Below are 54,194 nucleotides of genomic sequence, written 5' to 3' on the forward strand. Positions count from 1 at the left end.
TCGCCCGCCTCATCGTGCCGGCCGCCAGCGCCGTCGAGCATGTCCTGGCCTGGTCCAGATTCCGGCAAGCCCACCAAACCCGCGCTCTTATCAGCCACTACCGCCGACGAGGCGACTTGTTACCACGCGATCTACGGATGTAGTACCTGTTCGATGACGAGTGTTCGACGGCGTATTGATCAGTCGAACTCGCCGTTCTTCACACCGTTGATGAAGGCGTTCCACTCGCCCGAAGTGAAGACCAGAGCCGGGCCGGTGGGGTTCTTGCTGTCGCGGACGCCTCGGCGCCCTCCGGAGAGTTCGGCGACCTCAATGCAGTTGCCCCCGTTGCTGCCCGAGTAGGAAGACGTGATCCACGTGGCCATCCGTAGCTCCAGGGTCAACTCGTCCATCGCTGCATCGTCTCCTTGATCAAATTAATGGATTCGCGCTGGGAGAGCGCTTCGGAGCGAATCCCCTCATATCTGAATGCTAGGGTTCTGACGGTTTCAGTCCAGTCGGTCACCTGGGCGTTGGAAGCGGCTTCAACATATGCCGTGTCAGGGGTTCCGTGTGCTTGGGCGATGGCGAAGCCTCCGAGCAGACCGGTCGTGGAGTAGGCGCTGAGGGGGAGAACCTGGATGGTGATCCGGGGTGCTTGGCTGACCTCGAGAAGGTGCGCGATTTGCGCCGTCATCACGACGGAATCGCCGATCGGGCGATGCAGAACTCCTTCGTCGAGCACCACCCAGAGCATGGGAGGTTTGGGCCGCCGGAGGATGGACTGGCGTTCCATACGGGCGGTCACATGCTCCTCGACCTCCTCCGGCGTTACGCCGGGCTCGCCGCTCAGCATGGCCCTGGCATAGTCCTCGGTCTGGAGCAAACCGGGCACGACCAGTGGTTCCCAGGTGCGGATCGCCTCCGCCGTGGCCTCCACGTCGAGCCACGGTCGAAACCACGGCGGGGCCGATGCGTGGCTGACCATCGGCCAGAGCCGCATCAGCGCCCCCTCCGCCTCCAGCGCTTCGTCGCAGTGGCGGGCGAACTCCTCCGTCGGTGACCGCCTGGCTGTCTCGATCATGCTGATCGTGCCGACGGAGTAGGACACCGCCTTCGACAGGCGGATCTGGGACCAACCCCGGGCCTTGCGGTGTCGCCGCAGCTCGAAGCCGAAGAGCGCGGTCGGTGAGTCGGCGGGGCACAGCTCGCTTTCCTTCGGCACCTGACCTCCCGGGGGAACCGCCACTGTTTCAACAGGTCTTTCATCGAAACCGTTGATGGCATATCGAAGTCAACCGGCTACTCATTGTAATTGGGGCTTGGGATGGTTGGAAGGCGGATCAAGGCCGACTTCTTCGAGTGGGTGAAGTGATGAAAGCAACGAGCGCCGAGCCGAGGATCATCGGTTCGATCCAACTGGCGGGTATTCGCGAGTCTGTCTCGTACGCTCGCTCGGAAGTGCGCAGATGGCTCGGAGGGGATCACCCCGCGGTCGACGATGCCGTGCTGGCGGTGTCCGAGCTGGTGACGAACGCGCTCCGGCACTCCGACGCCAGGCCGTGCGACCTCATCGGACTCACTGTCACCGCGACGGAGGGGGTGGTCTGCGTGGAGGTTCGTGATCCCGGCTCCGCGTTCTGCGGGCCCCGCCTCCGGTGGGAACCGGAGGCGGAGGACGGCCGTGGGCTGCTGATCGTCCGGGAGATCTCCCAGGATTGGGGCATCCGGGAGCACGGTCGCGGGCGGGGCCGTACCGTCTGGTGCGCCATCCGAGCCGTCCCCCTTCCTCTTGCCGGTCCGCTCTCAGGCCGCGTTAGTGAACGTTGCGTTTCCTAAGATGGACCTCTATCGTTTCTAGAGAACGACTCGTTCTCTAAGGAGCGGTCATGAAGCTCGTCCTCCCCGGGCTGCTGCTGGCGATGCTGTTAGGCGCGCTCGACCAGACGATCATGGCGCCGGCGCTGCCCGCCGTGGCGACCGCCCTCGGCGGGCTGGACCAGATGCCCGCCGTGATCACCGCCTACCTGGTCGCCGCCACCGTGGTGATGCCCGTCTACGGCAAGCTCGGCGACAGGTACGGGCGCAAGCCGATGATGCAGGCGGCGATCGTCATCTTCGTCACCGGCGCCGTGCTGTGCGCGACGGCCGGGTCGATGCCGCAGTTCGTCGCGTTCCGCGCGGTGCAGGGCGTCGGCGGCGGCGGCCTGATGATCGGCGCACAGGCGATCATCGGCGAGCTCGTCAGCCCCCGCGAGCGCGGCCGCTACCTGGGCCTGATCGGCGCCGCCTACATCGTCGCGGCCGTCGGCGGGCCGCTGCTCGGCGGGTTCGTCGTCGACCGGTTCGACTGGCGGTGGATCTTCGCCGTCTACCCGCCGCTCGGGCTGATCGCGCTGGTCCTGCTGACGGCCACGCTGCGGCTGCCCAGGCCGGTGAGCCGCGCGCCGATCGACGTCGCCGGGGCGCTCACCCTGGCCGTCGCCGTGATCGGCGTCGTGCTGCTCGGCCAGACCCGCGAGCCGCTTTTCCTGGCCGTGGCGCTCGCGGGCGCCGTGGGATGGCTGGTGAGCGCCAGGTACGCGGCCGACCCGATCCTGCCGCTGCGGCTCTTCCGCGACCGGGCCTTCGCCGTGCCCGTGATGATCAGCCTGCTCATCGGATTCGCGCTGTTCGGCACCATCACGTACATGCCGGCCTACCTGCAGATCGCGCTGCGTTCCACCGCCACCCAGGCCGGGTTGCTGGTGACGGCGCTGATGGCCGGGGTGCTGATCACCACCGTCGTCTCCGGCAGGCTCATCACCAGGACCGGCCGCTACAAGCCCTATCCGGTGGCGGGCACCGCGGTGGCCGCGCTCGGCCTGGCCCTGCTGGCCTTCGTGCACGGCGCGGTGGCGATCACGGCCGTGATGCTGCTGATCGGGCTCGGGATCGGGCTCGTCATGCAGGTCATGGTGCTGGCCGCGCAGAACGCCGTCGAGTACGCCGACCTCGGCGCCGCCACGTCGGCGGTGACGTTCATGCGGCAGATCGGCGCCTCGGCCGGGGTCGCGCTCGCCGGGGCGCTGATCACCTGGCGGTTCGCCGGCGACATCCCCACGGCCGTGGTGTCCGAGCTGCCCGACAGCGTGCGCGCCGCCTTCGCCGAGGCCGTGCCGCCCGTCCTCGGGGCCATGGCGCCGCTGCTCGCCGTGGCCTTCGTCCTCGCGCTGGCCCTGCCGGCGCGTCCCCTGCGCACCACCGCCTACGTCGAGGAGAACTCATGAGACTCGTCGCGCCCCTGCGAGACTTCGGCCGTGACGACCTGGCCCAGGCCGGCGGCAAGGCAGCCAACCTGGGAGAGCTGGTCCGCAACGGCTTCCCCGTGCCCGACGGCTTCGTGATCACGACCGGCGCGTACGAGCTGGTCGCGGACGGGCACGACACGCGCGAGCACTTCGAGCGGGTGCCGATGCCCGGCGAGCTGCGCGAGGCCGTCCTCGCCGCCTACGCGGCGCTCGGCGGCGGCCCGGTCGCCGTCCGCTCCAGCGCCACCGCCGAGGACCTGCCCGGCGCCGCGTTCGCCGGCCAGCAGGACACCTACCTCAACGTGGTGGGAGAGGAGGCGCTGGTCGACGCCGTACGCCGGTGCTGGGGCTCGCTGTGGGCCGAGCGGGCCGTGGCCTACCGGCGCAGGCTCGGCATCGACCCCGGCGAGGTGCGCATCGCGGTGGTCGTGCAGAGCATGGTCGAGGCGGAGACGGCCGGCGTGCTGTTCACCGCCGACCCGGTCACGGGCGATCGCGCGCGGATCGTGGTCGACGCCAGCGGCGGGCTGGGCGAGGCCGTCGTCTCCGGGCTCGTCACCCCCGACCACTACGTGCTCGACGCCGCCGGCGAGGTCACCGCGTACACGCCGGGCCGGCGTGAGGTGGTCATCCGCGGCGCGGCGGGCGGCGGCGTCACCCGCGAGAGCGGCACGGACACGCCCGGCGAGCGCCTGCCCGCCGAGGCCCTGCGCGAGCTGGCCCGCCTCGCCGGCCGGGTCGCCGCCCATTTCGGCAGGCCCCAGGACATCGAGTGGGCCTACGCCGGTGGCCGGGTCAGCCTGCTGCAGGCCCGTCCCATGACCGCGCTCCCGCCGCCTCCGCTGGGGCGGCTCAACCCCGTGCGTCGCAGGCTCGGCATGGTCCTGCTGGAGTACCTTCCCGTGCGGCCCTACCCGATCGACATGTCGACCTGGGTTCCGTACGGCCCCGCCGGGCTGATGGCGAAGGTGACCGGTGGCTTCGGCGTCAAGGGCGCCTTCGAGGACTTCCTGGTGGAGGAGGACGGCGTCGTCTACCGGCTGGTGCCGCCGCAGCCGCGTCCCTCGATCCGCGTGCTGGCCGCGCCGCTGCGGATCCTGCGGCTGGCCAGGCGCCACGACCCCGCCCGGTGGACCGATGACCCGCGCTTCCGGGCGTTCGTCGCCGCGATCGAGGAGCTGGAGTCCCGGGACCTGGCCGCGCTGCCGTGGCCGGAGCTGGTCCGGGTGCCCAGGCAGGCGCTCGACCTGGCGCAGCCGGTCGCCGACCTGCGCATCGACTACCTGCCGGGCAGCGGCCTCGCGCTGCTGAGGCTGCTCGGGTCGCTCAAGCTGCTCGGGCGCGGCAAGGAGTTCGGCGCCCTGATCGCGGGCGCCCGCACCCGCACCTCCGACGCCAACCAGGCGCTGGAGCTGCTGGCCGAGGAGGCTCGCCTGACGGGCGCCCTCGACGCCGACCCGCCGCCCGCCGCGTTCGCCGCCGGGCTGCGGGCCTTCCTCGCCGAGTACGGCCACCGCGAGACCGCGAGCCCGCTGCTCGTCACCCCGCCCACCTGGGCCGACGCGCCGGAGACGGTGCTCGGCCTGATCAGGGTGCTCGCGGCCAAGCCGCCTTCGCCCGCCGCCCCCGACGACGCGCTCGGGCGGCTGCTCGCCCACCCCCGGCTGCGTTCGGCGGCCCGGCGGGCCAGGATGACCCGCCGAGTCCAGGCGGCCCGCGCCGGCGTCGCCTTCCGCGAGGACAGCCACTTCTTCTTCACCGAGCCGCTGCCCGTGCTGCGCCGGTCGCTGGTGGAGATCGGCCGCAGGCTGCGCGACGTGGGGCTGCTCCAGGAGCCCGAGGACGTCTTCCACCTGCGGTTGGAGGAGCTCGAAGGGATCGGCGACGCCGAGATGATGGCCGAGCCGGACCGCGAGAGGCTGCGCGCGGCGGTGTTGCGGAGAGCGGCCAAGCGCGACGAGCTCGCGGGCGTGCGGCTCATCGACCCAGCCGCGATCCACTCCGTCCGCCCTATGGGTGACGCGCTGGTCGCCGGGACACCCGCGAGCGCCGGCACGGCCACCGGGCCGGTGAAGGTCATCCGCGACCCAGCCGGCTTCGGCGGCCTCGCCGAGGGCGACGTGCTCGTCTGCCCCTACACCAACCCGTCGTGGACGCCGCTGTTCCAGCGCGCCGCCGCCGTGGTGGTGGACACGGGCGGCAGCGCCTCGCACGCGGCGATCGTCGCCAGGGAGTACGGCATCCCGGCCGTCATGGGCACCGGCGAGGGGACCTCGGTGCTGTCCGACGGGCAGCTGGTGACCGTCGACGGCGGCACCGGCCTGGTCTCCGCGGCTTCGTAGGATTCCTGACATGGTCACCGACCACCGCAAGCTGCCCCGCCGCCGCGGCGAGGAGCTCAGCGCCGCCATCTTCCGGGCGACGCTCGACGAGCTCGCCGACGTCGGCTACTCCGGGCTGACCATGGAACGGGTCGCCGAGCGGGCCAAGGCCAGCAAGGCGTCGCTCTACCGGCGCTGGCCCACCCGCATCGAGCTGGTGATGGACGCCGTCTATCACCTGGTGCCCGACCCGGTCTCGGTGCCCGACACCGGCACGCTGCGCGGTGACGCGCTGGCCGGGCTGAGGCGCACGGCCGAGCTGCTGACCGGTCCCGCGGGCGAGGCCCTGCGCGGGCTGCTCGGCGAGGCGTTGGGCGACGAGTCGCGGGGCGCCAGGTTCCGGGAGAACTCCCAGCGGGCGGGCAGGCGGATGATGGAGGAGATCGCCCGCCGGGCGGTCGAGCGGGACGAGATCGATCCCGACGTGGTCACCCCGCTCCGCCTCGACGCCGGGCAGGCCCTGCTCAGGCAGCACTTCCTCTTCTCCGGCTCGCCCATCCCCGACGAGCTGGTCGTGGAGATCGTCGACGAGGTGGTCGTGCCGTTGTTCGGGCCGCGTTGAGGCGGCTCGCCGCCACGTGGCTCGACCCGGCGCCGTGCCGGTGGGCCTGGCGGGTAGGTCCTACCGGGTAAGGCCCATCGTGCCGGCCAGCACCCGCAGCAGGTGGTCGAAGACCGACTTCCGGTCCTCGATCGTGTTGTCGAACTGGCCGAACACCTCGAAGTTGATCCATCCGTACACCGAGGTCCACGCGATGGCGCCGCGCAGCACCACCTCGCCGGGCACGCCGGGCATGAGCGCGCTGATGTCGGCCGCTTCGGCCACCACGGCGGGCGAGGGAGGGGGACCGAGGTCCGGCGGGGTGATCGCGCCGGCCCGGTGGGCTTCCGTGAGGATGCGGCCGAGCACCGCGACGTCGCGGACCCGGGCGGCGACCGTGTCCTGAGGGGCGTGGTAGCCCGGCACCGGCGAGCCGTACAGGAGCGCGTACTCGTGCGGGTGGCTCACCGCCCAGTCGCGCATCGTGTGGCAGACGCGCAGCCAGCGGCCCAGGAAGTCGCCGGTGGGGGAGGCGGCGTCGGTCCGCTCGACCGCCTCCCCGAGGGCGTTGTAGCCGTCGATGATCAACGCGGTCAGCAGGTCGTCGCGGCTCGGGAAGTAGCGGTAGATGGCGGAGGAGACCATGCCCATCTCCCGTGCGACGGCTCGCAGGGACAGGCCTCCGGCGCCTTCGGTGGCCAGCTGGCGGCGGGCGATGTCGGTGATCTCCCTGGTCAGCTCGGCTCTGACTCGTTCTCGGGCGGTACGGCTGGCTGTCATGCCCCGCACGTTACCAGAGCGGCGGAAGAAAACGAGAGCACTGCTCTTGACGACTGATGCTCTCTTGAGAGAGCATTGCTCTCGTAAGAGAACGGCGGTCACCCGGAGGTTGAGATGCTCACCGTCGCCAAGGCGGGCAACCTGGCCCTGATGTTCTTCCTGGAGCTTGGTGTCCTCGCCTCCGTCGGCTACTGGGGCTTCACGCTGAGCGCGAACTGGGGCGTCAAACTGCTCGCCGGCCTCGGTGGGCCCGCTCTGTTCGTCGCCGCCTGGGCGTTGTTCGGCGCGGGTGGCGGCGCCAATGCCACCTTCCCGCTGACCGGCCTCGCCCGAGCCGCCCTCGAGATCGTCTGGTTCGGTGGTGGGGCCCTGGCCCTCTACGCCGCGGGCCAGACCACCCCGGCCGCCGCCTTCGCCGCCGTCTTCGTCGTCAACGCGGTCCTCCGCCTCGTCTGGAAGCAGGCCTGATCATGGGTAAGCACGTCGTCGTAGGTTCCGGCCAGGTCGGCAACCACCTGGCCGGCAAGCTCCTCGCCCGGGGACACGAGGTCACCGTCGTGACCCGCTCGGGCAGCGGCCCCGCCGGGGCGACCAGGGTGGCGGCGGACGTCGCCGACCAGGCCCGGCTGATCGAGGTCACCAAGGGCGCCGACGCCCTCTACAACTGCGTCAACCCCCGCTATCACCGCTGGCTCACCGACTGGCCGCCGATGGCCGCCTCGTTCCTGGGCGCCGCCGAGGCCACCGGCGCGGTGCTGGTCACCCTGGGCAACCTCTACCCCTACGGCCCGGTCGCCGGCCCGATGACCGAGGACCTGCCGCTCGCGTCCACCAACCCCAAGTTCCAGGTCAGGGCCAGGATATGGGCCGACGCGCTGGCCGCGCACGAGGCGGGCCGGATCAGGGCGACCGAGGTGCGCGGCTCCGACTACTTCGGCCCCGGCGCCACCGACCAGTCCTACCTCGGAGACAGGTTCCTCGTCCCGCTGCGCGCGGGCAGGACGATCCAGCTGATCTGGCCACCCGACGTGCCGCACAGCTGGACCTACCTGCCCGACGTGGCCGACGCGCTGATCGTGGCGGGCGCCGACGAGCGGGCCTGGGGCCGGCCGTGGCACGTGCCCACCGCCGAGCCGCGGACCTTCCGGGAGTTCGCCGAGCGGGCGGGGGCCATGCTGGGCAGGCCCGCCCCCAGGATCATGCGCCTGCCGTGGCCGCTGGTCAGAGCTCTGGGCCTCTTCTCGCCCATGATCGGCGAGCTCAGGCACGTCCGCTACCAGTTCACCGCGCCGTACGTGCTCGACTCCACGGCGTTCCAGCGCACGTTCGGCGTCGTGCCGACCCCGCTGGACGAGGCGCTGAAGGCTACGCTCGAGGCGTGAAGATTGCCGTGATCGGCCTGGGCGACATCGCGGAGAAGGCCTACCTCCCCGTGCTCGCCACCCAGCCCGGCCTTGACCTGCACCTGTGCACCCGCGACAGGCACACCCTCGACCGGCTCGGCGACGCCTACCGTGTCGCCGCCCGGTTCTCGTCCGTGGACGAGGTGATCAAGGCCGGGGTCGACGCGGCCTTCGTGCACGCCGCCACCGGCGCCCACCGCGAGCTGGTGGAGCCCCTGCTGGAGGCCGGGGTGCACGTGTACGTCGACAAGCCGATCGCCGACAACCTGGCCGACTGCGAGCATCTCGCGCGGCTGGCGCGGGCCATGGGCAGGTCGCTGATGACCGGCTTCAACCGGCGTCACGCCCCCGGCTACACCGGGCTCGCCGAGCTGCCCCGTCACCTCGTGCTGATGACCAAGCACCGGGCCGACCACCCCGACGTGCCCCGCCGGGCGGTGTTCGACGACTTCATCCACGTGGTCGACACCCTGCGCTTCCTGGCCCCCGGCGAGGTCACCGGCACCAGGTTCCGCACCCGCGTGCGCGACGGCCTGATCGAGCACATCGTGCTGGAGCTGTCCGGCGACGGGTTCACCGCGATCGGCCTGATGAACCGGGTGAGCGGCGCCGCCGAGGAGACCTGCGAGGTCATGGGCGACGGGGTCAAGCGCCGGGTGGTCAACCTCGGTGACGTGGTCGACCACGCGGGCGGTGAGACGCTCACCAGGCGGCCCGACTGGACACCGGTCGGCAGGCAGCGCGGCATCGAGCAGATCTGCCTGGCCTTCCTCGGCGCCGTGCGCGACGGCCGCCTGATCACCGCCGACGACGCCCTGGTCACCCACGCCGTCTGCGAGGACATCGTCAGGCAGGCCGATGCCGCCGCATCCACCGGTCGGAGCGGGCCAGCATCCGGTTGAACGATCCGCCGCCGAGCCGCGCCAGCACGGTGAAACCGCCCTGGTCGCTCAGCGGGCTGGAGGAGGAGACGACGCCCGCCACCCTGTCGCCGTACAACGCGGGGCCGCCGCTGGAGCCCGCCGGGGCGTGGCAGTTGCGCGTGACCAGCAGCCCGGGGTCCTGTGAGATGGCCTCGACCGCGTCGCCGAGGCAGTGATAGAGATCCGTGCCCGGGTAGCGCCTGCCCGCCGGGTAGCCGAGCAGTTCCAGGCCGCCGAGCGAGGTGCCCCGGCGGGTGCGCAGCGGGCGCAGCCCGCGCCCCGTCACGTCCTCCAGCGGGCGTGCGCCCCTGGCCACCCCGACCAGGCCGATGTCGTAGGGAAGCACCTCCGGGGAGTACGGCCCGCTCCGCCAGCGATCCGGCACCCACGTCCGCACCGCACGCCAGGCGCCGAGCCGCGGCCGGCCCCGTTCGTACCCCGGCAGGAACGTCACCCGCTTCAGCATCCGGCCCCGGTCGTACAGGCAGTGCGCGGCGGTCAGCACCAGGCTGCGGCTCTTCGACCTGATCACCGAACCCCCGCACAGGACGGGACCGCCGGTGACCGGATCGCGGGCCAGCAGCACCCCGGCCAACTGCCGGTGCGGGGTGGAGGGAGCGGCGATCGGCGCGTAGCCCAGCCGATCGCCGTCGGGCGTCAGCACCCGTTGCTGAGGCACGGACCGTAGTGACAGCTCCGCGGCGCCGGCGGGGTCGAGCAGGGCGAGGGACAGCACCAACCTGAGCACCTTCCACACTCTAGGTAACCATGATCAGAGCCCTGACCTGCGACACCTTTGGTTTACCTAACCTGTGTACTGGGCGGCGAGCGCCCGCGGCCGTGGGTGCGCCGACTCGTACACCGGCAGGTGCAGGTCGTCCTCCATCCGCGGCCACGGCGTGGGCACGCCCTTGCCCCGCCTCACCGGGAGGCGGGGCACGGGCGTCACGGGTAGAGGCCCCGCATCTGGTGGGCCTCGGCGACCCGGCCCACGCCGATGACGTGCGCCGCCTGCCGGAGCGTGAGACCGCGACCGGCCGCCAGCGACTTCACCTCGCCGTAGGCGCTCTCCATCAGGTCACGCAGCCTCATCTCGACCTCGGCCGCGCTCCAGGAGTAGGCCTGCATGTTCTGCACCCACTCCAGGTAGGACACGATCACCCCGCCGGCGTTGGCGAGGATGTCGGGCACCACCGTCGTGCCGCGCCCGGCCAGGATCTCGTCGGCCTCGGGGGTGGTGGGCCCGTTGGCGCCCTCCACGATGAGCCGGGCCCTGATCCGGGGCGCGTTGGCAGCCGTGATCACGCCTTCCAGCGCGGCGGGCACCAGCAGGTCGACGTCCAGCTCGAACAGCTCGTCGCGGTCGAGGGCGTCGGCGTGCCGGTAGCCCTGCACGCTGCCCGTCTCGGCGACCCAGGCGCGCAGGTCGGCGATGTCCAGGCCGCTGCTCGCGTGGACCGCGCCCGACACGTCGGAGACGGCGACCACGGTGCAGCCCGCGTCGGACAGGTACTGGGCGGCCAGCGCGCCCACCTTGCCGAACCCCTGCACGGCGACGGTCACGCCCTCGGGTGAGCGGCCGAGCGCGGACAGGGCCACGATCTGCACGCCGCGCGAGGTCGCCCCGGCCCGGCCGAGCGAGCCGCCCAGCGCCATCGGCTTGCCGGTGACCACGCCGGGCACCGAGTAGCCGGCGTTGACGCTGAACGTGTCCATGATCCAGGCCATGGTCTGCTCGTCGGTGCCGACGTCGGGAGCCGGGATGTCCTTCTCCGGGCCGATCAGCGGCAGGATCTCGTTGACGTAGCGGCGGGTCAGGCGCTCCAGCTCGCGGGTGGTCAGCGTCTCGGGGGCGACGGCCACGCCGCCCTTGGCGCCGCCGTACGGGATGCCGACGAGCGCGCATTTCCAGGTCATCCACATCGCGAGCGCGGTGACCTCGTCGAGGTCGGTGCTCGGGTGGAAGCGGATGCCGCCCTTGGCGGGGCCGCGCGAGACGTTGTGCTGGACGCGGAAGCCCTGCACGACATCGAGCCGGCCGTCCTCGCGGCGGACCGGGACCGAGACGGTCAGCGAGCGCCGGGGAGTGGCGAGCATCAGGCGGAGGCCGTCGTCGAGCCCGAGATGCTCGCTGGCCTGGCCGAGCTGGTGGAGAGCGGAGTCGAGGGCCTGGCGGCCGGGAGTGATCGGAGCCGGCGTCATTGACGGCACCACGATGGTCATGGGAAAGCATCCTCCTGTTTCGGACGCCCAAGTGCGGGTAAAGCGCCGTTGCTCCAACCCTTTTTGGGCGTACTTATCGTGATCATTCTAGAACGGGGGAGTTTTTAGTGCCCAGCCAGTATGGCGACCGCATCGAGACTGATCCGTTGCCACTCAATCCAAGCCGATGGTCGATGTGCTGGGTACGTGCCACTCTGGCACGCTGGTGATCCGGAGTGTGCCGAACTGTCGAATCGAGGGGTGCGCATGCCCGCGCTCGTGATCGGCCCGATGCTGCGCCATGTCGACTCGTCCAGCGCCTCGATCTGGGTGGAGACCAGCGAGCCCTGCACGGTCGCCGTGGTGGCGGGGGACAGGACGTGGCGCTCGCCCACCTTCACCGTGCACGGACACCATTACACACTGGTTGACCTGAGCGATTTGTCTGGAAATATCGACTCTTACTCGGTGGAGCTGGACGGCGAGCAGGTGTGGCCCCTCGACGGGCGGCCACCGAGCCGCATCCGGCTGCTGCCCGCCGAGGGCCCGCGCCGGATGGCGTTCGGGTCGTGCCGCACCAGCGTGCCCCACGACACCGCGCACGTCCTGACCCACGGCGAAGACGTGCTGCGCGCCTTCGGCGGCCGGTTGATGTCGGCCGGCGAGGAGGAGTGGCCCGACCTCCTGCTGCTGCTCGGCGACCAGGTCTACGCCGACAACCCGTCGCCCGAGATGCTCGACTTCATCCACGAGCGCCGGAGCACCCCGCCCGAGAACGAGATCGCCGACTACGAGGAATACTGCGAGCTCTACCGCCAGGCCTGGACCGAACCGGAGATCAGATGGCTGCTCTCCACGGTGCCGACCGCGATGATCTTCGACGACCACGACCTGCGCGACGACTGGAACACCTCGCAACCCTGGCGCGAGCAGATGGCCCAGGTCTCCTGGTGGCGGCGCAGGGTGATCGCCGGGCTCGGCGCCTACTGGGTCTACCAGCACCTCGGCAACCTGTCTCCAGCGGAGCGGGCGGACGATCCGCTGCTGCGCGGCCTGATGGCAGGCGACGGAGGCGACGCGCTCGACGCCTTCGCCGAGAAGGCCGACGCCGAGCCGGGCAGCAACCGCTGGAGCTACTCCCGCGACCTGGGCCACACCCGCCTGATCATGATCGACACCCGGTGCGCCAGGCAGCTCACCCCGGGAGACCGGCGGATGCTCGACCCGGGGGAGTGGGACTGGCTCCTGGAGGAGATGGCCAAGCCCGCCGACCGGATCGTCATCGGCTCCTCGATCCCGTTCCTGCTGCCCGAGGGCGTGCACTCGGTGCAGAACTGGAACGAGGCCCTGTGCGACGGCGCATGGGGCAAACGCGTCCAGCGGTGGTCGGAGAAGTTCAGGCAGGCCGTAGACCTCGAACACTGGGCCGCCTTCCGCCGCTCCTTCGACGACCTGGCCAGGCTGCTCGCCCGCGTCGGCAAGCCGGTGCTGATCCTGTCCGGCGACGTCCACTACTCCTACGTGGCCAAGGCCCGCACCGCCCCCGTCTGGCAGATCGTCTGCTCGCCGATCCGCAACCCGCTCAGCCCGGTCCTCCGCTGGGCCAACGTGCTCACCCAGTTCGGCCTCGCCACGGTCGTCGGCGGGCTGCTCGCCCGGCTGGCCGGCATCCCCCGGCCGCCGTTCCGCTGGCGGGTCACCGAGGGGCCGTGGTTTCAGAACGCGGTGGCCACGCTCACCTTCCCCGACGAGGCGACCTGGTACGAGTCGTCCGGCAACACCCTCAGGCAGATCGACTCCGTACGGCTCCGCTAGCCACGAAGACAGGCGGAACCATCCTCCCGCCCGCGGCCGGCACCGGGGTGACCGCACAGGAGAGGACCGGCACGTGCGCCCCTCCACCCGCCGGCCGGGCAGGTCGGCGGGCAGGGGGTGTACCCGCTACTGCCGGAACGAGGCGATCGTGGCGGCGAGCTGGTCGACCGCCCAGAGGAGGTCCTCCTCGGAGATCATGATCGGCGGCGCGAGCCGGATCGTGGAGCCGTGCGTGTCCTTGGCCAGCACGCCCCGGCCCATCAGCGCCTTCGACACCGCGCGGCCGGTGGCCAGCGAGGGGTCGATGTCGACGCCCGCCCACAGGCCGCGCCCGCGCACGGTGATCACACCGTTGCCGACCAGCTCGTTCAGCCGGGCGTGCAGCACCTCACCGAGCCGGGCGGCCCGGTCCTGGAACTCGCCGGTGTTGAGGATCTCGATCACGGCGTTGCCGACGGCGCAGGCCAGCGGGTTGCCGCCGAACGTGGACCCGTGCTGCCCCGGCTTGATCACGCCGAGCACGTCGGCGTCGGCGGCGATCGCCGAGACGGGCACGACACCGCCGCCGAGCGCCTTGCCCAGGACGTAGATGTCCGGCACGACGCCCTCGTGGTCGCAGGCGAACGTCTTGCCGGTGCGGCCGAGCCCCGACTGGATCTCGTCGGCGATCATCAGGATGTTGGCGGTGGTGCACAGCTCGCGCAGCTGCGTGAGGTAGCCGTCCGGCGGCACCAGCACCCCGGCCTCACCCTGGATGGGCTCGACCAGCACCGCCACCGTGTTGGCGTCGACCGCCTCCCGCACGGCCTCGACCGAGCCGTACTTCACGACCTTGAAACCGGGGGTGTAGGGGCCGAAGCCGTCGTGCGCGTCGGGGTCGGTGGAGAAGCTGATGATCGTGGTCGTCCGGCCGTGGAAGTTGTCCTCCATCACGATGATGTTGGCCTTGTCGCGCTCGACGCCCTTGACCTCGTAGCCCCACTTGCGGGCCACCTTGATCGCGGTCTCCACGGCTTCGGCGCCGGTGTTCATCGGCAGGATCATGTCCTTGCCGGTGAGGTCGCCCAGTCCGGCGCAGAACGCGGCGAACTGGTCGTGGTAGAACGCCCGGCTGGTCAGCGTGAGGTGCTGCAGCTGCCTCTGGGCCGCTTCGAGGATCTTCGGGTTGCCGTGGCCGAAGTTGAGCGACGAGTAGCCGGACAGGAAGTCGAGGTAACGCTTGCCCTCGACGTCGGTGACCCAGGCGCCGTCCGCCTCACGGATCACCACGGGCAGCGGGTGGTAGTTGTGCGCGCTACGGCGCTCGCTTACCTCGATCAGCTCCGCGCTGGTGGTCATTTCAGAATTCCCCCCTGATCTCCAGTGTGCAGCACTTGGGGCCGCCACCTGCCTTACGCAGCTCGGACAGCTCGACCGGGATCACCTCGTAGCCGCGCCGGCTCAGCTCGCGCCGGAGGCCGGCGGCCTCGGAGTTGATCACCACGTTGGCGCCGTCGCTGACCGCGTTGAGCCCGAGCACCTCGGCGTCGGCCGCGTCGGCGAGCACCGCGTCCGGGAACAGCCGGCGCAGCACCTCCTGGCTGCCCTGGGAGAAGGCTTCGGGGAAGTACGCGACGTTACGGCCGTCTAGTGAGAATAGTGCCGTATCCAGGTGGTAGAACCGCGGGTCGACCAGCGTCAACGACACCACGGGGCGGCCGAGGAACTCCTGTGCCTCCTGATGCGCGGACAGGGCGGTGCGGAAGCCGGTGCCGGCCAGCACGACGTCGTCCAGCGCGAGGAAGTCGCCCTCGCCCTCGTTGACGTGCTCCGGCTCCCGGACGGGATAGCCCTGTTCGGCGAACCAGCGTAGATAGGCCGGGCCCTCCGGACCGCGCTGCGGGTAGGCGAACCTGGCGCCGTAGACGCGCCCGCCCATGACCAGCGCGCCGTTCGCGGCGAACACCATGTCCGGCAGCCCCTCCAGCGGATCGATGAGGCTGACCTTGTGCCCGAGGTCCTCGTACGCCGATCTGAGGCCTTCCCACTGCCGGATCGCGAGATCGCGGTCGGCGCCCGCCTCGGGCTGCATCCACGGATTGATCGCGTACTCGACCGCGAAGTGCTCGGGGCGGCACATCAGGAAGTGTTTGGGCATGCAGATCTCCGTCATGGTCAAAGGCAGAGGGGACGCAGCCAGCCTAGGAAGGGATGTTTGCGCAGGCCAAGCGGGCGACATTGCGTCTTGGCGGGGTTTCGTTGCGAGTCTCAGCCGCCCACCGGCGATCCGTTGCGCGGGTCGGCCGCGACGGCCCCGGTCGGCAGATCCACGAGCCTGGAGAGCACGATCGAGCTCTTGGTGCGCACCACGAAGGACTCCGCCGCGATGCGCTCGATCACCCGCTCCACGTGGCGCACGTCGGTGGCGCGGATGTGCAGCAACGCGTCGGCCTCGCCGGTGATCGTGGCCGCGGCGACCACCTCGGGATAGCGCGTCATCGCCAGCGCGATGTCGGACGGCTTGGTCTTGCCCTGGCAGAACAGCTCGACGTAGGCCTCGGTGTTCCAGCCGAGCGCCCGCGGCGCCACCCTGGCGCTGAACCCGGTGATGGCCCCGGTGTCACGCAACCGATCGACCCTGCGCTTGACGGCGGACGCGCTCAACCCGACGTGGTGCCCGATCTCCGCGTAGGTCGCGCGGGCGTCCTCGACGAGCGCCGCGATGATGTCACGATCCAGCCGATCCAGTTCCACGGGGCCTGTATATCGCCTAACAGCACCTACGCGCGATGCGGCAGACTGTGGGCGCCTGCCAAGTCGCCGGAGGGTTTTCGTCACATGAGCACAGCGAGGTTCCCCGAGGGTTTCGTCTGGGGAGTGTCCACGTCCGCCTACCAGATCGAGGGGGCGAGTGACGAGGACGGCAAGGGGCCGTCCATTTGGGACAGCTTCCCGGGCGGGCGCAACGGCGACCCCGCCTGCGACCACTACCGGCGCTATCCCGAGGACGTCCGGCTGATGAAGGAGCTGGGCCTCGCCGCCTACCGGTTCTCGGTGAGCTGGCCCCGCGTGCTTCCCGAGGGGGCCGGCCGCCTCAACGGCGCCGGCCTCGACTTCTACGACAAGCTGGTGGACGAGCTGCTGGGCGCGGGCATCACCCCCTACACCACCCTCTACCACTGGGACCTGCCGCAGGCCCTCGAAGACCGTGGCGGCTGGACCTCACGCGACACCGCCCACCGGTTCGCCGACTACGCGCGGGCCGTCCACGAGCGGCTCGGCGACCGCGTCGACACCTGGTTCACGCTCAACGAGCCGTGGGTCGCCGCCTTCACCGGTCACGGCTCCGGCGTCCACGCTCCGGGCCGGCGATCGGCGGCCGACGCCTTCACCGGCGCCCATCACATGCTGCTGGCTCACGGGCTCGGAGCCGAGGCGCTGCGCTCCGCGGGCGCCTCGCGGGTCGGCGTCGTGCTCAACCTGTCGCCCGTCCTGACCCCCGCCCAGCTCGGCGACTTCACCCTGGAGCCGTCCGAGGAGGACACCGAGGCGGTGGCCAGGATCGACGCGCTGCTCAACCGGCAGTTCGTGGAGCCGATCCTGCGCGGCCGCTACCCGGCCGACCTGCTCCCCGTGATCGAGCGGGCCGCGGGGCTCGGCCACATCCACGACGGCGACCTCGACCTCATCGGCCGGCCCATCGACCTGCTGGGCGTCAACTACTACACGCCCATCGCGGTGCAGGCCCAGCCCAGCGCCGCCGCCGACCCCGCCTTCCCCGGCAGCGAGGGCATCCTGTTCTGCAGTGTCCCCACGGCGGTGACCGCCATGGGCTGGCCCATCATGCCCGGCGGCCTGACGCTGCTCCTGCGCCGCCTGGCCCGCGAATACCCCGGCACCGAGCTGATGATCACCGAGAACGGCGCCGACTTCGTCGACGTCGTCACCGGTGACGGCATCCACGACGTCGACCGGACGAGCTACCTCGAAGAGCATCTGCGCGCCTTACGCACCTCACTCGACGAGGGCGCACGAGTCCGCGGCTACCTCGTCTGGTCGCTGCTCGACTGCGTCGAATGGGCCGACGGCTACCGGCGCAAGTTCGGCCTGGTGCACGTCGACTTCGCGACCCAGCGGCGGCGGCTCAAGGACAGCGCGCTGTGGTATCGCGACGTCATCAAACGCAACGGGCTCAGCGTGAGCCGCCCGAAACGGCCGACGCTGGAGACCGTCGCCGCCCGCGCCCAGGTCTCCCGGGCCACCGTCTCGCGGGTGGTCAACGGCGAGGCGTCGGTCAGCCCCGAGGTCCGCGCCGTCGTGCTGCGGGCCGTCCAGGAGCTCGGCTACGTGCCCAACGCCGCCGCCAGGAGCCTCGTCACGCGGCGTACGAACTCGGTGGCGCTGGTCCTGTCCGCCCCCGGCCCGGCGGCGAGGCGCTGGTCTCCGCCGTCGTCCAGTACGTCACGAGCCTGCTGGAGGGGGCCGGCAAGCAGATCACGCTCATGCTGGCCGACACCGCCGAGAGCCACCGCCGCGTCGTCCAGCACGTCGAGACCCGCCAGGTGGACGGGGTCGTACTGGTGCGGCCGGACGGCGCCGGCCCGCTCGCCGAGCGGCTGGCCCGCACCGAGGTGCCCGTCGTCCTGCTGGGCAGGCCCGCCATCGCCTCACTCGTCCCGTACGTGGACGTCGACAACGTGGGCGGCGCGAGAGCCGCCACCGCCCACCTGCTCGACCGGGGCCGCCGTAACCTCGGGATCATCTGCGGCCCGATGGACCTCGTCGACGTCCAGGACCGGCTCACCGGGCACCGGAACGCCCTGCGCCAGGCCGGGCTGCACCCGCTGCTCGCCCCGGCCGGCCTCGACCGCGAGTCGGGCGCGGCGGCGGCCCGCCGGCTGATGGCCGAGCATCCCCGGCTGGACGCCGTGCTCGCCACCTCCGACCACCTGGCCATCGGGGCCCTCCAGGCGGCCGGGCAGGCGGGGCTGCGGGTGCCCGAAGACCTGGCGATCGTCGGCTTCGGCGACGGCGACGCCGCCTCCGCCACCACCCCGGCGCTCACCACGGTCCGGGTGCCGGTCACCGAGCAGGCCCTGGCCCTGGCCAGGCTCCTGCTGTCGAGACTCGACGGCCGCCACACCACCTCGGTCGTCCTGCCGGCCCGCCTCGTCGTGCGCGAGACCACCTGACCGTTCGAGGGCCGAGCTCAGCCGGCCCTGAGCTGCCCGACCCGTTGCCGTGACAGTCCGCCGAGCAGCCGCCCCGTGTCCTCGTCGGTGACCTTCTCCTTCTTGAGCCGGGTCGCGACCCGATCGCCGATCTTCCGGAGGCTCTCCTCGATCTGGTCGAGCTGCTCGCGCAGCGCCCGGAACCGTTCCAGGTCCTGCCGCACCTCCTGCGGCAGGCCCGTGTAGTCGTACACCAACTCCACCTTGTTTGGTTCGCAGCCGAGCATGAGCGACATGATCGCGGTCGGCTCCTCGCTCTACCCCTAGCGGGATCGTCGCCACCGAGCTTGCGTAATCCCCGCAGGGCGGTTCGCCGTGGCGGCGATTAGCATCGAAAGCCAGGACCGCGTTGGAGGCCCGATGCGCTTCACTCGCCGGCACCACCACCCCGAACCCACCGAGCCGGGACAGGTCACCCGCAGAGCGCCGGCCGTCGGCTACGACGGCGACCTCTACCGGCTGCCCGACTGGGCGCAGCGCCGCCGCGAGGAACGCGAGCTGGGCCGCGCGCACGCCACCGACGGCCAGATCGACACGCTCACCCTCGAAACGGGCAGCGTGCCGCGCTTCCACGAGCTGGAGGACGAACGCCTGGCCGAGCTCGGCGCGATCGAGGACAGCACCGAACGCGAGATCCAGCGGGCCCGCGCCGAGTTCGAGGCGCAGAAGATCAAGCTGGCCGAGTCGCAGCGCGTATTCGGCGAGGCCCGCAACGCCCTCGACGACACCCGGCGCCGCGTGGCCGAGCTCGAACAGCCCAGCAGGCGCCCCGGCGACGGCCGTCCCAGCTCCATCGCGCTGTCCGGCAGCCGCTGGGCCGCCGTCCGCCGCTGGCTGCCCGGCGCGCTGCTCCTGCTGCTCCTGCTGGTCGTCGAGGTGCCGATCCTCTACCAGGTCATCCTGAACTGGGGCGACAGCGTCGCGATGACCGCCCTGCTCGCCACCGGCGCGGCCCTGATCATGCTGGTCGCCCCGCACATGTACGGCCGGGCGTTCCGGGCCTGGCAGGAGTCCGGCGCCTCGGTCAAGGGCCGCTGGCTGCTCGCCGCGGTGGCCCTCGTCTGGCTGGGCCTGATCGTCGCCGTGGCCGTGCTCCGCCGCGACGCCCTGGTCAAGCCACTGGTGGTGGACGGCCAGGAGATCGGCCCGACCTCCGACGGGGTGGGCCGGCTGCCCACGATGATCCTGCTGCTCGCGCTGCTGGTGGCCACCGCGCTGATCGCCGCCGACCTCGGCCGCAGGATGCACAACCCCAACGACCGCCGCCTGCGCGAGCTCCGCGCCAAGCGCGACGCCGAGGCCGCCTCCCTCGCCGAGGCCCGGTCCGTCTACCAGCAGGACGCCGGCTACGCCGAGAGCATCGCCCAGTACCTGCAGTCAGCCGACCGCCGCCGGGCAAGCCGCCTCCGGCAGCTCGACAGCGGCTTCGACAGCCTCGCCACCGCCTATCTCGGCGGCGTGGTCGAAGGGTTGCGCGACCCGGAGGCCGCCAGCTGGGCCGAGCGCATCGTCCGCGCCCAGCGGTCCGTCTGAGCGGACGGCCGTTACGGGCTTCTTCACGAGCTTCTTTACCGCACGGTCTTTACTGCACAGTCTTTACTGCACAGCCTTTACTTGCACAGTCAAGGAGCTCTCTTGCTGCATGGTCGAAGAGGCTTTTACGGCACAGCCAAGGAGGGCCCAGTCACCGTGCGTGGCTGGGCGCCTCCAGGGATACGGCCGCTGACCGGCACGTGGCCGGGCGCCGCTACGACGCCCGGCCGGCCGGCTGAGCGGTCAACCGGTCACGACGTCGAGGTCATGACGTTGAGAAGGTGAACCAGTTGACGTTGACGAAGTCGGCCGGCTGGCCGCTGCTGAACGTCAGGTAGACCGTGTGCGTCCCGGTCACCCCTGAGATGTTCGCCGGGATGGTCCGCCAGCTCTGCCAGCCGCCCGTGTTGCCCACGGCGAAGTCGCCGATCGGCGCGGCGGTGGGGCTGTCGAGCCGGACCTGGACGAGGCCGCTCACGCCGGCCGCCGCCCCGGACGCCACGCGGGCCTTGAACTGCCCGGCCGCCACGGTGCCGAAGTCGACCCCGTCGTAGCGGAGCCAGTCGCCGTTGGAGATGCCGCCGACGTTCTGGCCGCCGCCGGAGTCGGTGGTGGTCTCCACCATGGTCCCGGACTGCGCCTGGTAGCGCTCGGCCTGGATGGTCGAGCGGGCGTCCACTCCGCCGGGCGCGGTCGGCGTGACCGTCGGGGTCGGGGAGGTGCCGGTGCCGCTCTGCCACACCGCCACGTAGTCGACCACCATCGGCCGGCCCGGCACGGTGGCCGCGGTGGGTGTGCCGAATCCGGCGACCCCGTTCGGGAACGCTCCGCCCATGGCCACGTTCAGCAGCAGGAAGTAGCCGGCGTGGCCGGTCATGTTCGCCCAGGTGGTCGCGTCGAACTGCGACTGGCTGAGACTGTGGAACTGCTGCCCGTCCACGTACCACCGCAGCTGGTTGGGGCTGACGCTGCGGTCCCACTCGAAGCGGTAGGTGTGGAAGCCCGACTGGCAGGTCGAGCCGGGGCAGGCCCGGCTGGCGCCGAGGCCGTTGGTCTCGTTGCACGGCCCGCCGGGGTTGACGCCGCAGTGGAGCACGGCCCAGACGGAGTTGAGGCCGTTGACGTTCTCCATGATGTCGAACTCGCCGATGGCCGGCCAGTTCCAGTAGTTGCCCCGGTACGGCGAGCCGAGCGCCCAGAACGCCGGCCAGTAGCCGAGGGCGGCGTCGCCGGTCACGTTCGGCATCTGGATGCGGCCCTCGATGCGCAGGACGCGCCCGTCGGCGGGCTTGAAGTCGCCCCGCCGGGTCTCGATGCGGGCCGACGTCCACTCGCCGGAGCCGCTGCGCTGCGGCGTTATCCGGAGGTTTCCCGAGCCGTCGAGGGCGAGGTTGGAGGAGCTGGCGGTGTAGTTCTGGATCTCACCGGTGCCCCAGTTGGCGGGGCCGCCCGGGTAGGCGTGGCCGGTGTCGACGATCCAGTTCGTCGATGAGGGCGCCGATCCCGCCGCGCCGTTGAAGTCGTCGGACCAGACCAGTGACCAGCCCGAGGGGGTGGTGGGCACGGCCGCGGAGGCACTTACGGCGACGTGCACGAACAGTCCGGTGAGGGTGGCCAGCGCCGCGGCCACGGCCGCCAGTCGTCTGCGCCGGGTTGGGGTGCCAGATGTCATCGCTGCTCCTGGGGGGACGGAGGCGGACTGAGAGAGCGCTCTCTCAGCCAGACCTAAACACAGAGCTAACCGGGTGTCAACAAACTGCACTGACAGCTTGACAAGAGAGTGAAGCGAGGGCTATCAATGCCAGAGAGCGCTCTCGTGATCGTGATCCGAGCCGCGAGGGCCGGGCGTGCTACAGCAGGTCCACCGAGGTGGCGCCCGCCGCCTCGAACGCCTCTCTCCAGAAGCTCTCCAGCAGCGGGAAGCGGTCGGGGCTCGACGTCTTCTCCCGCAGGAACCCGTGCACGACCACCCCGTAACCCGTCAGATCCGGCAGCAGCCGGGCCTCCCGCAACTGCCTCACCTTCTGCTTCCGGCCGGCCTCGCCCAGATCCAGCCGGTTCACGTTCAGCTCGCCCCGGTTGTTGATGAGATCGCTGAACACGATGATCTCGTGCGGCCTGTCCGGCTGCCGCCTGGCTGCCATCTGCTTGACCACGTAGCGCAGCGCCCCCAGTACGTCGGACCCCTCGCCCTCCGCCGGGCAGTCGAACAGCTTGACCGCCCGGGGCAGCACCTCCGTGATGCGGTGCGACCTGACGCGGCCCTCGACGACCGGGTTGTCGTTGGGGTTCTCGGCCCGGGTCGCCGCGATGGCCACCGCGTCCTGCCGGCACGAGCTGCTCTCCGAGCTCCCCGTCACGGCCGCGAACCCGATCCAGTCGCACCCCTGGGCGAAGTCCGGCAGCTTGGACGTCACATCGTTGCGGGACGTCGCCGGGTCGGCGTAGCTGGTGGAGTCGACCACCACCCCGCACACGGCCCCCGCCTCAGTCCCACACCCCACAACCCCGCCCACCACCAACAACACCACCCCAACCCCGGCCCCCACCCGCCCAGCAGCGATCCGCCATATCGTCCCGACCCGCCGGCCACCCGTCCGACAGCTTGTCCCGGGCCCTCGGAACCACCCGCCGTCCCAGAATCGCGACCCGTCCGCAGTTCGCTCGGCGCCGCCGCTCCCGGACGGGCGGCGTAATCCGCGAGCCCCCGCCTCTATGCCATCTCCTTCCGTCACGGCACCCCTCCATCCCGCTGGTCCACTCGCCCGCTGCCGTGGGTCTCCGGACGCCGGGAGCTCTCCTCGCCCTCACCAGTCGGCCCGGAGCGACCCCATACGTCGTTCACGCGGTGCTCAGGGGAGGCCGGGCCGGTGCCCTGGGGCAGCTCGGGGCGGTCGTCGCCGGTCAACGCACGGGGCATGACCTCGGCGGTCCACACCTCGATCCGGGCCTCCAGCTCGTGCAGGATGCGGCCGATCTCCTCCCGGCCGGCGACCGCCGCCGTGCTCTCGCCGGTGGAGTCCATGGCGATGACCTCGCCCTTCCACAGCGACGGGATCTCCTCGCGGCGCGGATGGGCCCGCATCACGCCCGACCGGTAGGCGGCGATGAGCTGCTCGGCCCTGGCGTGCAGGGCCTCCACGGCGTGGTTGCGCTCGATCAGCGCGCTCTCCCACTCCTGGGTGATCTGCTCGATGCACGCCCTGGCCTCGTGGACGGTGTCTCCGGCCTGCTGGAGTTCGGCCATGCGCCGGGCCTCGCCCCTTCGCCGCCGGGCCTCCTCGATGGAGATGAACGCGTCCGGACCGGGGCCCGGAGGCGGGACGCGCGCCTCGTCACCGGGCCCGCCGGGCTCTCCATCCGGCGAATCGGGTTCGTCGCCCGGGCTGGTGGCGCCGGACTCAGGGGAGGGGCCCGGGCTCGTCGAGGTGGCGGGCCGGGGGAGGTGGCCGTTCGCGGGCGGGTCGGGGCGCAGGTCGGCCCGGCCGAGTTCGCGCAGGATGGTCTCCCGGGCTCTCACGGCCCGCTGCAGCAGGGAGGCGCGGACGGTCGCCAGCCGCCGGTCGACCTCGGTGATCTGCTCCCTGGCCCGCGCCCGGATCTCCGTCACGTACGTGGGCTGGAACTCCGGATCGGTGAACTCACCCATCGGGTGCCGACGAGCATCCCGCATGCCCTGGCGGCGCGCCCCCTCCCGCTCGGCGAGCGGATCGCCCCGCTTGAACAGCCGTGACAAGAACGCCATCCGCGTCTCCCGGCTCCGCCGGACCGCCACCCGGCTCGAGTGTCCTGGATCCCCAGACTAATCGGTCACTTCCGGGACAAGCGGCCCTGACGTGGATGCCGGCATCAGACCGGACCGCATCAGACCGTTCGCGCTGCGACTGGCACACGGCGGGGCCGGTCCACCGGTTGACGCCTAGCCGATCTCACTGTGCGTCGTAGCGGTGGCCGGCCCCGTGCGGGTCAGCGGCCGTCTCCCTGGAGGCCGCCGGCCATGGTCGGCGGGTGGGCCCTCCCGTGCGTGCCGTACAAGAAGATGGTTCAAAGCCCGTGCGTGCCGTACGAGAAGAGAAGATGTGGTCGAAGCCCCGGAGGGGCGGTCAGGCCTTCTCGGCCTCGCCGGTGGCCTGTTCGAGGACGTCTTCGGGGGAGGCCTCGAGGTCCTGCTCGGCGTCGGCGCCCGCCTGGGCGGAGGCCTTGTCGAGGCGCACCCAGCTGGTCACACTTTCCACCGCGAACAGGACGAACAGGTAGGCGGTGAGCACCGCGAGCACCACCGTGAGCCAGCCGAGCGCCGCGCCCACACCGATGATCAGCAGCCGCAGCTCCCAGCCGAGGCCCGCGTAGAACACCCAGACGGGCGGCCAGATGCTCTGCCGCGTGCGGTAGACGGTGTCGTAGGTGTGGTAGCCCACCACGTAGACCAGCACGAACAGCAGCCACTTCGGCGCGTCGGCGGTGAGCCCCACCACGACGATGGTGAGGAACTCGGTGCCGCGCAGCAGCGGCGGGGTGAGCCAGTCGAGCTTGCCCAGGTGGTCGCGCGGCGCGGTCGGCAGCACGAGCAGCACCACGACCAGCACCGGCACGAGGAGCATCGGCCCCGGCCGGAGCAGCCCCAGGGCGGTGATCGCGATGATCGCGACGAGGGCGGCGAGCGTGGCGGGGACCGGCGGCAGCCCTTTGCCGACCTTCCCGGCGACCGCGTTGACGAGTGGCCCGTCGTCGCGGTAGGCGAGCAGGCGGGCGGTCTGGATGCGGCGGCGTTCCTCGTCGGGGTCCGGCGTGGGAGTGGCGGCGGCCTGCGGCTGAGTGATCATGCGAGCGACCTCATGAGGCGTCCGGTGAGGGTGTAGATGGCGGCGACGGTGCCCCAGATCACCAGCGTGAGGAAGGTGATGCGGGCGTCGAAGAGGGCGGCGGTGATCGCGATGGCCGCGAACCGCTCGCCGATGGGGAACACGATCATCTTGCGGGCCCAGTGGACGGCGCGGAACCGGCCGGCCTTGCTCCACATCTTGAGCAGGCCCCGGATGCCCTGGGCGCGCTCCACCTTGCGGCTCTGCAGTGCCCTGCGCAGGTCCTTGTCGGAGGGCGCGGTCAGCGGCAGCGTGGGCAGCTGGGCGGGCGGCTTGCGGCGGTTGGCGATGCCGAAGGAGAAGTCGAGCAGGTGGCGCACCGATTGCAGGCCGATCGCGGCCAGGGCGAGGATCCAGATGTCGTCGCCGTTGCCCGAGACCACCCAGCCGACCGCGAGGCCGGCGAAGACGACGTACTCCTTGAAGCGGTCGAACGTCGCGTCGAGCCAGGCGCCGAGCACGCCGAACTTGCGGGCGTAGCGGGCGACCTGACCGTCCACGCAGTCGAACACGAACGCGAAGTAGATCAGCACGCCGCCCGCGACCATCCACGGCCGGTCACCGGTGGCGAAGCAGGCCGCCGCCAGCACGCCCAGCGTGATCGAGATGAGCGTCACCTGGTTGGGCGTCAGCCCGCGCCGGGCCGCCCAGCGGGCGATGAACCGGGAGTAGGTGGAGACGAAGTAGGTGGTGAAGAAGCCGTCGGCGCCTTTGACCGCGTTGTCGAGCCGGGCGCGGTCCTCGTCCATGCCGGCCATCTCGGCGCCGGCCTCGTTGGCCTCCTCCTGGGTGGTGACCCTGCGGTAGAAGAGGTCGCGGCGGCCGCGGATGCCCACGGACACGCCGTTGCGCACCAGGCCGAAGACGATCAGCTGCACCAGGTCGTCGTCGCGGCCGAACACGTCGGCCATGCCGGCCAGCTCGCGGCAGGTCGCGGCCAGCGTGGGCGCGTTGCGGAGGTTCAGGTGGAGGGGGCCGAGCAGCGCCGCGTTGGGCCTGGTCACCGCGTGGGCCGCGGTGCCGACGGAGACGATGCGCGACTTGCCGGCTCGGGAGCGCACCGGCAGCCCTTCCAGCCGGTGGTCGCCGATCTCGGGCTCGGCCTCGTCGATCGGGACGATGTCCGGCTGCGTCTCCTCGATCGTGTCGGGGCGCGGCTCCTTGGCGATGAGCGCCAGTGCGCCGCGTTTGGTCTTGGTGATCTGGTAGATCAGCTCGTCGTGGATCACGGAGTTGGCGGGGAGGATGAGGAGGCTTTCCGTCGCGGACTCGGCGACCTCGGCCAGGGCACGCAGGGCGGCGGCCACGTCGCCCGTGTCGATCGTCGCGGGCCGCGGATCCAGGGAGAGGATCTGGCTGCGCAGCCGCTCGGTGACGGTCGGGCTGCCAGGCAGCGCGGCGAGCCTCAGTCCGGTCGGAGCGGTGTCGGGGCCGGGCGAAGAGCCCAGCAGGACCACGCGGGTCATGACTCCCTTTCGAGGCGGTGGCGGGGGGATGAACAACGGGTATTGCGGGGGACAGGCGACAAAGTCTAATGAGAGTTGCGCAGAGTCGCGTCACCGACGCGTGTCCGTAACGAAAAGAGCGTGCGCCCCTAAGATGGACAGGTGAGTCTCTACCGTGACGAAGGCGTGGTCCTGCGGACACAGAAACTCGGCGAGGCCGACCGCATCGTCACCATCCTGGCCAGGCGCACCGGCAAGGTGCGCGCCGTCGCCAAGGGCGTGCGCCGCACCACCTCGCGCTTCGGCGCCAGGCTGGAGCCGTTCACGCACGTCGATCTGCAGCTCCACACCGGGCGCACGCTCGACGTCGTCACGCAGGCGGAGACGATCAGACCGTACGGCGAGACGCTGGCGGCCGACTACCCCCGCTACACCGCGGGCACCGCGATGCTGGAGACCGCCGACCGGCTGACGCACGGCGAGAAGGAGCCGGCGCTGCGGCAGTTCCTGCTGCTGGTGGGCGGGCTGCGCACGCTGGCCGATGGGGTGCACGAGGCCAGGCTGGTGCTCGACGCCTACTTCCTGCGCTCGCTGGCCGTGGCCGGCTACGCGCCCGCGCTGGAGGCGTGCGCCAAGTGCCGGGCCCCGGCGATCAGGGCGTTCGCCATCGTGGCCGGCGGCGTGGTGTGCGGCGCGTGCAAACCGTCGGGCTCGGTCGTGCCCGCGCCCGAGACGATCAGGCTCATGACGGCGCTGCTGCGCGGCGACTGGGCGGCGGCCGACGCCTCGGAGTCACGCCATCGCGGCGAGTGCAGCGGCCTGGTCGCCGCCTATCTGCAATGGCATCTCGAACACGGAATACGCTCTCTGCGACACGTCGAAAGGGAGCCCGCGTGAAGATCCGACCACCGTCCCCGCATCCTTCGGGTGCGACGCCGCCGCCGATTCCGCGCGACCTGGTGCCGCGGCATGTCGCGATCGTCATGGACGGCAACGGTCGCTGGGCCAAGGCGCGCGGCCTGCCCCGCACCGAGGGGCACAAGGCGGGCGAGGCGTCGCTGTTCGACGTCATCGAGGGCGCCATCGAGCTGGGCGTCCCCTATCTGAGCGCCTATGCCTTCTCCACCGAGAACTGGAAGCGCTCGCCCGACGAGGTGCGCTTCCTCATGGGCTTCAACCGCGACGTCATCCGCCGCCGCCGCGACGAGCTGCACGCGATGGGCGTGCGGGTGCGCTGGGCGGGCAAGCCGGGACGGCTGTGGAAGAGCGTGATCGACGAGCTGCGGACGGCCGAGGAGATGACCGAACGCAACCGCAGGCTGACGTTGCAGTTCTGCGTCAACTACGGCGGCCAGGCCGAAATCGTCGACGCCGCGGTCAAACTGGCCCAGGACATCGCGGCCGGCCGGGTGAAGCCGTCGAAGGTGAACGAGAAGGTCTTCGCCCGCTACCTCGACGAGCCGGAGATCCCGGAGGTCGACCTGTTCGTCCGTTCGTCCGGGGAGCAGCGGTTCTCCAACTTCCTGCTGTGGCAGTCGGCCTACGCCGAGATGGTCTTCCTCGACCGGCTCTGGCCCGACTTCGACCGCAGGGATCTCTGGGAGGCGTGCGAGATCTACGCCAAGCGCGACAGAAGGTACGGCGGAGCCATCCCCAACCAGGTCTGAGCGACCGCCGCAGGCCGCGGCGGGGCGTGTCCGGCACCCGTTCCCCCGACCGGCCCAACCCCGATCGGGCCACACCGCGATCGTCTGCATCGAGGGCACACGGATACGGGTGCGCGACCTTGAAGCGCCCGACCTTGAAGCGCCCGACCTTGAAGTGCTCGGCGGCACACCGATCGTGGGCGCCGGGCGTCGGCCGCGCACGTTGCGTCCCGGCTCCGCGCAGGGCCAGGATCGGCGGCGGAGGTCCGGAAGGAGCAGGGCGTTGAGGAAGATCGTCGTATCCCAGTTCGTCACCGTGGACGGCGTCATGGAGGCACCGGGAAACGATCGGATCTTCGACCGCGGCGGCTGGGCGTTCCGGTTCGACTCGTGGAGGGCGGGCAGTTCAAGCTCGACGAGGTGCTCGCCGCCGACGCGCTGCTGCTGGGCCGCGTCACCTACGAAGGGTTCGCGGCGGTCTGGCCGAAGATGCGCGATGACGTGGGCTTCGCCGACAAGATGAACGGCATGCGGAAGTACGTCGTCTCGACGACGCTGAGTGCCCCCGAGTGGAGGAACACCACCGTGATCCGGGGCGACCTCGCCGAGGAGGTCGGCCACCTCAGGCAGCGGCCGGGCGGCGACATCCTCGTCACCGGCAGCGGCCGGCTCGTCCAGGCGCTGGCCGAGCTAGACCTGGTGGACGAGTACCGGCTGATGGTCTTCCCCGTCGTCCTGGGCGCCGGGCGGCGCCTGTTCGGCGACGGCGCCCGCGTCACCGACCTGCGGCTGGTCGAGGCCCGGCCGGTCGGGCCCGACGGGGTCGTGGTCCTGACCTACCAGCCGTAGTCGTGGGGGGTGTACCCAGGTACACCCCATGTGGGCACGCAGCGCGATTCTCGGGGCAAACCAGGCTTGAGTAGCGTGAAGCACATGAAGGGCAAAGACGCATCCCGCGCACATCCGGCCGCGCACCCGGCCTCGCTCCCGACCGGGCATCCGACCGGGCATCCGACCGCCGAGCCGGCGCCGGGCGTGTACCGCATCGACCCGGAGGCCACGGAGGTCACGTTCGGCACGCGTCACGTCTTCGGCCTCCTGCCGGTCCGCGGCTCGTTCGCGGTGGACGGCGGTGAGGTGCGCATCGCCGAGCCCGCCGAGGACTCGACGGTGGACGTGGTGATCCGAGCCGGCAGCGTCGACACCGGTATCCCGCTGCGGGACGGGAAGGTCAGGTCGGCGGTCTACCTCGACGCCGCCGCCCACCCCGAGATCACCTTCCGGGCCAGGGGCGTCGAACGTTCCCCCGACGGGACCCGCGTGCCCGGCGATTTGACCGTGCGCGGCGTGACCCGGCCCGCGGTCCTCACGCTGACCTCGCTCATCGCCGAGAACCAGACCCTGCGCGCCCAGGCCGAGACCACCGTCGACCGCTACGCCTTCGGCCTGACCAGGGAGAAGGGCATGACCGGCCGCCACTTCCACCTCACGCTCACGGTCGTCGCCACCGCGACGTGACCCCGCCGCCGAGCCACGCGCCCGTACGGTGGGGGACGCTCGGCGCGATCAGGGCCTCACCGGCAGTTCCCCATGTGCCGTGAACGTGTGGCGGAGGTGCTCCGGAGGGGTGCTCGCCGGCCAGTCGAACCTCACGCCCGTCTTCACGCTCGCCCACCTGCCCCACGCGTAAAGCCGGCGGAACATGGGCTCCGACTCGCTCCCCGTCTCCGTGAGCTCGTAGGCGCCTTGCGGAGCGCCCGGCTGCCTGGGAAGACGACGCACCAGGCCTAGGTCGCCCAGCTCACGCAGTTCCCGAGCGAGTACCTGCTTGCTGATCGGGGCCAGGAGCCGCCGGAGCTCGCCGAAGCGCTTGGCGCCGTCGAACAGGCCGTGGACGATCCACACCTTCCATCGACCGCCGAGGCTCACCAGCCAGTCGACATCGGGGCCGACCCGATCGCCGAACCACTCGCCCCAGTCCTTGAGCTCCCGCAGGATCGGCTCGGAATCCCAGCCGAGCCGCGTGAGGGAATACCGCACCCTCGGCGGAATGTGAGCGGATACGGTCCGGCGGACGGCGCCCGCCCGCTCGAGCTCCCGCAACTGTGTCACGAGCGTCTGACGACCGGCCTGCGGCATGAGGCGGCGCAGCTCGGAGAACCTTTTGGCGCCACTGAGCAGGTGGTACATGCTCCAGAACATCCACTTGCCCCCGACCCCGGTGGCACCGTAAGGGCACACCGAGGTCTTCTTCACCCGCGGCATCGAGACCCCCATCTTCGGCCGGTCACATAAAATTGCGCTCTTCTCCGCCTGAATTCTCCCGAATACCTTCGGATGCTACTTGGCGGCCATGGCGCCGCCGATCCAGCGAATCGGGGTGGAGATGACGAAAGACACGCACGCGCCACGACGGCGGCACCGCATCCGGAAGGCCATCATCATCACAGTGGCCGTGCTCATCGGTATTCCGGCGCTGCTCGCGCTCGGCCTGGCCATGTGGGACGGCACAGCCGACCTCGATCCGCGGCGGACCCTGCTGACGGGTGTCGCGCTCGACCTGCGGACCGCGAACACGGACCGGGGCCCGATCGAGTACGACCTGTACGGCACCGAAGGCCCGGTCGTCCTGTCGGTGCACGCGGGCCTGGGCGGCGCCGACCAGGGCCGGCTGTTCGCGAGCCTGCTGCAGGACGACGGATACCGGATCCTCAGCCCGTCGCGTCCCGGGTACCTCGGCACGCCGCTGAGCAGCGGGCGAACCCTCGACGAGCAGGCAGATCTGCTGGCAGCCCTGCTTGATGAGCTCGGCATCGACCGGGTCGGCGTCTTCGGGGTCTCGGCGGGCAGCCCGGTCGCGTACGCATTCGCCGCGCGCCATCCGGAACGGGTGTGGGGACTGGTCTCGATCGGCGGCGTGAGCCTGCCCGACCCCGGCGCCTCGCCCACCTCTTCTGTGCAGACCGTCTTCATGAACGCGATCGGCCAGAAGCTCGCGAAGCTGACCGCATCGGTCTCGCTCGAGACGATCATCTCCGGCACCCTGGACGAGACCAGCACGTTCACCGAGAGCCAAAAGGCGGAACGCGCCGACCACATCATGCGCACGAAGGATGTCCGGCTCTTCTTCGAGGCGATGTTCGATGCGACCTTCCCGTACGAGAAGAGAATGCCGGGCACCGGCAACGACTCGCTGCAGACGCGAGAGATGGCGATCCCGTTCGACCGCATCACCGCGCCGACGCTCATCCTCCATGGCAAGCAGGACGGCGACGTGCCGTTCGAGCACGGCGAGAACGCCGCCGCGCGGATCCCGGGCGCGCAGCACCACTGGATGCCGGACGAGGACCATCTCGGGTTCTGGCTGAGTCCTCGGGCCGAGGAGCCGCAGCGCATCATCCGGGAGTTCTTGCGCGAACACGCCCTGCGGCGATAGCTCACGAAGGGAGATGCGGCGACCATCGGAGGCGCTCACTGGAGGAGGCTGATGACCTCGAGTCGAAGCCGTCCGGGGGGGCCGGTGTTCATGGCCACGCCAACGTCGGCCTGGGCCGGCGCCGGGACGTCGTTGGTGCTCCGTCGCCGGTCATCGCGACCAGGTGCCCGCCATCACGCTGAGCCGGTCCAAACAGCAGCGCGGGAACCGGCCGTGCTGCGTGTAGAACTTCAGCAAGATCGCGAAGCCGAGCCGCGTGGCGTCGCGCTTTCCGGCGATGAGGTCGCGCTCTTCGTCCAGGATCGTCCAGTGCTCGACCAGCTCATCGATGTGCATCGGGGGTGTTTCATGACCACCCAGCATTGACCAGGCAAGTCACAGCAAGATCAACGCCGTTTGGGGCTCAAGACACGTTTCTTACCGGCACCTTGGCCGTGGGTTCGGGCTGGCTGAAGGTTCTTCAGCGGGAACTCGCGGCCTTTCTGGGGCTGGGGCCGGGAAACGGCGCGTGTTCTTGAGAATAGCCACGGGGTCAACCAGGGTGCGCATGGTCTAGCTCGGTGTCCAGGAGCTTTTGGGCGAGGGCGGCGTATCGGCTGGCGGTGCTGTGGGAAAGGTTGAAGACCAGGGTGAGGTGGAGGGGGTCGAGGCCGACGGTAAGGGCTTCATGGAGGACTCGGTCGCTGCGGATGCGTTCGAGGTCCATCCCCTGGCGGATGAACTCCTGCTGCAGGTAGAGGGCCGAGACGGGATGGGTGCCGAGGGCTGTTCTCTTGGTGATCAGGACGTGCCGGTTGGGTGTGTGAGGCCATGTTGCGCGTCGCTGGCGAAGCCAGGTCAGAAGGGTTCGGCGGGGTAGTTCTCCCAGCCGCTGGGTGTGTCCGGCGAGGGTGATGCGCCGGTTGGGCAGGTCGAGGTCGTCCAGGGTAAGGGCGCGGATGGCGGCCGGCCGGGCGGCGTGCACGGCGGTCAGCGCGACGACCAGCCGCTGCACTGGTGTGACGGCGAGTTGTTCGACGGTGCTGATCTCGGTGTCGGTCATCGGCAGGAGGTGCCGGTCGACCTCGGGGCCCTTCAGCCGCGCGGCGGGGTTGGCGAAGATCAGTTTGCGTTTCTTGGCGAAGCGGAACAGGGAGCGCAGCGCGGCGATGGCGTTGCGGCGCTGCCATCCGGCCAAGGGGTGGAGCGCGGCGGCGATGTCGGTTGTGGTGATCTCGCGGAGGTGCCCGCGGGTCGGCGCCCATCCCTCCAGGAACGGCCGGATGGCTCCGAAGTAGACGTAGAGGCTGGTGGGTGATCGGGGGTGGTGGCGGGCGTCCCCGTTGAGCAGCACCAGGAGCCATTCTCGGACGTCGGCGGCGAACCCGGCAGGGAGTTGGCCGGTGCGCAGGTCGATCCACGAGTTCAGCGACGAGACCGAGTCGTCGGCGAACAGGCCAAGGCCGGCGAGGACCTCAGCGACCCGGGGAGCAGAGGTGTGCCGGGAGGTCCGGGCGCGGATCTCGCTGAGGAGCACCGGCTGATCGGCGCTGCGTTCCTCCAGAAGGAGGGCCAGGCCGTCGAGGGTGCATCTGACGGTTGACTCCGACCAGCCGTGAGCCTGGCCGAGATCCTTGGCGTGAGCCGCCGCCGCTTGAAGTACGGGATTGTCGGAGGTGAGAGCGGGGTGTTGCCACCGCTGCGGCACCGGCTGGCCGTTCTTCCGGCGGTAATAGGAGGCCAGCGCGCTGCATCTGTTGTTGCAATACATCTTGTCCCGGCGGCTTCCGGCGGGGATCGGGGTCCCGCAGTGCAGGCAGGTCACCGTGGTGGTAGTGATCGACCGGACTTGGGCCGCGGCGAGACGGGGCACGCCTCCCCGACGGCGGCGCCCTGCTGGCCTGTGTCGGGCTTGGGCTGGGCAACGGTCTGTGGTTCGGGCTGCAGGAGTTCCTCGACGCCGCAGCCGAGCACGGCGCAGATCACATCCAGTTCGTCCAGGCGGACGCTGTTGGGCTGCCCGGACCACAAGCCCGACATCTTCCCCGCGCTGATGGTCATGCCGCGGCCGGCGAGCATGCGCTGCAACTCGCTGGCCTTCCAGATGCCGCGGTTGGCCGCGGCCAGGCGCAGGTTCCACTTCATCGCTGCTGTGCTCCTCGATGGTGCGAAGCGTTGTCGGGCTGCGGTGCGATCATTTGATCCTGCAGGCCGGCCGCGCGCAGCACCGCGGCGGCGACCAAGACGATGTTGGTGCGGTCCAGCCCGATCAGCACGTCGGACAGGTCGACCGGGACGGCACCGGCGATGCTCCCCGCGATCAGCAGCATCCGCCGCTCGCCGCCGCTGCACGGCAGCCGCCCGGCGGTCAGGGCCGCGATCGCCTCTGGCCAGTCGATGAACGCCTTCGTGCTGGCCACGCTGTCGTCGATGGTGATGAACGCGTCGGTGAAGTCGGCTCGGCGCAGCCAGTACTCATGGTCGATGAGCAGTTCGACGCCGGCCTGGAGGTGGGTTAGACCGCAGGCTCCCAGGCTGAGGGCGCAGGCCAGGTCATGCCGGATCCAGTAGTCGCCTGCTGGGCTGCCGGTATGGTCGGTCATGACTCCAGTCCTTTCCAGCGGTCGGCCGCCTGCTGCTGGCCGCGCACCCAGGCGTCCTCGACATGGGTGCGGTGAACATGGATATAGCGGGCGGTCGTGCCGGTCCAGGCGTGACCGAGGAGTTCCTGGATGGCCAGCAGGCTCATCCCGCCCAGATAGAGCTGGGAGGCGCAGAAGTGGCGGAGCACGTGGGGCGTGAGCTTGTCCGCCCAGGCCGGGAGGTATTTTTCAGCGGCTTCGGCCAGCGAGCGACGGAACACATCAGCGGTCGCGCGCCCGCATGAGCAGTCGGTGTTCTTGCGCTCGGACGGAAACATCGGAGCGCCCGGCCGGGTGTGATCACCGTCGAACAAGCCCCACACGTCCTGGATGAACCAGCGCAGGTTGACGTCGGCGCCGTTGATCAGAGGCACCAGCCGGGGCTTGGGCCCGCGACGGCGTGAGCCCTTGCCGTGGCGGACGTTCAGCTTGCCGAACCGGCCCAGCTCCCATCGGGCATCGTCCAGATCCAGCATCCGTGCCTCATTGATCCGCAGCCCCACGTCGGCGACCAGTCGCGCGACGGCGTAGTTGCGGGCGGCCGGAGCGAACTTGCGGCAGGTGACCAGGTCCTCGCGCCATCCGGAGAACAACTGCTCGATCTCCGCTTCCGCCGGCGGGATCCGCAGCAGCGGGTCGACCGAGGCCTTGGGCCTGTTCATCTCATCCAGCGGGCACTCGATCACGTGTCCGGTGAGATTGTGCAACTCGACGCGGTGTCGCAGCTCGAGGAACTGGAAGTAGACCGTCAGCGCGGCCGCCCGGCCGGTGCGAGTGGAGGGCTTGGCATCGCGCAGGACCTTGCCGAAGTAGGCGTCGGCGTCGGCCGGCTGCATCTCCCACAGAGGTCGGCCGAACCAGGCCCGGATCAGCTCCAAATGGTTGGTGTCACTGCGGATGGTGCTGTCAGCCAGCCCGGCCGAGGCGCGCGCGAGCACGAACCCTGCCAGCACATCGGTCTCAAAGTCGGCGAGCTCCTCCGCGCTCGCCGGGGCGCGGTGCTCGCGCAGATCCCGTACGACTGCCAGCGCCAACCCGAACCTCCCGACTTCAGCCCAGCCGCCATTCCGTCACTCCAGTGACAGTTGTTTCACGGAGAGTGAAGCTACTTCAGGCGACCGTGCTCCATCCGGCAAACCCGAGAAGAGCCAGCTCGCAGGCCAGGAAGGGGGAAGTCGAGAGAGATCCAACGAACTCAACTCAAGAACTATTGCTTACCCAAGACGCGAACTCGCGACGGTGCGATATCCATCCCGAGCAGAGCGGGACTTCATGCGAGTGGGAACGGGTACGCGATCATGTGATCCATGTCGATCCCCCAGGACCCGCCCGCATCCGCACCACCGCAGGAGTCCAGACATTCACGAATGGCTCGCCGGATCGGCTGCCTGGCCGTGCCGTTAGTGCCGCTCCTGCTGCTCGCGGCGATTGTCATGGCGCCGGTGTGGATCAATGACCACCGGCTGGCGCGCATGGTGGGCCGCATCCAGGAGTTTCCGCTGCCGCCCGGAACGGACTTCGGGTACTTCGACCCGCAGGTCGAGGTGAGCGGCGACTCCGGCGACTGCTGGTACACCATCCGCTTCGAACTCTCCACCGACCGGCCTATCCAAGAGGTGCTGAACCACTATCGCCAGGCGAAGATAGAGGACCCCGACGGAGACCTCGGCGACTACGGGGTCGTGGGCTGGACGCCATTCGACGAGCCCGGCACCCCCGTGGATGGCACCTCCGCCACAAACTCAGTGATCATCGACCTGGGCGGGATATACGACGACACCTGGATGGACATGCGCTGCTGGTGACGCGGCGGGCCGCTCGCGTGCTGAGGCGTACGACCGGCAACGTGTCTTCATAATCGGCCAGGGCATCCCCGCCTCCTTCCTTCCCGACCCGGAGCCCGGCCGTTTCGCCTCCTCCCGTCGTGTGTCCGTTAGAGGAACCTCAACCGGACACCTCGATGTGCCGCCGCGGAGATCACGAAAGCACCGCTCGAAAGGCTGTCCCCGCGTCTCAGATGGGTGGTCCGCGAGAGCTTCCCTCGGCGGAGGCAACCCGCGAGGACGTCACCACGCTCATCGCGGAACGCCGCCAGTACTACGCCGACGCCCTCAACGAGCTCAACGCGAACGGGTAGGCCACCACCTGTGCACAGAACTTCTGACATCTGTGCAGAGGATTCCTGAAATCGACAGTCAGGCGCGGCGGCGGGCGCGGTAGGCGGCCACGTGCATGCGGTTGCCGCAGGTGCGGCTGTCGCAGTAGACGCGGGAACGGTTGCGGGACTCGTCGACGAAGACGCGCTCGCAGTCGGGGGCCGAGCAGGTGCGCAGGCGCTCCCACTCCCCGTCGACCACCAGATGGGCCAGCGCCACCCCGCAGTCGGCCGCGAGGTGCTCGGCCAGGGTCGCGTCGGGGGCGAAATAGTGCATGTGCAGGGGGTGTCCGTCGTGTTCGGTCAACCGGGGGGTGATCCGCGTCTCCGACAGCAGCGCGTTGAGCATGCGCACGGCCGTCTGCTGGTCGGGGGCGGTGAAGACCCGGTGGAACGCCTCACGCACCAGCCGCACCTGCCCGAGGTCGCGGACGGTGAGCGTGTCGACGCCGCTGACCTGGCGCGACTGGGTGAAGGTCTGCAGGTCGGCCAGGTCGGCGAGTTCGTCGCCGCCGCCGGTCGAGGGGGAGGTGTTGACCAACTCGACGACGGTTGCCAGCGAATGCACCATGTCATGGCCAAACAGCATGTTGACTCCTGTCGGGACCGGTTCTAGCGTTGTCGCAGCGTATCTCTAGCCAGGGCTGTCGGGGGTTTCCGTGAGTACACATCGGCGTATCGTGCTGATCGCGATCGTCGGAGCACTGATCATCTCCACGTCCGCGCCCCTGGTGAGACTGTCGGATGTGGCGCCGGCCACCTCGGCGTTCTTCCGGTGCGCCTACGCCGTCCCGCCGATGATCGTGCTGGCCTGGCTCGAACGGCGCAGGCTGGGCCCGCTGCCCGGCCGCAGCCGCAACCTGGCCTGGCTGGCGGGCCTGCTCTTCGCCCTCGACCTGCTGTTCTGGCACCACACGATCGACTACGTGGGCGCCGGCCTGGCCACCGTGCTCGGCAACCTGCAGGTGTTCATCGTCGCGTTCGCCGCGTGGGCGCTCTTCCACGAGCGGCCCTCCAGCCGGCTGATGATCGCCACGCCGGTGGTCTTCGCCGGGGTCGTGCTGATCTCCGGGGTCTTCGACAGCGCCGCCTACGGCTCCGACCCGATGCTCGGGGTGCTCGCCGGGCTCGCCACATCGGTGTCGTACGCCGCCTTCCTGCTGCTGATGAAGGCGGGTTCGCGGCGCACCGCCGGGCCGCTGGCACACGCCACCGTGGTCGCCACGGTCGCCATGGCCGCGCTGAGCCCGATCTTCGGCGGCGCCGACTTCACGCCGGTCTGGCCCGCGCACGGGTGGCTGCTGTTGCTCGCGTTCGGGCCGCAGGTGCTGGGCTGGATGCTGATCACCTACACCCTGCCCAGGCAGCCCGCCGCGCTCACCGCGCTGCTCCTGCTCGTGCAGCCCATGACCACGGTGGCGCTGTCGACGGCGGTCCTCGGCGAGCGGCCGTCGCTGCCGCAGCTCTCTGGCTGCGCCGTGATCGTGCTCGGCGTGTTGTACGGCTCGCGGCGCGCTCAGCCGGCCCTGACCGTGGCCGAGCAGGTCGAGCAGGTGCCGAAGACCTCGACCGTGTGAGTGATGTCGGTGAAGCCGTGCTCGCCGCCGACCGTCTCGGCCCAGCGCTCGACGGCCGGCCCCGCCACCTCGACGGTGTGGCCGCAGCGGCGGCAGACCAGGTGGTGGTGATGGTCGCCGCTGGCGCACGCGCGGTAGACCGACTCGCCCTCGTCGGTGCGCAGCACGTCGACGTGGCCGCCGTCGGCGAGCGCCTGGAGGGCGCGGTAGACCGTGGTCAGCCCGATCTTGGCGCCGTGCTGGCGCATCTCGGCGTAGACGTCCTGCGCGCTGCGGAAGCCCTTGCTGCGGCGCAGCGTGTCGTGCACGGCGTCGCGTCTGGTGGTCATGTGGCCTCCTCCGCCGGTCTCATGACGTGGGCGACGTGGCCGTCGATGCCCTTGCTCAGTGGGGTCATGAAACCTCCCTCGCGCTCATCGGCTGCTCGCTCACCGCGGACTCCCGGGCTCGGCCTCGGCGTACGAATCTACCCACACCGAGGGCCAGGACGAAGCCGGCCAGGGCGAGGAGCACGATCGCGGCGCCGGGCGGCACCCTGGCCGACAGCGTCGAGGCGAGCAGCCCGCCCACCGCGGCGACCACGCCGAACAGCATGGCCAGCGCCATCGTCGAGCGGAACCCCCTGGTGAGCTGCTGGCTGGTCGCCACCGGGACCACCATCAGCGCGCTGACGAGCAGCAGGCCGACCACGCGCATGGCGATGACCACGGTGAGCGCGGCCGTGACGGCGATCAGCAGGCTGAGGAAACGCACCGGCAGGCCGCTGGCCCGGGCCATCTCCTCGTCCTGGCAGAGCACGAACAGCTCCCGGCCGAAGGTCAGCACGACGGCGATCACGGCGACGGCCAGCGCGCCGATGACCCAGATGTCCTGTGAGGTGACGCTGGCGATCGCGCCGAACAGGTAGGAGTTGAGCTTGGCGTTGCTGCCGCCGGGCGCGATGCCCATGAGCATGACGCCGCCCGCGATGCCGCCGTAGAACATCAGCGCGAGCGCGACGTCGCCGCTGGTCCGGCCGCGGGCCCTGATGATCTCGATGGCCACGGCGCCGGCGACGGCGACCAGGACGGCGGTGAGGACGGGCGCGGTGCCGGTCAGGAAGCCCAGCGCGACACCGGTCAGCGCCACGTGGCCGATGCCGTCGCCGAGGAGGGAGAGCCGCCGCTGCACGATGAACGTGCCCACGGCCGGCGCGCAGAGCCCCACCAGCAGGGCCGCGACGATCGCCAGCTGGAAGAACTCCTTCTGCAGAAGCGAGGTCATGCTTCTCCCTGCCAGCCGTTCAGCGGTCCGGCGGTCGTCCCCTGGCCGAGGATCTCCGGGGCGTGCGGGTGCACGTGCTGGTGTCCCGGCCTGGCGCACTCGCCTTCGGGCTGGGGCGGCCTGCCGTCGTGCACCACGAGGCCGTCGCTGATCACGACGCCCCGGGTGATGAGCGGCTCCAGCGGGCCGAGCTCGTGCGCGACCAGCGCGATGGTCCTGCCGTCGAGCGCCAGCCTGGCCAGCGTGTCGGCGAGGAGCTGCTGGGTCTCGGCGTCGACGCCGGCCGTGGGCTCGTCCATGACGTAGACGTCGGGCTCGCCGGCCAGCGCGCGGGCGATCAGCACCCGCTGCTGCTGCCCGCCGGACAGCTCCTGCACCGGGTCGCCCGCCCGGCCGGACAGCCCGACGGCCTCCAGGGCGCCGGCCACGGCCGCCCGGTCCGCGGCACTGGTGCGGCGCAGCCTGCTCTGCCGGGCGACGCGGCCCGAGCCCACCACCTCGCGGACCGTGGCGGGCACCCCGCCGCCGACCTGCAGCCGCTGTGGCACGTAGCCGATGCGCCACCAGTCGCGAAAGCGCGCGGGCGGGCTGCCGTACAGGAGGGTCTCGCCGCCGGACAGCGGGATGAGGCCGAGCAGGGCGCGCACCAGCGTGGACTTGCCCGAGCCGTTGGCGCCCATCAGGGCGACGACCTCGCCGGGGCGGACGGTCAGGTCGACGTTCCGCAGGATGGGCCGCCGGTCGATGGTGACCCGGCCGCCGGTCATCGCGAAGACGGTCTCGCTCATGTGCACCCCAGGGCGGTCCGCAGGGTGGCCAGGTTGGCGCGCATGGCCGACAGGTAGTCGCCCGAGGGCTTGCTCTCCAGCGGGTCGAGCGCCGCGGTCTTCGCGCCGACCTCGTTGGCCAGAACTTCGGCGACCTTGGGGCTGACCAGCGACTCGGTGAAGATCGTGGTGACCTTCTCGGCCCTGGCGAGGCGGGCGACCTCGTCGAGGCGAGCGGGGGAGGGCTCGGTCTCGGGGTCGAGCGTGATGCCGATCTGCTTGAGGTGGTAGCGGTCGGCCAGGTAGCCGAACGCCTCGTGGGCGGTGACCATGGTCCTGCTCGCGCAGGTGGTCAGGCCTTTGGCGAACTCCTGGTCGAGCGCGCCCAGGGTGGCCGCCGTGCGGGCGGCGCGGTCGCGGTAGCCCTGCGCGTGCGACGGGTCGGCGGCGGCCAGCCGGTCGCCGAGCGCGGTGGCGACGGTGGCCAGGCGCGAGGGGTCGAGCCAGAGGTGCGGGTCGTAGGAGACCTCTTGGTCGTGGGCTTCCTCGCCCTCGTCGGCGTGGTCTCCGGCGGGGATCGTCTTGACGGCGGTGGCCGCGTCGAAGGCGTGGTCCTCGCCGACCGCCTCGTCCACGGCGGGCTGCACGCCCTTGATGTAGACGGTCAGGGTGGCGTCCTCGAGCTCGGCCACCTGGTGGGCGCCCAGCTCCAGGTCGTGCGGCTCGACGCCGGGCGCGGTCAGCCCGGTCACCTTCGCGTCGGGCCCGGCCACCTGCTCGGTCAGCCACTGCAGAGGGTAGATGGCGGCGACGACGCCGGGTTCGCCGCCCGCCGTGGTCTCTCCCGTGCTCACGCCGCACGCGCCGGCGGCCAGCAGGGTGGAGCCGGTCAGGAGGCAGGCAGCGAGCATTCGGGGCGTTCTGGACATCACGCCCTCAGTATGCGGGAAAATGAAAATGATTGTCAAAATCTATCGCTGGAAGGACTGAAACACCCCGAACCGGTCGGCGGCCAGCACCACGAGGAACACGAGCATCACCACGCGCAGCAGTCGCCCGCCGATGCCCAGCGACGGCCACGACAGGTAGGCCAGCCAGGCCACGAACGCGAGCACCGGCAGCACCGCGAGCCCGCCCGGCCAGCCCGCCACGGCGAACCCCGCGAGCAGCAGCACCACCAGCACGGCCGGCGTCAGCCATCGGGGCACCTGCGTGAACAGGTAGGCCAGCGGAGCCGCGCTGCGCGTCTCGACCGCCTTGCGCAGGCCGGTCGCGCCCGGCGTGAAGAACTGCTCGCCCTGGGGCAGCGGGCGCTTCTGCCGCGGACCCCGGGCGCCTCCGGAGCCGGGCCGAGGGCGCGGGCGCCCGCGCCGGTCGTCGTTGGTGGCCACGGGCCCGAGCCTAGCGCCGCCGGAAACGCCCTGGGCTCTGTGATCGTCTGACATCCTGGTCATGTGCTCGCCGTCATCCGTTACACCGTTCCGGAGTCGCAGTCCCAGGACTTCGTCAAGCAGGGCCACGCCATCCTCGACACGCTGGCGGCCCAGCCCGGCTACCTGCGCGGCAGGCTGGCCCGCTCGGTCGACGAGCCCAACCTGTGGGCGCTGGTCAGCGAGTGGGAGGGGGCCGGGTTCTACCGCCGGGCGCTGTCGGCCGCGCGGATGGCGATGTATCCACTGATGATCCTCATGGTCAACGAACCCAGCGCGTTCGAGGACGTCTACACCCAAGACAGGGCGTAGCGTTAGTCGCGCGCGAGGGCCTCCCGATGTCCCCTAAGCTGGGAGCTCACATTCCCCTCGCCGACCTCCAGCCGGAAAGAGATCCAACGACATGGCACGCCGTACAGACGTCATGGACACCATCGTCAGCCTCGCCAAGCGCCGCGGGCTCGTTTACCCGTCGAGCGAGATATACGGCGGTCTGCGGGCGTCGTGGGACTACGGCCCTCTGGGAGTCGAGCTCAAGAACAACGTCAAGCGCCAGTGGTGGCAGACGATGGTCCAGATGCGCGACGACGTCGTGGGCCTCGACTCCTGCGTGATCCTGGCCCGCGAGGTCTGGCAGGCCAGCGGCCACGTCGAGACGTTCACCGACCCGCTGACCGAGTGCCAGTCCTGCCACAAGCGCTTCCGTGCCGACCACCTGGTCGAGGCGTACGAGGAGAAGAACGGCAAGGCGCCCGAGCGGGGCCTGGCCGACGTCACCTGCCCCAACTGCGGCAACAAGGGCGCCTTCACCGAGCCCCGGCAGTTCAGCGGCCTGCTCAAGACCTACCTGGGCGCCGTCGAGGACGAGACCGGCCTGGCCTACCTGCGGCCCGAGACCGCGCAGGGCATCTTCATCAACTACCTCAACGTGCAGCAGTCGGCGCGCAAGAAGATCCCGTTCGGCATCGGCCAGATCGGCAAGTCGTTCCGCAACGAGATCACGCCCGGCAACTTCATCTTCCGCACCCGCGAGTTCGAGCAGATGGAGATGGAGTTCTTCGTCAAGCCCGGCACCGACGAGGAGTGGCACCAGTACTGGATCGACGAGCGCTTCCGCTGGTACTCCGACCTGGGCATCAACAAGGACAACCTCCGGCTCTACGAGCACCCCAAGGAGAAGTTGTCCCACTACTCCAAGCGCACGGTCGACGTCGAATACCGCTTCAACTTCACCGGCGGCGAGTGGGGCGAGCTCGAGGGCATCGCCAACCGCACCGACTTCGACCTGACCGCCCACTCCAAGGCGTCGGGCGTCGACCTGAGCTTCTTCGAGCAGGACACCGGTGAGCGCTACGTCCCCTTCGTCATCGAGCCCGCGGCCGGTGTCGACAGGGCGACGCTGACGTTCATGATCGACGCCTACACCGAGGACGAGGCGCCCAACGCCAAGGGGGTCATGGAGAAGCGCACCGTCATGCGGCTCGACCACCGGCTGGCCCCGGTCAAGGTCGCGGTGCTCCCGCTGTCGCGCAACGCCGACCTGTCGCCGAAGGCGCGCGACCTGGCGGCCCAGCTGCGCAGGCGGTGGAACGTCGAGTTCGACGACGCCGGCGCGATCGGCCGCCGCTACCGCCGCCAGGACGAGATCGGCACGCCGTTCTGCGTCACGGTCGACTTCGACACGCTCGACGACCAGGCCGTGACCATCCGCGAGCGCGACTCGATGGCCCAGGAGCGCATCTCCCTCGACCAGGTCGACTCCTACCTCCGCCAGCACCTCAACGACTAGTCACGTGCGAGGCCGGGGGCGCGGCGGCCCGGGCCGAGCTTCGGCATGAGTGCTCCTCAGGTGAGGGCGTACGCCTCGTACCGGACCGCGTCGGCGGTGCGCGCGGCGGAGGCGACGGCGAGGGTGCGGTTGAGCCACAGGTAGCGGTCGTCGCCGGTCTCGAACCGGCAGAACAGGCGGAAGTAGTATTCGCCGGGATCCACCGGCTCGCCCGCCGCCAGGCGGGCCATCACCGCGGCCGGGCCATGCCGCACCCCGCTGGTGGAGATGTAGAGGTGGGCCCCGTCGTGGGTGCGCAGCGTGTAGCGGGTGTCGATACTGGCCATCCCGTCGGCGTGCACGACCTGCCAGTCGGCGCCGCCGGGCAGCACCTCGCCGCGCAGCCGGGGCCCCTCGAAGACGCCGCCGACGATGTTGATCACCCGGCGGCGGCCCCACGGCGACTGCCCGAGCTCCAGGATCGGGTCCAGCTCGACGGTGAAGGTGGCCAGCGGTTCGAGCCTCATCGCACGCTCCAGGAGGGGCGCTCGTTGAGCAGCGCCGGGTCGAAGCCGGCGGTCCGCTTGTAGGAGGCGGCGATCTCGGCGCGCTCCCGGTAGGGGATCACCCGCTCGATGTCGTCGTAGCCGCCGGGGGCGCGCTCGTGCGCCAGTTTCATCACGACCTCCGGGCCCATGCCCCGGTTGGCGAGCTGCAACGCGGTGGTGACCGGCCGCCTGGCCTCCTCGTACGCGCCGATGCCGCCGGTGGTGGCCAGCGAGTGGGCCAGCACGCGGGCGTCCAGGATCGCCTGGGAGGCGCCGTTGGACCCGATCGGGTACATGGCGTGCGCGGCGTCGCCGAGCAGCACCGCGTTGCCCTGCGACCAGTGCGGCAGCGGGTCGCGGTCGACCATGGGGTACTCGTACACGACGCCGGCCGCCTTGATGATCCCCGGCACGTCGAGCCAGTCGAAGCGCCAGTCGCCGAAGTGGCGCAGGATCTCCTCGGGGTCGGCCGGCCGGTTCCAGTCGCCGAGGTCGGCGGCGTCACGGCCGAGGGGGCGCTCGGCGATCCAGTTGATCAGCGCGGTGTCGCCGTCGAGCGCGATCGGGTAGGCGACGAACTTCATCACGCCGTCCCCCGCCATGATCATCGATCGGCCGGTGAGGAACTGCGCGCCGTGAGTGGTGCCGCGCCACAGGACCAGGCCGTTCCAGGGGGGCGGGCCCTCGCCGGGGAACATGCGGGCGCGCACCGCCGAGTGGATGCCGTCCGCGCCGACCAGCAGGTCACAGTCGGGGTACGCGCCGTCCACCCGGGTTCCGGTGTGGACCGCGTCCGGCCCGAGGCGTTCCCTGACGGCCGCCAGCAGCATGAGCTGGAGGGCGCCGCGGTGCACGGAATACTGCGGCCAGCGGTATCCGGCGTCCAGGCCGCGGGGCTCGGACCAGATGGCGCTGCCGTAGCGGTTGAAGTAGGCCAGCTCGGCGGTGGCCATCCCGATGGCGGCCAGCCGGTCGGCCAGGCCCAGCTCGGTCAGCTCGCGCACGGCGTGCGGCAGCAGGTTGACGCCCACCCCGAGGGGGCGTAGTTCGGGCACCGCCTCCAGCACCGTCACGTCGCCGAATCCGGCCGCGTGCAGGCTGAGCGCGGCGGCCAGGCCGCCGATGCCGGCGCCCGCGATGACGATCCGCACGTCCACCTCCCAGGATTGTTACAGCCATAACATTCCAGGGCGGCGGCCAGGATGCAAGACTTCCCCCATGCAGGATCGAGCCGACTTCCGCTACGAGTCGTTCGCCCGCGAGCGCCTGTCGGACCTGGGCGAGGACCCGGAGGCGTTCGCGCTCGCCTACAACCTCCTCCACCTGTCCACCTTGCTGGTCAACGATCTGGAGACCCGCATACACCGGCCGCGTGGCTGGACACTGCCGGGGTTCCGGCTGATGTTCAAGCTGTGGATGCTCGGGCCCACCCAGCCCGTGCGCCTGGCCGAGGTCTCGGCCATGTCCCGCTCCGCGGTCACCAACGCCGTTCACACCCTGGAGCGCGACGGCCTGGTGGAGCGTCGCCCTCTGCCGGGCGACCGGCGCGCCCAGGTGGTCGCCCTCACCCCCAAGGGCGACCTCGCGGTACGTGAGACGTACGCGCTCCAGGAGGCGCGCGAACGCGAGTGGTTCGCCACCCTGACCAGCGGTGAGCGGCGGCACCTCACGTCGCTGCTGTCGCGCCTGGTCGCCGCCCGCCCCGATGATCTGAGCTGAGCGGGCCCGGCGTCACTCGAAGTCGTCCGGATTGAGCTCCTTGAGCCGCTCGAACTCGTCGTCGGCCTCCAGCCCCGGCGTGGCCCCCGACGGGCGGCGCCAGGTCTCCTCTTCTGCCTGTTCGTTCCCGGTGGCCCGGCCGGCGCTGCCCGCCGCCTGCTCGCCCCCGCGAACCGGTTGCTTGCGCATCTTTTCCCCCTACACCACTTCTGTTCCCCTCCCCGAGGGCTCACCGGGCAAACCGGTCCACCACCCGGACGGCGAGGCCGGCGGGCGCCATCACGGCGCCATCACGGCGCCCGCCGGCCTTGGTGTGTCTTGGTGTGTTTCGCGAGCCGAACCCGCCCGCCGGCTACCTACAGGGCGGTCAGCGCGCGGCCGACCAGGACTTCGGCGAGGTGCGCGCGGTACGCCGAGCTCGCCACGACGTTGTCGGGTGGTTCGCAGCCTCGTGAGGCGAGCCCGGCGGCCTCCGCCGCGGGCGTTCCCGCCGCCAGCGCCTCCTCCACCGCCGTCGCCCGCAGCGGCGTCGGCCCCATGCCGATCAGCGCGACGGCCGCACCACCGCCGGGCCGCGACTGGACGGCGACCCCGACCACGGCCCAGTCCAGGGCACGGCGGCTGAACTTCTCGAAGGCGTACGGCAGGCCGCCGGCGGCCGGCAGCCGGATCTCGGTGAGCATCTCGTCCGCCGCCAGCGCGCTCCGCCGCGGGCCGGTGAAGAACTCCCGCGCCGGGATCTCCCGGACACCCGACGGGCCGCGGGCGACGAGCACGCCGTCCAGGGCGAGCACCGCGGCGGCCAGGTCGGCGGCCGGGTCCGCGTGCGCCAGCGAGCCGCCGATCGTGCCCCGGTTGCGCACCTGGGGGTCGCCGATCCGGCACGCGGCGGCGGCCAGCAACGGCACGTGCTCGGCCACCAGCGGGTCGCGTTCCAGGGTCCGGTGGCTGGTGAGCGCGCCGACCGCGATCCGGTCGCCGTCCACTCTGACGTAGGAGAGCTCGCCGAGGCGGCCGATGTCGACCAGGACGCCCGGCTCGGCCCGCCGCAGCTTCATGGCCGGCAGCAGCGAGTGGCCGCCGGCCAGCAGCCTCGCGGCCCCGCCGTGCCGGGCGAGCTCGTCGAGGGCCTCCTGGACGGAGCCCGCGCGCACGTAGGAGAAGCCCGCCGGGATCATCGCGCGCCTCCGTTCGCGGCCGCCCACTGGACCGACTCGACGATCATCTGGTAGCCGGTGCACCGGCACATGTTGCCCTTGAGGCCGTCGCGGATCTCCTGTTCCGACGGGTCGGGCCGTTCGCTGAGCAGCGCGGTGGCGGCCATGACCATTCCCGGCGTGCAGTATCCGCACTGCAGGCCGTGACACTGCCGGAAGCCCTCCTGCACGGGTGACAGCCCGTCCGGCCCGGCCAGCCCTTCGATCGTGGTGACCGCGCAGCCGTCGGCCTGGGCGGCCAGGACGGTGCAGGACTTCACCGCGACACCGTCGAGCAGGACCGTGCAGGCGCCGCAGCTGGAGGTGTCGCAGCCGACGTGGGTGCCGGTCAGGGACAGCACGTCGCGCAGGAAGTGGGCGAGCAGCAGCCGGGACTCGACCTCCGCACTGTGCGGTTGCCCGTTGACGGTGATCTCAACTCGCATGGCGCATGGCCTTCCAGACTCGTTCCGGTGTGCAGGGCATCTCCACATCGCGCACCCCGAGGTGGGCGAGCGCGTCCACGACGGCGTTCACCACGGCCTGCGGCGCGGCCGTCGCCCCCGCCTCGCCGAGCCCCTTGGCGCCGAGCGGGTTGAAGCTGGACTTGGTCTCGATGTGGTGGGTCTCGTAGCGGGGCAGGTCGAGCACGCCCGGCACCATGTAGTCCTCGAACGAGGCGGTGAGCGGCCTGCCGTCGGCGTCGAAGGAGACCTTCTCGTACAGCGCCTGCGCGATGCCCTGCGCCACCCCGCCGTGGATCTGGCCGCGCGCGTTCAGCGGGTTGATGACGGTCCCGCAGTCGTCCACGCACACGTAGCGCAGGATGTGCACGCGCCCGGTGTCCCGGTCGATCTCCACCACGCAGCCGTGCGCGCCGCTCGGGTAGCTCAGGTTCTTCGGCTCGTAGTACGCGGTGCACTCCAGGCCGAGTCCGGTGTCCTCGGGGAGCAGGTGCGGCTTGAAGGAGCGCTCGGCCACCGCGGCCAGGCTCACCGTCGCCTCGGAAACCCCCTTGACCTGGAATGCCCCGTCGACCCTCACCAGGTCGTCCGGCGCGGCCTCCAGCATGTGCGCCGCGATGCGCCTGGCCTTGGCCGCCACGTCCACCGCGGCCTGCCGTACGGCGTTGCCCGCGACCGGCATGCCCCGGCTGCCCATCGTGCCGATGCCCTCCTGCACGACTGCGGTGTCGCCGTAGAGCACGCTGATGGCGTCGAAGGGCACGCCCAGCTCGTCGGCGGCGATCTGGGCCAGGGCGGTCTGGTGGCCCTGCCCGTGCGGGGCCGTGCCGACCAGGATGATCGCCGAGCCGTCCGGTTGCAGCCGGACGTTCGCCGACTCCCAGCCGCCGATGTAGCCGAACTGCTCGAACAGCGGCGTGGGCCCGAAACCGCCCATCTCCACGAACGTGGACAGCCCGACGCCGAGCAGCCTGGCGCCGGGATCCGCGCGCCGCCGCTCCTGCTCCTCACGCAGCCCGGCGTAGTCCAGCTCGCTCAGCAGCAGCTCCAGGGCGGCCGGGTAGTCGGCCTCGTCGTACACGATCCCCTCGAACGGGGTCTGGTACGGCATCTCGCCCGGCTGGATCAGGTTCGCCCGCCTGACGTCGGCGGGGTCCTTGCCGAGCTCGTGGGCGACGAGGTCGACGGCCCGCTCGATCAGGAAGCTCGCCTCGGGCCGGCCGGCTCCCCGGTAGGATGCGGTAGGCGTTGTATTGGTAACGACGCTTCTGAACCGTGCGGCGATCTTCGGTATCCGGTAGCAGCCGCTGAGCATGTAGGAGGTGAGCGTGGCCAGGCCGATGCCCACCGGGTCCGGCACGCCGCCGGTGTTGACGGTGATCGTGACGTCCAGGGCCAGGATCGTGCCCTCGTCGTCGAACCCGACCTCGAGGTCCTGGATCTGGTCGCGGCCGTGGTAGGTGTGCACCATGTGCTCGCCGCGGGTCTCGACGAACTTGACCGGCCGGCCGAGCCTGCGCGACAGCTCGGGCGCGAGAAACAACTCGGGCATGAACGACGACTTCACCCCGAAGGCACCGCCGACGTCGGGCGCGACGACCCGGACGAGGTGCCTGGCGAGCCCGAACCGCTCGGCGATCTCCGCCCGGACCCGGTGCGGCGCCTGCACCGTGGCCCAGACGGTCGGCCCGGCCCCGGTCCAGTCGGCGAGCACGCCGTACGGCTCCATGGGCGCGCCGGCGCAGCGCTGGTTGACCAGGCGGGCGCGCAGGCGACGCGGGGCGGCCTCCAGCTCGGCCGCCACGTCGTGCGGCGTCACCTGCTGCTCCAGCGCGAGGTTGCTCTCCAGCGGCGCGAAGATGGGGACGGCGTCCGGCGCGAGCGCGTCGGCCACCGTCGCCATCACCGGCAGCGGCTCGTACCCCACCTTCACCGCCCTGGCCGCGTCCGCGGCGAGGTAGCGGTCGGCCGCGACCACGACGGCCACCGGCTCGCCGACGTAGTGGACCTTGTCGCCGGCCAGGTAGCCGCGCTCCAGGCCGGGGACGGACGGTCTGGCCGGGAGCTCGGCGAAGTCCTTCGCGGTCCACACGCCGAGCACGCCGGGCAGGGCCCTTGCCGCCTCCGCGTCGATGTGGGTGATGCGCGCGTGGGCCTCGTCACTGTGCACGTAGACCATATGGAGCAGTCCGGGACGATGGATGTCGTCCACGAACGTGCCGCGTCCGGTCAGCAGCGCGGCGTCCTCCTTGCGTGGTACAGCCGAGCCGATCATCGTCACGGGCCACCTCCGTGGCTGCCAAAGCAGGCGTCGTTAGGAGTATGGCTACTTATCTTGTCCGTGTCGGGCCTCCCCGGCAAGACCTCTGCGCCATCTCGCGCCGGCCGACCTGACCGGGCGGGTGCAGTTCACCTACCTGCTCGACTACCACTCCGCGGCCCGGCTCCTGCTCGCAGGCCACGTCGCCGCCCGAGGACCCCGCGCTGCGCGACCTGGCCGGGACCGCGGGAGGCGGCCTCTACGGCCCGCCTCACCGGGCTGAGCGCCACGGCGGCCGGAGTTCGCCGCGCCGGCGGCCGAACGCGGGCTGACCCTCACCCGGCGGCCGGCCCCGGGCCTGGAGACGATCGGCGACCTCGACGCGCCGCGCGGTGGCCGCCAGCGCGGCGAGGCCAGCCGCCGCGACCGGCACACCGGCCTCGGCCTGGCCATCGTCCGCCAGATCGCCGAGTCCCACGGCGGCCGGGTGGCCGTGTTCTCCCAGGTGGGTGAGCCGCCGCCGGGGGCCCGCCCCGGCCCTACTCCAGCACCCGCCCGACCAGGTCACCCTTGCGGGGGACCGCCAGGCAGTAGGCCGTCCGCTCGCCCGGCCACTCGTGTTCCAGGGGCGGGAGCGCACCGGCCTCGACAGCCTCGCGCTTCGACGCCTTGACCCGCAGCCTCGGGGCGCACCACTCCAGGGCCCGCCGCGTCGCCTTCTCCACGCCGGGCCAGGAGCCCTCGGGCAGCACGTAGATGGAGGCGTACTCGGCGGCGTGCGGGTGCCCGCACGGCACGACCGTCGCGACGAGGTCGCGGGGGAGGTCCAGCAGGCAGTCGCCGGGCCGCAGGTAGGTCGCGTGGCGGCGCTCGATCGCCGGTCCGGGCCCGGGCGCCTCGGCCGAGCGCGGGGGCGCGTCCTGCACGGCCGTGGCCGTGGTGGTCGCCGTACCGGCGGAGCATGCCGGAATCGCCCAGAGGAAGCAGGCGGTCACGGCGGCCAGGCGGTGCGGTGCGCGCAGGAGCATGGATCCCGAGGGTCGCACTTCCCGATCACCGTCCGGTCGCGGAACAGGCCGCAAAGGGTCACGCCGGGCTGTGACGGGCCCGGCGGCGGCAGTAGGCCAGGGTGATGGCGTAGGCGATCGGGGGGAGCACGAACACCGCGACGCGCAGCCCCCACACGATGGCCTGGTAGGTGTCGTGCGGGGCGGCGAGCAGCGGTGTCGGCGCGCCGGGGTCGGGAGGGATCTCCGAGACCCAGGTCGCCGCCCAGACCACCGCGAAGAAGGTGATGACCGCGATGCCCGTCGCCGTGCGCACCGGGGCGTCGGAGGGACGGTCCAGCAGGTGGTGAGAGCCGCGGTCGCCGGTCAGGCGGCGGTCGATGAACGGGTAGCACAGGAGCACCCCGAAGAAGCACGCCAGCACGAGCATGGGGATCCAGAGCCCCACCTGCAGCACGTACCCGCCCAGCGTGATCTCCCAGGGCGGGGTCAGGCGCAGGGCGCCGTCGAGCACGCCGAAGTACCAGAACGGCTGGGCCGACGGCGGCGCCTCGCCCGGCCGGTAGGCGCCGTGCTCCCACACCGGGTTGACCCGGGCGAACGTGGCCAGCAGCGCGATCGCCCCCATCGTGAACAGGGCGGTGGCGCCGTTCTTGACCGCGAAGTAGGGGAAGAAGGGGCCGCCCGTCACCCGCGACTCGTCGGAGCCGGGGACCCGGCGCTCGGTGTGCTTCTGCCGCCAGGTCAGGATCAGCCCGTGCAGCGGCACCACGGCCAGCAGGATCCCCGGGACCAGCAGCACGTGCGTGACGAATAACCGCGGGATGACCTCGCCGGGGAATCCGCCGTCGAAGACGAACCGCGACAGGTACGTGCCGACCAGCGGGATCGACAGCAGCAGCCCCTGCGCCTCCCGCAGCCCGGTGAAGCCCAGCTGGTCGGCGGTGAGGGAGACGCCCAGGAACGACTCGAACAGCACCAGCCCGAACAGCATCACGCCCAGCATCCACGTCAGCTCGCGCGGCTTGCGGAAGGCGCCGGTGAAGTAGACGCGGAACAGGTGGGCCACGATCGACAGCACGAACACCGTCGCCGCCCAGTGGTGCAACTGCCGCACCAGCAGGCCGCCGCGGATCTCCAGGCTGATCTCCCGCACCGACGCGAACGCCACATCGGGGTCGGGCTGGTAGAAGAACGTGAGAAAGGTCCCGGTCAGCACGATCAGCACGAACGAGTAGAGCGCCAGCTCGCCCAGCAGGAACGACCAGTGGCTCGGGAAGAGCTTGCGCAGGTTGGGGCGGAGCCAGCGGCCCAGGCCGAGCCGGTCGTCGACGTAGAGCGCGCCGCCCTGCGCGGCCCGCGCGGATCCGGCGACCAGCCGGGCGCGGCGCTGGGGCTTCGTCGGAGTGGCCACGGGCGCCTCCTGTGGGGGTGATCCGATTGTGCACTGGTCCTTCGGGTTTCTCAAGAATTGGTGTAAACCAATTGGTATAAACCACTTCGTCAGCCACGCGAATATCAATTGGATTAGACCGGTGTACGCCGTTCTACCTGCGGAAACGATGACTTAACCGATGGGTGCAGTTTCGTCGGCAAAGTCACCGGTAGAGTCCCGATCAGAGGCGTTGATTGGAGCTGTGGTGGCCAAGTTCGTTTACGATTTCACCGAGGGCAACAGGCACCTCAAAGATCTTCTCGGCGGCAAGGGAGCCAACCTCGCCGAGATGACCAACCTTGGGTTGCCGGTTCCGCCCGGGTTCACGATCACCACCGAGGCCTGCCGGCACTACCTCACGCAGGGCACGGTCCCCGACGGCTTCGAGCGGGAGGTCGCGGAGCATCTGGCCGCCCTGGAGCGGCGGATGGGCCGCACACTCGGCCAGGCCGACGACCCGCTGCTGGTCAGTGTCCGCTCGGGCGCCAAGTTCTCGATGCCCGGCATGATGGAGACCGTGCTCAACATCGGGCTCAACGACGAGTCCGTGCACGGCCTGGCCAAGCAGGCCGGGGGCAACGACCGCTTCGCCTGGGACTCCTACCGCAGGCTGATCCAGATGTTCGGCAAGACCGTGCTCGGCATCGACGGCGAGCACTTCGAGCACGCGCTCGAGACGCTCAAGGGCGACCGGCAGGACACCGACCTGGAGGCCGGCGAGCTGCAGGGGCTGGTCGAGACGTTCAAGGGCATCGTGCGCGAGCAGACCGGCCACGACTTCCCCGCCGACCCCCGCGAGCAGATGCGCCAGGCCGTCATGGCGGTCTTCGACTCCTGGAACGCCCCGCGCGCCATCCTCTACCGCCGCCAGGAGCGCATCCCCGCCGACCTCGGCACCGCGGTCAACATCGTCGCCATGGTCTTCGGCAACTGCGGCAACGACTCGGGCACCGGCGTCGCCTTCACCCGCGACCCCGGCTCCGGCCACCAGGGCATCTACGGCGACTACCTGCAGAACGCGCAGGGGGAGGACGTCGTCGCGGGCATCCGCAACACGATCCCGCTGCAGGACCTGGAGCGCCTCGACCAGAGCAGCTACGACGAGCTCCTGGCGATCATGGAGAAGCTCGAGAACCACTACCGGGACCTGTGCGACATCGAGTTCACCATCGAGCGCGGCAAGCTGTGGATGCTGCAGACCCGGGTCGGCAAGCGCACCGCCGCCGCCGCGTTCCGGATCGCCACCCAGCTGGTCGACCAGGAGCTCATCACGCTCGACGAGGCCGTCACCCGCGTCACGGGTGACCAGCTGGCCCAGCTGATGTTCCCGCGTTTCGACACCGACGCCGCCAAGAACAAGATCGCCAAAGGCATGAACGCCTCGCCCGGCGCGGCCGTCGGCAAGGCCGTCTTCTCCTCCGAGCGCGCCGTCGAGCTGGCCGGCCAGGGCGAGGAGGTCATCCTGGTGCGCCGCGAGACCAACCCCGACGACCTGGCCGGCATGATCGCCGCCCGCGGAGTCCTCACCAGCCGCGGCGGCAAGACCTCGCACGCCGCCGTGGTCGCCCGCGGCATGGGCAAGACCTGCGTCTGCGGCGCGGAGGAGCTCGAGGTGTCCACTTCCGAGCGGAGGTTCACCGCGCCGGGCGGCGTGGTGGTCGAAGAGGGCGACGTCATCTCCATCGACGGCACCACCGGCGAGATCTTCCTCGGCGAGGTGCCCGTCGTGGACTCCGCCGTGGTCGAGTACTTCGAGCGCGGTGGCGCACTCCAGGAGGACGGCCAGGATCGCGAGGGCGAGCTGGTGCGGGCCGTCGACCGGATCATGCGGCACGCCGACGCGACCCGCCGGCTGGGCGTGCGGGCCAACGCCGACACGCCCGAGGACGCGGCCAGGGCCCGCCGCTTCGGCGCGCAGGGCATCGGCCTCTGCCGCACCGAGCACATGTTCCTGGGCGAGCGCCGGCAGCTGGTCGAGGACCTGGTGCTGGCCACAGGCGAGCAGGAGCGGCAGGCCGCGCTGGACGCCCTGGAGCCGCTCCAGAAGGCCGACTTCATCGGGATATTTCAGGCGATGGGGGACCTGCCGGTGACGGTGCGCCTCATCGACCCGCCCCTCCACGAGTTCCTGCCCGACCTCACCGACCTGTCCGTCAAGATCGCGCTGGCCGACGCCGGCCACGGCGAGGTCTCGGCCAAGGACCGCGAGCTGCTGACCGCCGTCAAGAGACTGCACGAGCAGAACCCCATGCTCGGCCTGCGCGGTGTGCGCCTCGGGCTGGTCATCCCCGGCCTGTTCGCCATGCAGGTACGGGCCATCGCCCAGGCCGCCAAGGAGGTGCCCGGAGCCCGGCCGGAGATCATGATCCCGCTCATCGCCGCCGTGCAGGAGCTGGAGGCCGTCCGTGAGGAGGCCGCCGCGATCCTGGCCGAGACCGGAGTGGACGCCCTCGTCGGCACCATGATCGAGACACCGAGGGCGGCGCTGACCGCGGGCCAGGTGGCCGAGGCCGCCGAGTTCTTCTCCTTCGGCACCAA

The 54,194-nt window shown here is 70.9% G+C and carries 57 protein-coding genes and 1 pseudogene (1 of these 58 running past the window's edge); 22 read left to right on the forward strand and 36 right to left on the reverse strand.

Features of this window, described 5'->3' with window-relative positions; translation table 11 throughout:
* Positions 1 to 179 precede the first annotated feature (179 nt).
* Complete coding sequence (locus AB0C16_RS33185; protein ID WP_357688823.1) at positions 180 to 392, reverse strand: DUF397 domain-containing protein; 213 nt, start codon at positions 390 to 392, stop codon at positions 180 to 182.
* Entirely contained in the window at positions 380 to 1,204 is an 825-nt protein-coding gene (locus AB0C16_RS33190) for a helix-turn-helix transcriptional regulator (RefSeq protein ID WP_357688825.1), read from the reverse strand. The genes AB0C16_RS33185 and AB0C16_RS33190 overlap by 13 nt, the downstream gene beginning before the upstream one ends.
* A 149-nt stretch (positions 1,205 to 1,353) precedes the next feature.
* Between AB0C16_RS33190 and AB0C16_RS33195 the strand changes: the two genes are divergently transcribed.
* Genes AB0C16_RS33195 through AB0C16_RS33210 form a run of 4 tightly spaced genes read left to right on the forward strand, consistent with a single transcriptional unit; the run spans position 1,354 to position 6,212 of the window.
* Entirely contained in the window at positions 1,354 to 1,818 is a 465-nt protein-coding gene (locus AB0C16_RS33195; RefSeq protein WP_357688827.1) for an ATP-binding protein, read from the forward strand.
* Positions 1,819 to 1,868: 50 nt separating this feature from the next.
* Complete coding sequence (locus AB0C16_RS33200) at positions 1,869 to 3,248, forward strand: MFS transporter (RefSeq protein ID WP_357688829.1); 1,380 nt, start codon at positions 1,869 to 1,871, stop codon at positions 3,246 to 3,248.
* Positions 3,245 to 5,611 (forward strand): PEP/pyruvate-binding domain-containing protein, encoded by a 2,367-nt coding sequence (locus tag AB0C16_RS33205; RefSeq protein WP_357688831.1) that lies wholly within the window; start codon positions 3,245 to 3,247, stop codon positions 5,609 to 5,611. The genes AB0C16_RS33200 and AB0C16_RS33205 overlap by 4 nt, the downstream gene beginning before the upstream one ends.
* 10 nt (positions 5,612 to 5,621) lie before the next feature.
* Positions 5,622 to 6,212, forward strand: a complete 591-nt coding sequence (locus AB0C16_RS33210) for a TetR/AcrR family transcriptional regulator (RefSeq protein ID WP_357688833.1) — start codon at positions 5,622 to 5,624, stop codon at positions 6,210 to 6,212.
* Positions 6,213 to 6,272: 60 nt separating this feature from the next.
* Here AB0C16_RS33210 and AB0C16_RS33215 read toward each other — a convergent pair whose 3' ends face one another.
* Positions 6,273 to 6,971 carry a TetR/AcrR family transcriptional regulator gene (locus tag AB0C16_RS33215; RefSeq protein ID WP_357688835.1) on the reverse strand — a complete coding sequence of 233 codons (699 nt, stop codon included), beginning with the start codon at positions 6,969 to 6,971 and terminating at the stop codon, positions 6,273 to 6,275.
* Between the two features lie 114 nt (positions 6,972 to 7,085).
* Between AB0C16_RS33215 and AB0C16_RS33220 the strand changes: the two genes are divergently transcribed.
* From AB0C16_RS33220 to AB0C16_RS33230, 3 genes are read left to right on the forward strand one after another with little or no spacing between them, the layout of a single operon-like run.
* A complete protein-coding gene (locus tag AB0C16_RS33220; protein ID WP_357688837.1) occupies positions 7,086 to 7,439 on the forward strand; it encodes a YrdB family protein in 354 nt (117 codons plus the stop codon).
* Between the two features lie 2 nt (positions 7,440 to 7,441).
* On the forward strand, positions 7,442 to 8,353 hold the full coding sequence (locus tag AB0C16_RS33225; protein ID WP_357688839.1) for an NAD-dependent epimerase/dehydratase family protein: 912 nt from the start codon (positions 7,442 to 7,444) through the stop codon (positions 8,351 to 8,353).
* On the forward strand, positions 8,350 to 9,276 hold the full coding sequence (locus AB0C16_RS33230; RefSeq protein WP_357688841.1) for a Gfo/Idh/MocA family oxidoreductase: 927 nt from the start codon (positions 8,350 to 8,352) through the stop codon (positions 9,274 to 9,276). Before AB0C16_RS33225 ends, AB0C16_RS33230 begins: the two co-directional genes overlap by 4 nt.
* Here AB0C16_RS33230 and AB0C16_RS33235 read toward each other — a convergent pair.
* From AB0C16_RS33235 to AB0C16_RS33245, 3 genes are read right to left on the reverse strand one after another with little or no spacing between them, the layout of a single operon-like run.
* Entirely contained in the window at positions 9,221 to 10,045 is an 825-nt protein-coding gene (locus AB0C16_RS33235; protein WP_357688843.1) for a trypsin-like serine protease, read from the reverse strand. The two genes, AB0C16_RS33230 and AB0C16_RS33235, sit on opposite strands and share 56 nt — an antisense overlap.
* A 57-nt stretch (positions 10,046 to 10,102) precedes the next feature.
* Positions 10,103 to 10,246, reverse strand: coding sequence for a hypothetical protein (locus AB0C16_RS33240; RefSeq protein ID WP_357688845.1), 144 nt, complete (start codon positions 10,244 to 10,246; stop codon positions 10,103 to 10,105).
* A complete protein-coding gene (locus tag AB0C16_RS33245) occupies positions 10,243 to 11,520 on the reverse strand; it encodes a Glu/Leu/Phe/Val dehydrogenase (RefSeq protein WP_357688847.1) in 1,278 nt (425 codons plus the stop codon). The genes AB0C16_RS33240 and AB0C16_RS33245 overlap by 4 nt, the downstream gene beginning before the upstream one ends.
* 246 nt (positions 11,521 to 11,766) lie before the next feature.
* Here AB0C16_RS33245 and AB0C16_RS33250 point away from each other — a divergent pair, with 246 nt between their 5' ends.
* Entirely contained in the window at positions 11,767 to 13,314 is a 1,548-nt protein-coding gene (locus AB0C16_RS33250; protein ID WP_357688849.1) for an alkaline phosphatase D family protein, read from the forward strand.
* Between the two features lie 126 nt (positions 13,315 to 13,440).
* On the opposite strand, the gene rocD is transcribed toward AB0C16_RS33250, so the two are convergent.
* From rocD to AB0C16_RS33265, 3 genes are all read right to left on the reverse strand, one after another.
* Positions 13,441 to 14,652 (reverse strand): ornithine--oxo-acid transaminase, encoded by a 1,212-nt coding sequence (rocD, locus tag AB0C16_RS33255; protein ID WP_357688851.1) that lies wholly within the window; start codon positions 14,650 to 14,652, stop codon positions 13,441 to 13,443.
* A gap of 1 nt (position 14,653) precedes the next feature.
* The gene (gene ddaH, locus AB0C16_RS33260) at positions 14,654 to 15,451 is read right to left on the reverse strand and encodes a dimethylargininase (protein ID WP_357688853.1); all 798 of its coding nucleotides are present in this window, start codon (positions 15,449 to 15,451) and stop codon (positions 14,654 to 14,656) included.
* A 110-nt stretch (positions 15,452 to 15,561) separates the two neighbouring features.
* Positions 15,562 to 16,047, reverse strand: a complete 486-nt coding sequence (locus tag AB0C16_RS33265; RefSeq protein ID WP_357688855.1) for an Lrp/AsnC family transcriptional regulator — start codon at positions 16,045 to 16,047, stop codon at positions 15,562 to 15,564.
* 84 nt (positions 16,048 to 16,131) lie between these two features.
* On the opposite strand from AB0C16_RS33265, the pseudogene AB0C16_RS33270 reads away from it, so the two are divergent.
* Positions 16,132 to 17,589: pseudogene (locus tag AB0C16_RS33270) on the forward strand (GH1 family beta-glucosidase); the annotation flags it as partial.
* A 206-nt stretch (positions 17,590 to 17,795) separates the two neighbouring features.
* The gene (locus tag AB0C16_RS33275) at positions 17,796 to 18,485 is read left to right on the forward strand and encodes a substrate-binding domain-containing protein (protein ID WP_357688857.1); all 690 of its coding nucleotides are present in this window, start codon (positions 17,796 to 17,798) and stop codon (positions 18,483 to 18,485) included.
* A gap of 17 nt (positions 18,486 to 18,502) precedes the next feature.
* On the opposite strand, the gene AB0C16_RS33280 is transcribed toward AB0C16_RS33275, so the two are convergent.
* Positions 18,503 to 18,760, reverse strand: a complete 258-nt coding sequence (locus tag AB0C16_RS33280) for a hypothetical protein (RefSeq protein ID WP_357688859.1) — start codon at positions 18,758 to 18,760, stop codon at positions 18,503 to 18,505.
* 124 nt (positions 18,761 to 18,884) lie between these two features.
* Here AB0C16_RS33280 and AB0C16_RS33285 point away from each other — a divergent pair, with 124 nt between their 5' ends.
* On the forward strand, positions 18,885 to 20,057 hold the full coding sequence (locus AB0C16_RS33285) for a hypothetical protein (RefSeq protein ID WP_357688861.1): 1,173 nt from the start codon (positions 18,885 to 18,887) through the stop codon (positions 20,055 to 20,057).
* A 265-nt stretch (positions 20,058 to 20,322) separates the two neighbouring features.
* Here AB0C16_RS33285 and AB0C16_RS33290 read toward each other — a convergent pair whose 3' ends face one another.
* The 5 genes from AB0C16_RS33290 to AB0C16_RS33310 form a co-directional block, all read right to left on the reverse strand.
* Complete coding sequence (locus AB0C16_RS33290) at positions 20,323 to 21,729, reverse strand: glycoside hydrolase family 16 protein (RefSeq protein ID WP_357688863.1); 1,407 nt, start codon at positions 21,727 to 21,729, stop codon at positions 20,323 to 20,325.
* Positions 21,730 to 21,907: 178 nt separating this feature from the next.
* A complete protein-coding gene (locus AB0C16_RS33295) occupies positions 21,908 to 22,534 on the reverse strand; it encodes a hypothetical protein (protein ID WP_357688865.1) in 627 nt (208 codons plus the stop codon).
* Between the two features lie 254 nt (positions 22,535 to 22,788).
* Complete coding sequence (locus tag AB0C16_RS33300; protein WP_357688867.1) at positions 22,789 to 23,802, reverse strand: hypothetical protein; 1,014 nt, start codon at positions 23,800 to 23,802, stop codon at positions 22,789 to 22,791.
* Between the two features lie 358 nt (positions 23,803 to 24,160).
* Positions 24,161 to 24,880: a DUF5941 domain-containing protein gene (locus tag AB0C16_RS33305; protein WP_357688869.1), complete on the reverse strand. Its 720-nt coding sequence runs from the start codon at positions 24,878 to 24,880 to the stop codon at positions 24,161 to 24,163.
* Positions 24,877 to 26,385, reverse strand: a complete 1,509-nt coding sequence (locus AB0C16_RS33310) for a CDP-alcohol phosphatidyltransferase family protein (protein WP_357688871.1) — start codon at positions 26,383 to 26,385, stop codon at positions 24,877 to 24,879. Before AB0C16_RS33310 ends, AB0C16_RS33305 begins: the two co-directional genes overlap by 4 nt.
* A gap of 141 nt (positions 26,386 to 26,526) precedes the next feature.
* Between AB0C16_RS33310 and recO the strand changes: the two genes are divergently transcribed.
* The 4 genes from recO to AB0C16_RS33330 all read left to right on the forward strand — a co-directional run bounded on the left by recO (position 26,527) and on the right by AB0C16_RS33330 (position 29,528).
* Positions 26,527 to 27,261 carry a DNA repair protein RecO gene (gene recO / locus AB0C16_RS33315; protein WP_357688873.1) on the forward strand — a complete coding sequence of 245 codons (735 nt, stop codon included), beginning with the start codon at positions 26,527 to 26,529 and terminating at the stop codon, positions 27,259 to 27,261.
* Positions 27,258 to 28,031 carry an isoprenyl transferase gene (locus AB0C16_RS33320; RefSeq protein ID WP_357688875.1) on the forward strand — a complete coding sequence of 258 codons (774 nt, stop codon included), beginning with the start codon at positions 27,258 to 27,260 and terminating at the stop codon, positions 28,029 to 28,031. Before recO ends, AB0C16_RS33320 begins: the two co-directional genes overlap by 4 nt.
* 369 nt (positions 28,032 to 28,400) lie before the next feature.
* Complete coding sequence (locus tag AB0C16_RS33325; RefSeq protein ID WP_357688877.1) at positions 28,401 to 28,859, forward strand: dihydrofolate reductase family protein; 459 nt, start codon at positions 28,401 to 28,403, stop codon at positions 28,857 to 28,859.
* Positions 28,860 to 28,943: 84 nt separating this feature from the next.
* Positions 28,944 to 29,528, forward strand: a complete 585-nt coding sequence (locus AB0C16_RS33330) for a YceI family protein (RefSeq protein WP_357688879.1) — start codon at positions 28,944 to 28,946, stop codon at positions 29,526 to 29,528.
* Between the two features lie 48 nt (positions 29,529 to 29,576).
* On the opposite strand, the gene AB0C16_RS33335 is transcribed toward AB0C16_RS33330, so the two are convergent.
* Positions 29,577 to 30,275 carry a winged helix-turn-helix transcriptional regulator gene (locus AB0C16_RS33335; protein WP_357688881.1) on the reverse strand — a complete coding sequence of 233 codons (699 nt, stop codon included), beginning with the start codon at positions 30,273 to 30,275 and terminating at the stop codon, positions 29,577 to 29,579.
* Between the two features lie 121 nt (positions 30,276 to 30,396).
* Here AB0C16_RS33335 and AB0C16_RS33340 point away from each other — a divergent pair, with 121 nt between their 5' ends.
* A complete protein-coding gene (locus AB0C16_RS33340; RefSeq protein WP_357688883.1) occupies positions 30,397 to 31,446 on the forward strand; it encodes an alpha/beta hydrolase in 1,050 nt (349 codons plus the stop codon).
* A 150-nt stretch (positions 31,447 to 31,596) separates the two neighbouring features.
* Here the strand turns inward: AB0C16_RS33340 and AB0C16_RS33345 are convergent, their stop codons facing one another.
* The 5 genes from AB0C16_RS33345 to AB0C16_RS33365 all read right to left on the reverse strand — a co-directional run bounded on the left by AB0C16_RS33345 (position 31,597) and on the right by AB0C16_RS33365 (position 35,101).
* Positions 31,597 to 31,782, reverse strand: a complete 186-nt coding sequence (locus AB0C16_RS33345; protein ID WP_357688885.1) for a hypothetical protein — start codon at positions 31,780 to 31,782, stop codon at positions 31,597 to 31,599.
* Positions 31,783 to 31,978: 196 nt separating this feature from the next.
* Positions 31,979 to 33,298, reverse strand: a complete 1,320-nt coding sequence (locus AB0C16_RS33350) for a hypothetical protein (RefSeq protein WP_357688887.1) — start codon at positions 33,296 to 33,298, stop codon at positions 31,979 to 31,981.
* Entirely contained in the window at positions 33,247 to 33,570 is a 324-nt protein-coding gene (locus AB0C16_RS33355) for a helix-turn-helix transcriptional regulator (protein ID WP_357688888.1), read from the reverse strand. The genes AB0C16_RS33350 and AB0C16_RS33355 overlap by 52 nt, the downstream gene beginning before the upstream one ends.
* The gene (locus AB0C16_RS33360) at positions 33,567 to 34,028 is read right to left on the reverse strand and encodes a hypothetical protein (protein WP_357688889.1); all 462 of its coding nucleotides are present in this window, start codon (positions 34,026 to 34,028) and stop codon (positions 33,567 to 33,569) included. Before AB0C16_RS33360 ends, AB0C16_RS33355 begins: the two co-directional genes overlap by 4 nt.
* Positions 34,025 to 35,101 (reverse strand): site-specific integrase, encoded by a 1,077-nt coding sequence (locus AB0C16_RS33365; protein WP_357688891.1) that lies wholly within the window; start codon positions 35,099 to 35,101, stop codon positions 34,025 to 34,027. Before AB0C16_RS33365 ends, AB0C16_RS33360 begins: the two co-directional genes overlap by 4 nt.
* 273 nt (positions 35,102 to 35,374) lie before the next feature.
* Here AB0C16_RS33365 and AB0C16_RS33370 point away from each other — a divergent pair, with 273 nt between their 5' ends.
* On the forward strand, positions 35,375 to 35,872 hold the full coding sequence (locus AB0C16_RS33370; protein WP_357688893.1) for a hypothetical protein: 498 nt from the start codon (positions 35,375 to 35,377) through the stop codon (positions 35,870 to 35,872).
* Between the two features lie 390 nt (positions 35,873 to 36,262).
* Here the strand turns inward: AB0C16_RS33370 and AB0C16_RS33375 are convergent, their stop codons facing one another.
* Positions 36,263 to 36,811: a CGNR zinc finger domain-containing protein gene (locus tag AB0C16_RS33375; protein WP_357688895.1), complete on the reverse strand. Its 549-nt coding sequence runs from the start codon at positions 36,809 to 36,811 to the stop codon at positions 36,263 to 36,265.
* A 91-nt stretch (positions 36,812 to 36,902) separates the two neighbouring features.
* On the opposite strand from AB0C16_RS33375, the gene AB0C16_RS33380 reads away from it, so the two are divergent.
* Positions 36,903 to 37,799, forward strand: a complete 897-nt coding sequence (locus AB0C16_RS33380; protein ID WP_357688897.1) for a DMT family transporter — start codon at positions 36,903 to 36,905, stop codon at positions 37,797 to 37,799.
* Here the strand turns inward: AB0C16_RS33380 and AB0C16_RS33385 are convergent.
* The 5 genes from AB0C16_RS33385 to AB0C16_RS33405 all read right to left on the reverse strand — a co-directional run bounded on the left by AB0C16_RS33385 (position 37,739) and on the right by AB0C16_RS33405 (position 41,220).
* Positions 37,739 to 38,128 (reverse strand): transcriptional repressor, encoded by a 390-nt coding sequence (locus AB0C16_RS33385; RefSeq protein WP_357688899.1) that lies wholly within the window; start codon positions 38,126 to 38,128, stop codon positions 37,739 to 37,741. The genes AB0C16_RS33380 and AB0C16_RS33385 overlap by 61 nt on opposite strands.
* A gap of 64 nt (positions 38,129 to 38,192) precedes the next feature.
* The gene (locus AB0C16_RS33390) at positions 38,193 to 39,062 is read right to left on the reverse strand and encodes a metal ABC transporter permease (protein ID WP_357688901.1); all 870 of its coding nucleotides are present in this window, start codon (positions 39,060 to 39,062) and stop codon (positions 38,193 to 38,195) included.
* Positions 39,059 to 39,850, reverse strand: coding sequence for a metal ABC transporter ATP-binding protein (locus AB0C16_RS33395; protein WP_357688903.1), 792 nt, complete (start codon positions 39,848 to 39,850; stop codon positions 39,059 to 39,061). Before AB0C16_RS33395 ends, AB0C16_RS33390 begins: the two co-directional genes overlap by 4 nt.
* The gene (locus tag AB0C16_RS33400; protein WP_357688905.1) at positions 39,847 to 40,740 is read right to left on the reverse strand and encodes a metal ABC transporter substrate-binding protein; all 894 of its coding nucleotides are present in this window, start codon (positions 40,738 to 40,740) and stop codon (positions 39,847 to 39,849) included. Before AB0C16_RS33400 ends, AB0C16_RS33395 begins: the two co-directional genes overlap by 4 nt.
* 60 nt (positions 40,741 to 40,800) lie before the next feature.
* Positions 40,801 to 41,220, reverse strand: coding sequence for a DUF6703 family protein (locus AB0C16_RS33405; RefSeq protein WP_357688907.1), 420 nt, complete (start codon positions 41,218 to 41,220; stop codon positions 40,801 to 40,803).
* 63 nt (positions 41,221 to 41,283) lie between these two features.
* On the opposite strand from AB0C16_RS33405, the gene AB0C16_RS33410 reads away from it, so the two are divergent.
* Together AB0C16_RS33410 and AB0C16_RS33415 are read left to right on the forward strand one after the other, a co-directional pair.
* On the forward strand, positions 41,284 to 41,571 hold the full coding sequence (locus AB0C16_RS33410; RefSeq protein ID WP_357688909.1) for an antibiotic biosynthesis monooxygenase family protein: 288 nt from the start codon (positions 41,284 to 41,286) through the stop codon (positions 41,569 to 41,571).
* A gap of 91 nt (positions 41,572 to 41,662) precedes the next feature.
* Positions 41,663 to 43,048, forward strand: a complete 1,386-nt coding sequence (locus tag AB0C16_RS33415; RefSeq protein ID WP_357688911.1) for a glycine--tRNA ligase — start codon at positions 41,663 to 41,665, stop codon at positions 43,046 to 43,048.
* A 56-nt stretch (positions 43,049 to 43,104) separates the two neighbouring features.
* On the opposite strand, the gene AB0C16_RS33420 is transcribed toward AB0C16_RS33415, so the two are convergent.
* Positions 43,105 to 43,554, reverse strand: a complete 450-nt coding sequence (locus tag AB0C16_RS33420) for a DUF3237 domain-containing protein (RefSeq protein WP_357688913.1) — start codon at positions 43,552 to 43,554, stop codon at positions 43,105 to 43,107.
* On the reverse strand, positions 43,551 to 44,726 hold the full coding sequence (locus tag AB0C16_RS33425) for a flavin-dependent oxidoreductase (RefSeq protein ID WP_357688915.1): 1,176 nt from the start codon (positions 44,724 to 44,726) through the stop codon (positions 43,551 to 43,553). The genes AB0C16_RS33420 and AB0C16_RS33425 overlap by 4 nt, the downstream gene beginning before the upstream one ends.
* Positions 44,727 to 44,793: 67 nt before the next feature.
* On the opposite strand from AB0C16_RS33425, the gene AB0C16_RS33430 reads away from it, so the two are divergent.
* Positions 44,794 to 45,294, forward strand: a complete 501-nt coding sequence (locus tag AB0C16_RS33430; RefSeq protein ID WP_357688917.1) for a MarR family transcriptional regulator — start codon at positions 44,794 to 44,796, stop codon at positions 45,292 to 45,294.
* 12 nt (positions 45,295 to 45,306) lie between these two features.
* Here the strand turns inward: AB0C16_RS33430 and AB0C16_RS33435 are convergent, their stop codons facing one another.
* From AB0C16_RS33435 to AB0C16_RS33465, 7 genes are all read right to left on the reverse strand, one after another.
* On the reverse strand, positions 45,307 to 45,483 hold the full coding sequence (locus AB0C16_RS33435; RefSeq protein WP_357688919.1) for a hypothetical protein: 177 nt from the start codon (positions 45,481 to 45,483) through the stop codon (positions 45,307 to 45,309).
* A 167-nt stretch (positions 45,484 to 45,650) separates the two neighbouring features.
* Positions 45,651 to 46,472: an FAD binding domain-containing protein gene (locus AB0C16_RS33440; protein ID WP_357688921.1), complete on the reverse strand. Its 822-nt coding sequence runs from the start codon at positions 46,470 to 46,472 to the stop codon at positions 45,651 to 45,653.
* Positions 46,469 to 46,936 (reverse strand): (2Fe-2S)-binding protein, encoded by a 468-nt coding sequence (locus AB0C16_RS33445; protein ID WP_357688923.1) that lies wholly within the window; start codon positions 46,934 to 46,936, stop codon positions 46,469 to 46,471. Before AB0C16_RS33445 ends, AB0C16_RS33440 begins: the two co-directional genes overlap by 4 nt.
* Complete coding sequence (locus AB0C16_RS33450) at positions 46,926 to 49,229, reverse strand: xanthine dehydrogenase family protein molybdopterin-binding subunit (protein WP_357688993.1); 2,304 nt, start codon at positions 49,227 to 49,229, stop codon at positions 46,926 to 46,928. Before AB0C16_RS33450 ends, AB0C16_RS33445 begins: the two co-directional genes overlap by 11 nt.
* A gap of 256 nt (positions 49,230 to 49,485) precedes the next feature.
* Complete coding sequence (locus AB0C16_RS33455; protein ID WP_357688925.1) at positions 49,486 to 49,692, reverse strand: hypothetical protein; 207 nt, start codon at positions 49,690 to 49,692, stop codon at positions 49,486 to 49,488.
* 61 nt (positions 49,693 to 49,753) lie between these two features.
* Positions 49,754 to 50,242 (reverse strand): hypothetical protein, encoded by a 489-nt coding sequence (locus AB0C16_RS33460; RefSeq protein ID WP_357688927.1) that lies wholly within the window; start codon positions 50,240 to 50,242, stop codon positions 49,754 to 49,756.
* A 58-nt stretch (positions 50,243 to 50,300) separates the two neighbouring features.
* Positions 50,301 to 51,635, reverse strand: coding sequence for a cytochrome bc complex cytochrome b subunit (locus AB0C16_RS33465; RefSeq protein ID WP_357688929.1), 1,335 nt, complete (start codon positions 51,633 to 51,635; stop codon positions 50,301 to 50,303).
* A gap of 226 nt (positions 51,636 to 51,861) precedes the next feature.
* Between AB0C16_RS33465 and ppdK the strand changes: the two genes are divergently transcribed.
* Positions 51,862 to 54,194, forward strand: partial view of a pyruvate, phosphate dikinase gene (gene ppdK / locus AB0C16_RS33470; RefSeq protein WP_357688931.1) — the 5' portion only. It continues 340 nt past the right edge of the window; 2,333 of the gene's 2,673 nt are visible here — the first part of the coding sequence; its start codon is at positions 51,862 to 51,864; the stop codon falls past the right edge of the window.

Origin of the sequence: Nonomuraea sp. NPDC048916 (assembly GCF_040649575.1) — a bacterium.
Lineage (GTDB): Bacteria > Actinomycetota > Actinomycetes > Streptosporangiales > Streptosporangiaceae > Nonomuraea.

What these genes read in the sequence shown, in the direction of transcription:
- AB0C16_RS33450 (WP_357688993.1), bottom strand. Translation starts at nt 49,229, where the DNA reads ATGATCGGCTCGGCTGTACCACGCAAGGAGGACGCCGCGCTGCTGACC.
- AB0C16_RS33215 (WP_357688835.1), bottom strand. Translation starts at nt 6,971, where the DNA reads ATGACAGCCAGCCGTACCGCCCGAGAACGAGTCAGAGCCGAGCTGACC.
- AB0C16_RS33195 (WP_357688827.1), top strand. Translation starts at nt 1,354, where the DNA reads ATGAAAGCAACGAGCGCCGAGCCGAGGATCATCGGTTCGATCCAACTG.
- AB0C16_RS33290 (WP_357688863.1), bottom strand. Translation starts at nt 21,729, where the DNA reads ATGACATCTGGCACCCCAACCCGGCGCAGACGACTGGCGGCCGTGGCC.
- AB0C16_RS33225 (WP_357688839.1), top strand. Translation starts at nt 7,442, where the DNA reads ATGGGTAAGCACGTCGTCGTAGGTTCCGGCCAGGTCGGCAACCACCTG.
- AB0C16_RS33460 (WP_357688927.1), bottom strand. Translation starts at nt 50,242, where the DNA reads ATGCTCCTGCGCGCACCGCACCGCCTGGCCGCCGTGACCGCCTGCTTC.
- AB0C16_RS33330 (WP_357688879.1), top strand. Translation starts at nt 28,944, where the DNA reads ATGAAGGGCAAAGACGCATCCCGCGCACATCCGGCCGCGCACCCGGCC.
- AB0C16_RS33430 (WP_357688917.1), top strand. Translation starts at nt 44,794, where the DNA reads ATGCAGGATCGAGCCGACTTCCGCTACGAGTCGTTCGCCCGCGAGCGC.
- AB0C16_RS33340 (WP_357688883.1), top strand. Translation starts at nt 30,397, where the DNA reads ATGACGAAAGACACGCACGCGCCACGACGGCGGCACCGCATCCGGAAG.
- AB0C16_RS33355 (WP_357688888.1), bottom strand. Translation starts at nt 33,570, where the DNA reads ATGAAGTGGAACCTGCGCCTGGCCGCGGCCAACCGCGGCATCTGGAAG.
- AB0C16_RS33435 (WP_357688919.1), bottom strand. Translation starts at nt 45,483, where the DNA reads ATGCGCAAGCAACCGGTTCGCGGGGGCGAGCAGGCGGCGGGCAGCGCC.
- AB0C16_RS33400 (WP_357688905.1), bottom strand. Translation starts at nt 40,740, where the DNA reads ATGCTCGCTGCCTGCCTCCTGACCGGCTCCACCCTGCTGGCCGCCGGC.
- AB0C16_RS33220 (WP_357688837.1), top strand. Translation starts at nt 7,086, where the DNA reads ATGCTCACCGTCGCCAAGGCGGGCAACCTGGCCCTGATGTTCTTCCTG.
- AB0C16_RS33375 (WP_357688895.1), bottom strand. Translation starts at nt 36,811, where the DNA reads ATGCTGTTTGGCCATGACATGGTGCATTCGCTGGCAACCGTCGTCGAG.
- ddaH (WP_357688853.1), bottom strand. Translation starts at nt 15,451, where the DNA reads ATGCCCAAACACTTCCTGATGTGCCGCCCCGAGCACTTCGCGGTCGAG.
- AB0C16_RS33335 (WP_357688881.1), bottom strand. Translation starts at nt 30,275, where the DNA reads ATGCCGCGGGTGAAGAAGACCTCGGTGTGCCCTTACGGTGCCACCGGG.
- AB0C16_RS33300 (WP_357688867.1), bottom strand. Translation starts at nt 23,802, where the DNA reads ATGGCGTTCTTGTCACGGCTGTTCAAGCGGGGCGATCCGCTCGCCGAG.
- AB0C16_RS33395 (WP_357688903.1), bottom strand. Translation starts at nt 39,850, where the DNA reads ATGAGCGAGACCGTCTTCGCGATGACCGGCGGCCGGGTCACCATCGAC.
- AB0C16_RS33305 (WP_357688869.1), bottom strand. Translation starts at nt 24,880, where the DNA reads ATGATCACTCAGCCGCAGGCCGCCGCCACTCCCACGCCGGACCCCGAC.
- AB0C16_RS33345 (WP_357688885.1), bottom strand. Translation starts at nt 31,782, where the DNA reads ATGCACATCGATGAGCTGGTCGAGCACTGGACGATCCTGGACGAAGAG.
- AB0C16_RS33250 (WP_357688849.1), top strand. Translation starts at nt 11,767, where the DNA reads ATGCCCGCGCTCGTGATCGGCCCGATGCTGCGCCATGTCGACTCGTCC.
- AB0C16_RS33420 (WP_357688913.1), bottom strand. Translation starts at nt 43,554, where the DNA reads ATGAGGCTCGAACCGCTGGCCACCTTCACCGTCGAGCTGGACCCGATC.
- AB0C16_RS33285 (WP_357688861.1), top strand. Translation starts at nt 18,885, where the DNA reads ATGCGCTTCACTCGCCGGCACCACCACCCCGAACCCACCGAGCCGGGA.
- AB0C16_RS33415 (WP_357688911.1), top strand. Translation starts at nt 41,663, where the DNA reads ATGGCACGCCGTACAGACGTCATGGACACCATCGTCAGCCTCGCCAAG.
- AB0C16_RS33205 (WP_357688831.1), top strand. Translation starts at nt 3,245, where the DNA reads ATGAGACTCGTCGCGCCCCTGCGAGACTTCGGCCGTGACGACCTGGCC.
- AB0C16_RS33200 (WP_357688829.1), top strand. Translation starts at nt 1,869, where the DNA reads ATGAAGCTCGTCCTCCCCGGGCTGCTGCTGGCGATGCTGTTAGGCGCG.
- AB0C16_RS33440 (WP_357688921.1), bottom strand. Translation starts at nt 46,472, where the DNA reads ATGATCCCGGCGGGCTTCTCCTACGTGCGCGCGGGCTCCGTCCAGGAG.
- AB0C16_RS33310 (WP_357688871.1), bottom strand. Translation starts at nt 26,385, where the DNA reads ATGACCCGCGTGGTCCTGCTGGGCTCTTCGCCCGGCCCCGACACCGCT.
- rocD (WP_357688851.1), bottom strand. Translation starts at nt 14,652, where the DNA reads ATGACCACCAGCGCGGAGCTGATCGAGGTAAGCGAGCGCCGTAGCGCG.
- AB0C16_RS33360 (WP_357688889.1), bottom strand. Translation starts at nt 34,028, where the DNA reads ATGACCGACCATACCGGCAGCCCAGCAGGCGACTACTGGATCCGGCAT.
- AB0C16_RS33280 (WP_357688859.1), bottom strand. Translation starts at nt 18,760, where the DNA reads ATGTCGCTCATGCTCGGCTGCGAACCAAACAAGGTGGAGTTGGTGTAC.
- AB0C16_RS33185 (WP_357688823.1), bottom strand. Translation starts at nt 392, where the DNA reads ATGGACGAGTTGACCCTGGAGCTACGGATGGCCACGTGGATCACGTCT.
- AB0C16_RS33275 (WP_357688857.1), top strand. Translation starts at nt 17,796, where the DNA reads ATGCTGGCCGACACCGCCGAGAGCCACCGCCGCGTCGTCCAGCACGTC.
- AB0C16_RS33385 (WP_357688899.1), bottom strand. Translation starts at nt 38,128, where the DNA reads ATGACCACCAGACGCGACGCCGTGCACGACACGCTGCGCCGCAGCAAG.
- AB0C16_RS33245 (WP_357688847.1), bottom strand. Translation starts at nt 11,520, where the DNA reads ATGACCATCGTGGTGCCGTCAATGACGCCGGCTCCGATCACTCCCGGC.
- AB0C16_RS33370 (WP_357688893.1), top strand. Translation starts at nt 35,375, where the DNA reads ATGTCGATCCCCCAGGACCCGCCCGCATCCGCACCACCGCAGGAGTCC.
- AB0C16_RS33445 (WP_357688923.1), bottom strand. Translation starts at nt 46,936, where the DNA reads ATGCGAGTTGAGATCACCGTCAACGGGCAACCGCACAGTGCGGAGGTC.
- AB0C16_RS33210 (WP_357688833.1), top strand. Translation starts at nt 5,622, where the DNA reads ATGGTCACCGACCACCGCAAGCTGCCCCGCCGCCGCGGCGAGGAGCTC.
- AB0C16_RS33390 (WP_357688901.1), bottom strand. Translation starts at nt 39,062, where the DNA reads ATGACCTCGCTTCTGCAGAAGGAGTTCTTCCAGCTGGCGATCGTCGCG.